Raw genomic sequence first — 55,467 nt, 5'->3', positions numbered from 1 at the left:
CGCCGCGACCTCGTCGCGCAGATCACCGAGCCGGCTGCCGGCTGACCCGGGAATCGTCTTCCCACTTCGATTTTCACCATCTGCTGGAGGATCCATGCGTAATGCCGTGATCGTCGACGTCGTTCGCTCGGCGTCGGGTAGGGGCAAGGTCGGCGGCGCGCTGTCCGACGTCCACCCGATCGACCTGCTCGCCGAGGTCCTGTGGGCACTGATGTCCCGCAACACCATCGACCCCGTGCTCGTCGACGATGTCATCGGTGGCACCGTCAGCCAGGCGTCCGAGCAGGCGGGCAACATCACCCGCTCGGCCATGCTCGCGGCGGGACTGCCCGAGACGACGCCCGCGACGACAGTCACCCGGGCGTGCGGGTCGAGCCAGCAGGCGGTGCACTTCGCCGCGCAGGGCGTCATCGCAGGCGCCTACGACGTCGTGATCGCCTGCGGCGTCGAGTCGATGAGCCGCGTCCCGATGGGCACCGCCCCGATGGGGAAGGACCTGGTCGGAGTAGGCCTGGCGCAGCGGTATCCGGAGGGTTGGGTCAGCCAGGGCGTGTCAGCCGAACTGGTGGCGAAGAAGTGGAACATCAATCGCGACGACGTCGACGCCTACGCGTACGAGTCGCACCGCCGGGCGGCAGCCGCCGCCGAGGCCGGCCACTTCGACCGCGAGATCGTGCCGGTCGCCGTGCCCGCGGGTGCGCACACCGCCGACGAGACGATCCGTGCCGCCACCACACTGGAGAGCCTGGGCGCGCTGCGTGCCTCCTTCCGCTCGGAGGCGGCGGAGCGGCGCTTCCCCGGACTGGGCTGGATGATCACGCCCGGCAACTCGTCGCCGCTGACGGACGCCGCCGCGGCCACGCTCATCATGTCGGAGGAGAAGGCCGCGGAGCTCGGGCTGACGCCCCGCGCCCGCTTCGTCGACTTCGCCGTCGCGGGCGACGACCCGCTGTACATGCTCACCGCGCCGATCCCGGCCACCCGCAAGATCCTCGATCGCACCGGACTCGCCATCGGGGACATCGACGTCTACGAGGTCAACGAGGCATTCGCGTCGGTGCCGTTGGCGTGGGCACGCGAACTCGACGCGGACCTCGGGCGCCTGAACCCGGCCGGTGGCGCCATCGCGCTCGGCCACGCGATCGGTGCGTCCGGTGTGCGACTGCTCGCCACGATGGTCGGCGAACTCGAGCGCACGGGCGGCCGTTACGGCCTGCAGACCATGTGCGAGCACGGCGGCATGGCGAACGCGCTCCTCGTCGAGCGAATCTGACCATCCGGCAACGTATCTCCCGACCGCAGTCAAGGAAGGCACACTCGTGAACATCAATGGCAAGGTCACCGTCGTGACCGGTGGTGCGTCCGGTCTCGGACTGGCGACCGCCCGGCAGTTGCTCGAGCAGGGGGCGAAGGTGGTCCTGCTGGACCTGCCGACGTCGAACGGTGCCGAGGTCGCGGCTGAACTGGGTGAGAACGCGCTCTTCGCGCCCGCCGACATCTGTGACGAGGCGGCCGTCACCGAAGCGCTCGACGCGGCGGAGAAGTTCGGTGAACTCCGGGCAGTGGTCAGTTGCGCGGGTACCGGCAAGTCGTTGCGAGTGGTCGGACGCCAGGGCGTGTTCCCGCTCGACGTGTTCACTCGCGTCGTCACGATCAACCTGATCGGCACGTTCAACGTGATCCGCCTGGCGGCCGAGCGGATGTCGTGGCTCGAACTCGACGGGGAGGAGCGCGGCGTGATCGTGACAACCGCCTCGGTCGCGGCGTTCGAGGGGCAGATCGGACAGGCCGCGTACGCGGCATCGAAGGCGGGCGTCGCCGGCATGACGCTGCCGCTGGCCCGCGACCTCGCCTCGCTCGCGATTCGGGTCGTCTCCATCGCCCCGGGTCTGTTCGACACCCCGCTGCTCGCTGGTCTGAACGACGAGGCGAAGGCGTCCCTCGGCGCGCAGACCCCGCACCCGAGCCGCCTGGGTGACCCGAAGGAATTCGGTTCCCTTGCAGTGCACATCGTGTCCAACCCGATGATCAATGGCGAGGTCGTGCGGCTCGACGGCGCCATTCGGATGGCAACGCGCTGATGTCCGCCGAGACGGTCGACAGCCGCGAGTGGGTCCTGCGCGCACGTCCCTCCGGACGCCCGCTCGACTCCGATGTCGAGCTGATCGCGCGCCCGCTCCCCACCCCCGAACCGGGCATGGTGCGCGTACACAACCTCGTGATGTCCGTCGAGCCGTACATGCGTGGCCGGATGGGCGGCGAATCGAACTACGCGGAGCCGTATCCGATCGGCGAACCACTGCGGGCCCCGACCGTCGGTCGGGTCACCGGGTCGGACGACCCGGCATTGCCCGCCGGGGCGCTGGTCCTGCACGACTTCGGCTGGCGCGAACACACGCTCGTTCCGGTCGGGGAGTGCCGGGTCCTCGACGAGCACGGCATGGATCCCGCGGTACACCTGAGCGTGCTCGGCATCCCCGGGATGACCGCATGGATCGGCATCGACCGGATCGCACGGGTCGTCCCGGGTGACGTGGTGTTCGTGTCCTCCGCAGCCGGTGCGGTCGGGTCGACCGCCGTCCAGCTCGCCAAGATCCGGGGTGCACGGGTGATCGCGAGCGCGGGCTCGCCCGCGAAGGTGGACCTGGTCCGTGACCTCGGCGCCGACGTCGTGTTCGACCACCACGACGGTTCGATCACCCACCAACTGCGCGGGGCGCTCGAGGACCTCGGCGCGAGTGGCCTCGACGTGTACTTCGACAACGTCGGCGGCGACCACCTCGAGGCGGCGATCCGGGTGATCAACGATCACGCGCGTATCGCGCTGTGCGGGATGATCAGCATCTACAACGAGGCGACGCCGCAACCCGGGCCGAGCAATCTCATCAAGCTGATCTGGCGCCGGGCTCGGATGGAGGGGTTCCTGCTACGCGACCACCTGGACGCGCGGGACGAGTTCGAGGAACAGATGTCCGGGTGGATCCGGTCCGGCCTGGTCCGTCCGGTGCACACCGAGTTCGGCGGTGGGGTCGCGGGCGCGTGGGACGCGTTCGCCGGCATGTTGGACGGCAGTGCGACCGGCAAGGCGATCGTCCCTCTGGCGGCCGACGGCGCCGGCAGTTCACAGGTTCTCGGCGGGACGTACTCGCCCGACAAGGAGGTACAACGATGACGGCACCCGCACTTCCCCTGGAGGGCAAGGTCGCTCTCGTCACTGGTGGTAGCCGGGGACTGGGCCGGGAGATGGTGCTGGCGTTCGCAAACGCGGGCGCGGACACGATCATCGTCAGCCGGAAGATCGACAGCTGTGAGGCGCTGGCGGCCGAGGTGGCCGAGACCACCGGCCGCCGCGCGTTGCCCGTCGCCTGCCACGTCGGCGACTGGGACGCCCAGGATCAGCTGGTGGCCCGCGCCTACGAGGAGTTCGGCAAGGTCGACATCCTGGTCAACAATGCCGGAATGTCGCCGCTGTACTCGAGCCTCGAAGCGATCTCGGAGGCGCTGTTCGACAAGGTCTTCGACGTCAACCTCAAGGGCGCATTCCGTCTGACGACGCTGATCGCGCCGCGGATGGCCGCGGGTGCGGGCGGATCGATCATCAACATCAGTTCGATCGCCTCGGAGCGCCCCACCCCGGGTGACCTGCCCTACGCCGCGGCGAAGGCCGGACTGAACATCCTGACCAAGGGCTTCGCGCAGGCGTACGGGCCGAATGTTCGCGTCAACGCGATCATGGCCGGGCCGTTCCTGACGGACATCAGCAAGTCGTGGGACATGGACGTGGTCGCCGAGAAGATGGCGGCACTGCCGCTGGGCCGGGCCGGCAATCCCGACGAGATCATCGGTGCCGCGCTGTATCTCGCGGGTCCCGGCTCCACCTACACCTCCGGCGCGATCCTGCCGGTCGACGGCGGCCGCACCGCGATGCGCTGACCCCGGCCACGTGCCGACGGTCCTCCGCGGAGGGCCGACCGACTTTTCGAGAAAGGAACCAGGACATGAGCTGGGGATTCGACACCGACCCGGAGTACCAGAAGGTGCTCGACTGGGCCGACGAGTTCGTCACCACCGAGGTCGAGCCGATCGACCAGGTCATCACCCACGCGTGGGACCTGAAGGATCCACTGCGGCAGAAGCTGATCCCGCCGCTGCAGGACAAGGTTCGGGAGAAGGGCCTGTGGGCGACGCACCTGGGCCCCGAGCTCGGCGGCCAGGGCTACGGGCAGCTGAAGCTGGCCCTGCTCAACGAGATCGTCGGCCGGACCCACTCGGGTCCGATCGTGTTCGGCGCGCAGGCGCCCGACTCGGGTAACACCGAGATCCTCGCGCACTACGGCACCCCGGAGCTCAAGGAGCGGTACCTCAAGCCGCTCATCGAGAACGAGATCGTGTCCTGCTACGCGATGACCGAGCCGCAGGGCGGGTCGAACCCGGTCGAGTTCGAGACCACCGCGGTCCTCGACGGCGACGAGTGGGTCATCAACGGCGAGAAGTGGTTCGGCTCGAACGCCCGGTTCGCATCGTTCTACATCGTGATGGCCGTGACGGATCCGGAGGCGGAGCCGCACCGGCGACTGTCGCAGTTCATCGTCCCGGCCGAGACCCCCGGCCTCGAGATCGTTCGCAACACCGGGGTGTGGGGCCACGACTACGAGGTCGGAACCCACGCCTACACCCGCTGGACCGACGTGCGGATCCCCAAGGACCACATCCTCGGTGGCGTCGGACAGGGATTCGAGGTGGCGCAGACCCGTCTCGGTGGCGGTCGCATCCACCACGCGATGCGCACGGTAGGCCTCGTGAAGCGGTCCCTCGACATGATGCTCGAGCGCGCAGTCTCCCGCACGACACGCGGCAAGCGTCTCGGTGACCAGCAGATGGTGCAGGAGATGATCGCCGACTCGTGGCTCCAGCTCGAGCAGTTCCGGTTGCTGGTGCTGCGGACCGCATGGCGGATCGACCAGGAGAACGACTACCGCAAGGTCATCAGGGACATCGCGGCGGTCAAGGCGGCGATGCCGAAGGTCCTTCTCGACGTGTCCTCGCGGGCGGTACAGTTGCACGGTGCGCTCGGCGTGTCCAAGGAACTGCCCCTGGGCAAGTGGCTGTTCGAGTCGTACCACATGGGCCTCGCCGACGGCGCGACCGAGATCCACAAGGTCAGCCTCGCTCGTCAGCTGCTGCGTGACGCGACCCCGCACGAGGGACTGTTCCCGAGTTACCACGTGCCGGCGCTCGAGGAGCAGGCGCGCGCCAAGTTCGCGGCCGAACTCGGCGCCCTCGACACCTAGAACGCACACGCGAGGACGGCCCCGGAGCATCCGCTCCGGGGCCGTCCGTGTTCACTACCCGCCCGCCCCGGGATGGGGGCGGGCGGCGGTGGGCGTGGCGTCAGCGGTCGCGGCTGATGACGAATGCGGTGGAGCCGGCCAGACCATTGGAGACGGTGACCACCGAGCGGTTCGCGCCGTGGACCTGACGGCCTTCCGCGCGATCGGTCACCTGGTAGGCGGCCTCGGTCAGCTGGGTCATGCCGTGCAGGCGGCCCTCGGCGAGGCAGCCGCCCCCTGTGTTGATCGGCAGCGACCCGGTGAGGCGGGCGTTGCCGTCGTCGATGAAGCCGGCGGCCTCGCCACGGTCGACGAAGCCGAGACCCTCGAGCCAGGTGTACGTGAAGATCGAGAAGCCGTCGTAGAGCTGCGCCACGTCGATCTCCGAGCGATCGATTCCGGCTGCGGCCCAGAGACGTTCACCGGTGCGGGCGGCTCCGTCGAGAATGTCGTCCAACGCCATGGGGACGCCGGTGGCACCGACGTGGTTGCTCGTGGCGTACCCGGTGATCAGTGCCGGGGGTTTCCGCAGCTCGCGTGCCCGTTCGGTGCGGGTGAGGACCATCGCGACGGCGCCGTCGACCGGGAGGTCGCAGTCCAGCATCGTGATCGGGTCCGCGATCATCCGCGACGACAGGTAGTCCTCCTTCGTCAGCGTCTTGCCGCGGAAGAAGGCATTCGGATTGCGGTGCGCGTTCTCCCGGTTGCCGACGACGAAGTTGGCCAGTGAATCCCGGGTCGCGCCCGCCAGATCCAGGTAGCGGCGCGCCACGGTGGCGGCCCAGCCCGCCGGCATGGAGAACCCGTACGGCGCGAAAAACTGATCCTTGCCTCCCGCATGGGTGGCCGTGTAGTTCGAATAGCGCCCCACGGGCATGTGGAGGGCGCGGTAGAGCACGACATGTGTGCAGGCGCCGGCGACGAGCGCGTTGATCGCGTCGATCGCGGCGTGCGTGACCATCGGGGTGGTGTTTCCCAGCCAGGTGATGGCGTCGCGGATGCCGAGTGACTGTGCCAGGAAGCCAGGGGTGACGACGTCGACGCCGTCCTGGTTGCCCTTCTCTCCGCCGTACACCGGCATGGTCGGTGTGGTGGCGAGGCCGTCGATGTCGCTGCGGCTCAGTCCGGCATCGGCCAGGGCCAGGTCGGTCGCCTCGACGGTCAGGTCGGCCAGCGACCTCGGGTTGCGCCGGATGAGTTCGGTGTAGCCGATACCGGCGATCGCGACCTTGTCACGAAAATCCCACATGGTCATCCCCTTCTCGGGCGGAACTGGGGCACGACCGAGTCCGGCGCGAGCTCCTCGAACGTCACTTCCAGCGGCATGCCGATGCGTAGCTCGGCGGGGGTGGCGTCGAGCACGTTGGTCGTGATCAGGAGGCCGGGCTGTTCGTCGATCTCCACGACGCCGACGATGTACGGGAGGGAGTCGGCGAAGCCGGGCCCGGGCGAATCGTGCATCACCGTGTACGAGTACAGGGTGCCGCGCCCGGAGTGCTCCCGCCAGGTCAGGGCGGTACCCGTGCAGCGCGGGCAGGACGGCGCGGGCAGGTGCACGGCACGATCGCACGTCTCGCAGAACTGCAGGGCCAGCTGGTGTTTCAGCGCCGCGGCCCAGTACGGCGACGTGATCTCGTCGGCGAGTGGCAGGGGCTTGAGCGGGGGGACCGGTCGACTCATGCGGCCTCCTCGGCGTCCGGAACGGATTGTCCACAAATGTAGATAATGGTATTCATCTATTGGGCATTCTGTGACGCCGGTCTCTGTCCCGTCAAGTTGCCCGCGCGGACGGCGCCCGAGGTGTACGCAGGCCAAATCCACAGTTCAGGCAAATCATTCGCATAGAAGCTTGACTTTCGTTCTAATTCAGGCGAATGATATGCGCATTGACGGTGACGTGGATCACGACCGACGGCGAGTGGACATCGTCGATCCGGACGCCGAATCGCGCCGCCGACACTCGACCTCCCGAAGTGAGTGTCACCGCGTCCCATCCCCTCAATCCTGCGGAGTTCACATGAGCGCATCATCGAGCGCTTCGAGTAAGTGGCCGAACCGGCTGCTGCTCTTCATCGAGGTTCCGGCAGTCGTCGTGCTCTTCGTCATGATGCTGCACGTGACGGCCAATGCGCTGCTGCGTGCCTTCGCCTCGAGCCCGATCCCGAACACCCTCGAGATCACCCAGTACGTCTACCTGCCGATCATCGCGCTGCTCGGGTTCATGGCGGCTCAGGCCCGTGGCGAGCACATCGTCGCGGACCTCGTGACCCACTACTTCCCGCCGCGCTTCCGCCGGTGGGTGCTGTTCTTCGGTTACGCCCTCACCGCGATCGTGACGGCCGGATTCGCCTGGTACGGCCTCGAGGAGGCGAATCACGCCCACTCCATCGGGAAGACCGCCGGCGTCTCCACGGTCGTGTCCTGGCCGGTGATGTACCTCGTGCCGCTCGCCTTCGGAGTACTCACCGTCCAGATCGCGTTTGCTGCCGTCCGTGCCCTGCGCGGGTTCGAGGACGAGGACGCGACCGACGCCGAAGTCGAACGCCTCAACGCCGAGATGGAGGCCGAGCACGCGCTCGAGGCCTCGGCTCTCGCCACATCGGATTCGGAGAAGAAATGACCACCGCCGCCGCACCCGCAGAGAATGCGGACAAGACTCCGGTCAGCCCGCCGCCGGTCGGACCGAGCAACAAGCACACCGTCCGGTCCTGGACCGTCTTCGGCACCCTCATCGTCCTGCTGATCGCCTCGACGGCCGCCATCTTCATGCCCCTCAAGCCCGGAGCGATCGGCTGTGCGGCACTGGTGATGATGCTTGTGCTGCTGTTCCTGCGGGTTCCCGTCGCGATGACGATGATCATCCCGTCCTTCGCTGGTCTCTACGCGATTCGCGGTGAGAAGACCGTCGTCAGTGCGCTGACCACACTGCCCTACGACCAGGTTGCCAGCTGGACCCTCAGCGTCGTCCCGATGTTCGTGCTCATGGGCCTGCTGATGTGGAAGTCCGGTCTGACCTCCACCCTCTACACCGCCGCCCGCCACTGGCTCGGCTGGATGCCCGGCGGTCTCGCGGTCGGTACCAATGTCGCCGGCGCCGGCCTCGCGGCCGTCAGCGGATCCACCACCGGTACCGCCTACGCCCTCGGCCGCATCGGCATCCCCGAGATGCTCAAGGCCGGCTACGACCGCCGTCTCGCGATCGGTGCCGTCATCGTCGCCGGCCTGCCCGGCCAGCTGATCCCGCCGAGCATTCTGCTCGTGCTGTACGCGGGCATCGCCGAGGTTCCGGTCGGCAAGGCGCTGCTTGCGGGCATCGGCCCCGGCATCCTGGTCGCGATCCTGTTCAGCATCGCGATCGTCCTCTTCGCGGTGTTCGGCAAGGACCTGGCGGGCACGAAGGAGAGCCGGCGCGAAGCCGCGCAGGTGAGCTGGAAGGAACGCTTCGGCAGCCTCCTCGCCGCATGGCCGGTTCCGGTCCTGATCTTCGTCATCATCGGCGGCATGTTCTCCGGTGTCTTCACGGCGACCGAGGCGGGTGCGGTCGCGGCACTGTGCTCGGTGGGTGTGGTGTTCATCTGGAAGCGCAAGACCGGTGGTGCGATGCGCGCCATCGCGGACGGTGCGATCGGCACGGTGTCGACGGTGGGCGCGGTGTTCCTGCTGCTCATCGGTGTCGAGGCGCTGTCCCGGATGATGACCCTGACCGGCATCAGCAACGGCTTCGCCGACATGATCACCGGGATGGACCTCGGTCGGGTCGAGTTCCTGCTGCTGATGACGCTGATCTACCTGCTGCTCGGTGCCTTCATGGAGCCGCTGCCGATGATGGTGCTCACCGTCCCGATCCTGATCCCGACGCTCGAGTCCCTGGACATCTCGCTGCTCTGGTTCGGTGCCTTCACCGTGTTCATGGGTGAGCTGGCGATCCTGTCCCCGCCGGTCGGCATCCTGGCCATGGTCATTCACTCCATCGCCAAGGACCCCAAGGTCAACCTCGGCAAGAACATTCCGCTCAAGGACGTCTTCGTCGCGTCGATGTGGTTCCTGCCGATGGCGATCGTCGTCGTCCTCGTCCTGATCTTCTTCCCGGAGATCTCGACCTACCTACCGGACCGCTCCGGCGGCTAGCTCGATCTGCACACGAGTTCGGCCGGAAGGGATTCCCTTCCGGCCGAACTCGTGTGCGCTAGCGTGCGAGAACGCCCGCGGCGGTCAGCGCGGCAACTTCGTCGTCGTCGAGGGAGAGGACGTCGCGCAGGACGTCCGGGCCGTCCGATCCCATCCGGGCGGCGGGTCCGGAGTGCAGATGGTCTCCGTCGAACGAGGCAGGCATCGCGGCGGCGAGATGGTCGCCGATGCGAGGCTGTGCGAGCCGGGCGAAGAGGGGGTTGGTCTCGAGGGATCCCGACTCGACCACCTGCGCGAAGGTGCGGTACCGCTCGTGCAGGACCGAGGAGGCGGCCAGCGCCCGGCCGACCTCGTCGGCGGGGTGCGAGCGGAACCATCGGGCGAAGAGCGCGGTGAGAACGTCACGATGCTCGAATCGGTCGCTCTCGCGGGTGAAGTCGGTGCCGAGGGCGGCTTCGAGTGCGGCGACGGGCTTCTCGGTTCCCGTGACCGTCACCAGGTCGCGGAAGTGCCGCGGCGTCAGGGCGACGATCATGAACCGCTCGTCGTCGGCGGTGAGGAAATCCGTTCCGTAGGTGCCGTACACGTCGTTGCCGGTGCCGTGGCGTCCGGTTCCGTTGACCTGCACCTCGGTGAGGTAGCCCAGCGCGCTCGCGGTGGAGAGCGCGACGTCTTCGAGGGGTAGCACGATCCGGGAGCCCTCGCCGGTGACCGTGCGCTTGTGAACGGCCGCTGCCACGGCGAGGGCCGCGTGCAGGCCGGCTGCGACGTCCCAGGCCGGCAGGACGTGGTTCACGGGTCCGGTGTTGTCCACCGGTCCGGTGACCTGGGGGAATCCGAGCGCCGCGTTGACGGTGTAGTCCACGGCCGGGCGGCCGTCGCGGCGGCCCAGCAGTTCGAGGGTGATGACGTCCGGGCGCAAAGCAGACAGTGTTTCGTGATTCATCCATTGCCTGCCAGCGGAATTGGTCACGAGGATACCGCCGCCGGCGGCTGGTGCGGCGACGAGTCGCCGGACGATGTCCTGTCCCTCGCCGCTGCGCAGATCGAGTGCCAGTGACCGCTTACCTCGGTTGAGTCCGGCCCAGTAGATCGATTCGCCGTCGGCTGTCAGCGGCCAACGGTCGATGTCTGCTGCTCCGCCGATCGGGTCGATCCTGATGACGTCGGCGCCCAGCTGGCACAGCGTGAGGCCGCACAGCGGCGATGCGACGAAGCTCGAGATCTCGATGATGCGAAGGCCCTCGAGGGGGCGGTTGGTCGGTGCGGTCGATCGGGTCATGATGGTGGATCCTCCGGTTGGAACGGCCTCTGATCAGGCCCTTTCATAAACAATGATAATAAATCACACCATAGTATTGACATGCATGATTATGGGGCGCAATACTTTGACCATGGCATCCGTTTCGGCAGTCGGTCCGGAAGATTTCGCTGACATCCTGGCGCAGACCCGCGAGTTCATTCGCAAGGAAGTCGTGCCGCGAGAGCAGGAAATCGCAGACACCGACAGCATTCCCGAGGACATCCGCAAGAACGCCGCGGCGATGGGGTTGTTCGGCTACGCGATCCCCCAGGAATGGAGTGGTCTCGGGCTGGATCTGACCCAGGACGTCCAGCTGGCAATGGAATTCGGCTACACCGCGCTGTCGCTGCGATCGATGTTCGGCACCAACAACGGCATCGCCGGGCAGGTGCTCGTGGGGTTCGGCACCGACGAGCAGAAGGCGCAGTGGCTCGAGGGCATCGCCTCCGGTGAGGTCGTCGCCTCGTTCGCCCTGACCGAACCGGGCGCCGGCTCCAATCCGGCCGGGCTGCGGACGAAGGCAATGCGGGACGGCGACGACTGGGTGATCAACGGCGAGAAGCGGTTCATCACCAACGCGCCGCTGGCCGACCTGTTCGTCGTGTTCGCCCGTACCCGGTCCGCGGACGAGAACGGCACCGGCATCGCGGTCTTCCTCGTGCCGGCGAACACTCCAGGTGTCGCGGTCTCACCCAAGGACCGCAAGATGGGGCAGGAGGGCGCCTGGACGGCCGATGTGCATTTCACCGACGTCCGGGTTCCGCGGTCCGCACTGGTGGGTGGTAGCGAGGACGTCGGATACCGCGCCGCGATGACCTCGCTGGCCCGCGGTCGAGTGCACATCGCGGCGCTCGCGGTGGGTACTGCGCAGCGGGTGCTGGACGAGTCGGTCACATACGCCGCGACCGCAACCCAGGGCGGCGCGCCGATCGGCGACTTCCAGCTCGTGCAGGCGATGATCGCCGACATCGCCTCCGGTGTCATGGCCGGGCGCGCGATGGTGCGTGAGGTGGCCGAACGCTACGTCTCGGGTGAGGACCGCCGCATCGGGCCGTCCGCGGTCAAGCTCTACTGCACCGAAATGGCAGGCCGAGCAGCCGATCTCGGCGTCCAGATCCACGGCGGCACCGGCTACATGCGCGACGTTCCGGTCGAACGGATCTACCGTGACGTGCGCCTGTTGCGACTGTACGAGGGCACCAGTGAGATCCAGCGTCTGATCATCGGCGGTGGCCTGGTGAACGCCGCGAAGAGGGCTGCTGCGAGCGGAGGTCGCTGAGATGGATTCCGACACCCACACCGTGGACACCGATCTCCCGCTCGCGGGCGTCACCGTCGTCAGCCTCGAACAGGCGGTCGCCGCCCCCATCGCCAGCCGGCACCTCGCCGACCTCGGCGCCCGCGTGATCAAGGTCGAGCGCATCGGCGAGGGCGACTTCGCCCGCAACTACGACACGGCGGTGCACGGCCTGGCTTCGCATTTCGTGTGGCTCAACCGTGGCAAGGAGTCGATCTGCGTCGACCTCAAGGCGGCGGAGGGGCTCGCCGCGGTGAAGGCACTGGTTGCCGAGGCCGACGTGTTCATCCAGAATTCCGCCCCCGGCGCTGCCGAGCGGCTCGGACTCGGGGCGGAGGACCTGCGCGCCGACCACCCGGAGCTGATCGCGGTCAACATGTCCGGCTACGGAACGTCCGGACCGTTCGTCGACCGCAAGGCCTACGACATGCTGGTGCAGGCCGAGACCGGCCTGATCTCGATCACGGGCACACCCGAGACGGCCGCCAAGACCGGCATCCCCACCTCCGACATCGCAGCCGGGATGTACGCGCTCACCGCGATCCAGGCGGCCCTGTTCCGGAGGGAGCGCACCGGCACGGGCGCCACGATCGACGTCGCGATGTTCGACGCGACGGTCGAGTGGCTCGGTCACCCGATGTACATGCAGATGTACCAGGACGTGCAGGTCAAGCGAATGGGGCTCTCGCACGCCTCCATCGCGCCCTACGACGGGTATCCGACCCGGGACGGGCAGATCCTCATCGGAGTCCAGAACGACCGGGGCTGGCGCACACTCGTCACCGAGGTGTTCGAACGCCCGGACCTCGCGGACCATCCGCGGTTCGCGACCAACATCCTGCGCGTACGGAACCGGGCCGAGGTGGACGCCGTGGTCGGTGAACTCACCTCCGGGTTCAGCACCGGTGAGCTCGACGACCGGCTCGCGAAGGCCGGCATCCCGGCGGCTCAGCTCGGCGACATGAAGGACCTGATCGCCCACCCCCAGCTCGAGGCACGGGATCGCTGGCGGGACGTGCAGACCGAAGCCGGACCGATCCGGGCGGTGCTGCCGCCGATGACGTTCCGGGACGTCGAGATGCGCATGGGTGCGGTGCCGGCGCTGGGGGAGCAGACCGACGCAGTGCTCGCCGAACTCGGACTGAGCGACGAGCAGGTGGCCGCGCTGCGGTCCGCAGGCGTCGTCCAGTAGCGCCGCCGGCGCGGCACACGGACTCACCGACAAACGAATTGGAGCGGGTAATGGGCTTGTTGGAAGGAAAGGTCGCCGTCGTCACGGGGGCCGCACAGGGTATCGGGCTCGAGATCGCGCGGACCTTCGTCGCCGAGGGCGCGAAGGTCGTCGTCGCCGACATCAACGACGAGGCGGGCGCGAAGGCCGAGGCCGAACTCGGCGGCGCCGACGTGGCTCGGTTCGTCCGCTGCGATGTGCGTGACAGCGCCGCGGTGGAGACCGTCATCGACACCGCCGAGGAAGCCTTCGGGCCCCTCGGTGTGTTCGTCAACAACGCAGGTATGACCCGGGATTCGACGATGCGCAAGATGACCGAGCAGGACTTCGACGACATCGTCGCGGTCCATCTCAAGGGGGCGTGGATCGGAACCCGCGCGGCGGCGAATCGGATGCGCGAGTACGGGGCGGGTTCCATCGTCAACATCTCCTCGCTGTCGGGCAAGGTCGGACTGGTCGGCCAGACCAACTACTCGGCGGCCAAGGCGGGCATCGTGGGCCTGACGAAGGCCGCGGCGAAGGAGGTCGCGTTCAAGAACGTCCGCGTCAACGCGGTGCAGCCGGGCCTGGTCCGCACCCCGATGACCGAGGCCATGCCCGAACGCATCTGGGAGCAGAAGATGACGGAGATCCCGCTGGGCCGCGCGGGCGAACCGAGCGAGATCGCGTCGGTGGTCCTGTTCCTGGCCGGCGAGATGTCGAGCTACATGACCGGCACCGTGCTCGAGGTGACCGGTGGCCGGCTCATGTGACGCGTGGTCGCGCCTCGAGCGCCAGGTTCCTGGAAACCCCTTGCTCACAATCCATGACTATGATTATAGTGAACTAAGTAACGTTTCGCATCGGAGCGGGATGTGGTCCCGCTCGATGCACACCACGGCGAAGGAGCGGACATGTCCGACACCACCCCCGGCACCGAAGCCGCCAACGGAAGCCGGCTCCGCTGCAACGGCTGCGGCACCGAGGCGATCGTCACGAGGGCGGGAGGATCCGCGCTGACCTGCTGCGGCGCCGCCCTCGAGGTCATCTTCGCCGGCAGCTGACCCGGCGACAGACCGTCGAGCCGTCACGACATCGAGGAGACACCAATGAACGAGACCGGCAAGCGCTACACCTGTGGCACCTGTCAGACCCAGGTCATCTGCGTCAAGAAGGGCGAGGGCACCTTCGCGTGCCACGGCGCGCCGATGGAGCTGCTCACGGCGAAGCCGCTCCCGTCGTCCGACTAGGGCGCACCGCCCCACCGAAATTCCTGTGCCGCAATGCTGTCCGACACGTGACGGCCGGTGTGGCCGTCACGTAACAGAAGGAGTGCTCAGATGGCTGGTCCCCTCGACGGACTCGTCGTGATCGATGCGAGCTGGGGCATGCCTGCAGCCATCTCGACGATGATGCTGGCCGACTACGGCGCCCGCGTCGTCAAACTCGAACGCCCCGGCGGCCCGGCCGACGTGAACTCCGCACTGCGCAAGTCCACCGACCGCGGGAAGTGGAGCGTCGAGGCCGACCTGCACAGCGCAGAGGGCCGCGCGATCGCCGATCAGCTCCTCGCCGACGCCGACGTCTTCGTCGAGTCCTTCGGCAGTGGAGGGGCAGAGGCACTCGGCCTCGGCTACGACCGGCTGCACGAGAAGTTCCCGGAGCTGGTGTACTGCTCGGTCACCGGATACGGCAACGACGGACCGCTCGCGTCCCGTCCCGGTTACGAGGCACTGCTCAACGCACGCCTCGGGCAGATGGCAGAGCAGGTCGGTCACCGCGAGGGTCCGATCTTCATGGGTCACCCGACGGTCTCGTACGGCACTGCATTCGTCACCACCATCGGCATCCTGTCCGCGTTGCGGGCGCGAAAGATCAACGGCGCTGGCCAGAAGGTCGACACGTCACTGCTCGACGGCATGCTGGCCATCTCCTCGATGAACTGGTGGTGGAACGAGAAGGACATCTCCTACCTGGCGCGCAGCGGTACCCAGACCGGATTCGGCAACAAGCGACTGATCACCGATCCGTTCCAGTGCGCGGACGGCAAGTGGCTGATTCCCCACACCGGCGGCCCCGGCTCGTACAAGCGGATGATGGACGTACTCGGTTTCGGGGATCGGACGCAGACCATCGACGGGCCCGAGATGGCCGTGCCGCTCGACGAGGTCGAACTCGACATCGCCCGCAACAAGGTCCCGGAGGCGTTCCGGTCCCGTCCCCGCGACGAGTGGCTCGAGTTGTTCCACGCCGCGGACATCGCCGCGCTCCCTGTGCTGCACCCGGAGGAGACCTTCGAGGACGACCAGGTGCAGTTCGCCGAGGTCGCGATCGAACTGCCCGACGACGAGCACGGCACCCTCCGCCAGATCGGTCCGGTGATCCGGTTCGAGAAGTCCACCCCGGCCGGGCCCGAGCGGTCGCCGTTCCCCGGCGAGCACAACGAACGCATCGGTGACCTCTCGCGCTCCGCGGCGTGGGCCCCGGAGCCGGGTGGCGCACCCGTGTCGGCGCCGCTGCAGGGCGTCAAGATCGTCGACTTCAGTTCCTACTTCGCAACGGGTTTCGGCGCCCGGCTGCTGTCCGACCTCGGTGCTGACGTCATCAAGGTGGAACCGCTCGTCGGCGACCAGATGCGGCCCCTCGGCGACCTGTTCGAGGGTGCGAACCGGGGCAAGCGCAACATCGCCCTCGACATGCGGACCCCGGAGGGGCAGGAGATCGCGCACCGACTGGTGGCCGAGGCCGACGTCGTGATGCAGAACTACCGTCCCGGCAAGGCCGAGAAGATCGGCCTCGGGTATGAGCAGCTCAAGGCCGTCAACCCGAACCTGATCTACGCCTACCTGCCGGGATTCGGTTCCGCCGGACCGAAGTCGAGCCTCAAGTCCTTCGCACCGCTGGTGTCGGGCCTCGTCGGCTTGAACTTCGAGGGCGCGGGCGAGGGCAATGCACCGATCCGCCGCGTCATCGGCAACGAGGATCTCTACAACGGCTTCCTCGGTGCGGTCACCGTCCTGCTCGCACTGCACCATCGCGCGAACACCGGTGCGGCGCAGTACGTGGAGAGCCCTCAGTTGCACTCGAGTCTGTTCGTGATCAGTGAGCACTCCGCGACCCTCGACGGCACCGCGGTGCCCGCTCACCAGTTGGACTCGGAGCAGACCGGGCTCTCCCCGCTGTACCGCCTGTACCGCACCTCAGACGGGTGGATCGCGATCGCCGTGTTCGGTGACGCCGCCTTCGAACGACTGACCTCGGCGCTCGGCCTCACCGTCGACAGCCGCTTCGCGACGACGGCGGATCGTGCCGAGAACGCCGATGTGCTCGCCGGCGTCCTCGCCGCGAGCTTCGCAGAACTCGACAGCGCCACAGCCTTCAAGCTGCTCGACGACAAACGCGTTCCCGTGGAGATTCCGCTCGACCACCCGATCATGCCGGAACTGCTGTGGGAGGAGTGGGCACTCGAGTCGCAGCGCGTCGTCGAGCACCACCACCCCGAGTACGGCTGGTCACGCGAGGTCGGCATGGTCATCCACCTGTCCGACACACCCGGTCGCTTCAAGGGCGGCAGCCCGCGACTCGGCCAGCACTCGGCCGAGATCCTCGGGGAACTCGGCTACGGCACCGACGAGATTGCCGCGTTGATGGCGACCGTGTGCGCGCTGCCCACCGCCGCAGCAAAGGAATCGTAGAGACCATGGACATCATGTACCCCGCGGAAGCGGAGCTGTACCGCACCGAAGTTCGGGCCCTGCTCGAGTCGAAGCTGCCCGACGGGTGGCGCGGCATCGGCGCCCTTCCCGAGGCCGAACAGGACGAGTTCCTGGCGAGCTGGCGAAAGGTGCTCTCCGACAACGAACTGCTCGCCGTGTCATGGCCGAAGGAGTTCGGCGGCGGCGGCCTGTCGAGCATCGAGCAGGTGGTGCTCAACGAGGAGCTCATGCGGCTCGGCGTGCCGGACGGCACCGAGAACGACACCCTCGGCATCAAGCTGCTCGGCAACACCATGACGGTTCTCGGCACCGACGAGCAGAAGGAGTACTTCCTGCCCCGGATGCTCTCCGGCGAGCACTCGTGGTGCCAGGGCTACTCCGAGCCCGAAGCCGGTTCGGACCTCGCAGGGATGCGGACCCGTGCCGTCCTCGACGGTGACGAGTGGGTGATCAACGGTCAGAAGACCTGGACGTCCCAGGGACACAAGGCGAACTGGATCTTCGTGATCGCCCGCACCGATCCGACGGTGGCGAAGCACAAGGGGCTGTCGTTCCTGCTGGTACCGATGGACCAGCCCGGTGTCGAGGTGCGGCCGATCCTCAATGCGGCCGGCTACGTCGCGTTCAGCGAGGTCTTCTTCACCGACGCACGCACGCCGAGGTCCCATGTCCTCGGCGGCGTGAACGGCGGCTGGAACACTGCGAACACCCTGCTCGGATTCGAGCGGGGAGTGCGGGCGACGACCGACTGCGTCCGGTTCGGCCGTGAGGTCGAGCGGCTCATCGAGCTGGCCCGCGAGCGTGGCCTGACCGCCGATCCGCGCATTCGAGGCGAACTGGCGTGGTGCTGGTCGCGCGTGCAGATGATGCGGTTTCGCGGCTACCGGGCACTGACCAAGCTGCTCAACGGCGGTTCGTACGGTGTGGACGGCTCCTTCTCGAAGGTGATCTGGAGTGAGTTCTTCCAGCGCATCACCGAGGTGAGCATGGACATCCTCGGGCTCGAGGCGCTGACTCCGACCGGCGGTGGCAACGACGGCATGCTGGTGACCCCGAATCCGGGTGCCGACAACTCGTCGCGCTGCTGGACGGAGACCGCGCTCTACGCCCGCGCCGCCACGATCTACGGCGGCAGCTCGCAGATCCAGCGGAACATCATCGGTGAGCAACTGCTGGGGCTGCCGAAGGAACCGCGACTGGACGGCGGCCCATTCCAGGAGATCGGGCGCCGCAAGAGCGCCTGACCCAACGCTTTTCCGCAGCCACGGCGGCGGATCGGAAGAACGGAAGATCATCGTGTACTTCGCTTTCGACGAGGACCAGGAGGAGTTCCGGGCCTCGCTGCGCCGGCTCCTGACCGAACGTGCCCCGATCACGCGCGTCCGCGAGATCGCCGAGCGCCGCAGCCACGATGCCGAGACCTGGCAGCTGCTGGCTTCGAACATGGGCGTGCCGGGATTGCACGTCGCGGAGGAGTTCGGCGGCGGCGGGTTCAGCTTCCTCGAAACGGCGATCGTCGCACAGGAACTGGGGCGCGCACTGACACCCGTCCCGATGATCGCCACCACGGGCGCGATCGAGGCGATCCTCCGCCTCGGGACGGACGTGCAGCGCCGCGAGCTGCTGCCCGCACTGCTCGACGGACGTGCGATCGGGACCCTGGCGCTGAGCGGTGCGAAGGACACCCTCGTCGGCTCGGCGACCGTCCGGGCGGCCGGTGACCCGGCCGCACCGCTGCTCACCGGACGCGTCGAGTACGTCCCGTTCGGGCACGTGGCGGACCTGCTGGTGGTTCCCGCCCTCGTCCCGACCGGGGACAATGTCGCCCTCTACGTCGTCGATGCCGGCGCCGCCGGTGTCACCGCGACCGCTCAGCCGTCGCTCGACCTCACCCGCCCGCTCGCGACGGTGGACCTCGCCGGTGCTCCCGCTCGGTTCCTGGGGGCCGATCGTGCGGCCATCGGCCGGGTGGTGAACGTCCTGCGGACGCTGCTCGCCAACGAGGCGCTCGGTGCGGCCGAGGCCGCACTGGACATGGCGGTGGAGTACGCGAAGCAGCGCGTCCAGTTCAATCGGCCGATCGGATCGTTCCAGGCCGTGAAGCACAAGTGCGCGGACATGGCCATCTCGATCGATGCTGCGCAGGCGACGGTCATGTACGCGTCGATGTGCGCGGGCGAGGACAACGACGAGTTCCCCCGAATTGCGGTGATGGCCAAGGCGCAGGCATCCGAGTGCCTGACGTTCTGTGCCTCCCAGAACATTCAGGTGCACGGCGGAATCGGGTTCACGTGGGAGGCGGACCCGCATCTGTACTTCCGCCGGGCAAAGGCCGTCGAACCGGTTCTCGGGAACAACGCTCACCACACCAGACTGCTCGCCGACCTCGTCGGCATCTGAACGTGTTCTGGTCCGAACCGGGTCCGACGGAGTCTCACGGCGAGGCTGCGTCGGACCCGGTTCGCGTAGGACCACGGTGTGCCGACGGCGCCGCCGCCCGCCGGCCGGATTTGTGAACGGAGAGAAGAGGATGACTACAACGATGCGCCGGATGGACGGCGAGATCGCACTGGTGACGGGCGGTGGTTCCGGGATCGGTGCCGCCTCCGCGATCCGCCTCGCGGCGGAGGGTGCGGCCGTTGCCGTCGTCGACGTACATGCCGATGCCGCCGAGGCGACGGCGCTGGCGATCGTGGAGGCGGGTGGAAACGCTCGGTCGTACGTCGCGGACGTCCGGGATGCGGGAGCGCTCAGGGATGTCGCCGAGAGCGTGGTGGCGGAGCTCGGCGAGATCGGGATCGTGTTCACCGCGGCCGGCGTGAGCGGTGCCCGCCTCGACAGTCACGAGGTGACGGAGGCGGACTGGCGCGGGGTGCTCGACATCAACCTCAGCGGCACGTTCTTCACCGTCCAGGCGGTGCTGCCGTCGATGCTGCGACTCGGTCGAGGAGCTGTGGTCACCTGTGGATCGACGTCGTCGTTCGTGGCGACCCAGGGTGGCCTCGCGCCGTACCGGGCATCGAAGGGTGGCGTGAAGATGCTGACGCAGACGTTGGCGGTCGAGTATGCGCCGAAGGGGATTCGTGTCAACAGCGTGTGCCCCGGTGCGGTCCGGACGAACCTGACCGCGAACACGGCCGCGATCGTGCCGACGACCGGGACGGTGCGCAACCCGTCGAAGCCGCTGCCGGTTCCGCTCGGCCGGTACGGCGAGTCCGAGGAAATCGCTTCTGTCGTAGCATTTCTCGCCTCCTCCGATGCGTCGTATGTGACCGGGCAGGCGATTCTCGTCGACGGCGGAGTCACGGCCGAGTAGCAGCCACGCCTACGTTTCGCTTCGGATACCGGGGCCTTGACAGGGCGGGAATTCAGGCGCATGATTAGCACTATAAACGTGAGGCGGCTCACTCGAGATGATTCGTGTGGCCCGGTCCACGTTGGCGTGTCGAGCTCGCATGGACGCGCCAGGGATTCGTTCGTTCAAAGGGAGATCCAGTGACCAAGTTCTTCACCCGCACAGGCGCATTCGCCCGTGTCGGTGCCTTTGCCGCAGTGGGCGCGCTCGCGCTCGCGGGATGCGCCGAATCCGGTTCCGGCGGAGCCGGCGGTGGCGGCGAGGGCGTCGAGTACGGCGCCACCAAAGCGGACTATCAGGCCGCGTTCGCCGACGTCGATCCCATCGTCCTGCACACGCAGTCGCCGGGCACCAAGGGTTCCGTCGGCGGATCGTTCGTCGAGGCGTACGTCGCTGCCGTCGAGGACTGGTCGGGCGGCAAGATCACCTTCGATCTGGCCTACTCGGACGCGATCGCCAAGGCCACCGAGATCGACGATGCCGTCAAGGACGGCCGCCTCGACATCGGCCAGGTCCTGACCGTGTACGAGCCCAAGGAGTTCCCCGCCGCCTCTGCACTGCTGGATGCCAGCGTGCTGTCGGACCAGAGCGTGGTCACCGGAGTTCTCCAGTCCAACGCGTGGCCCGCCGAGGTCGCGTTCTCGACACCGGAGATCGTGTCCGAGTTCGAGGACAAGGGTCTCAAATTGATGATGCCGGCCTACAACGCCGGTACGAACGCGCTGTTCTGCTCCCAGCCCCGCGCCGGGCTCGCGGACCTCGCGGGCAAGAGCGTGTCGGTCGGCAGCACCGCCGGTACCGAGCAGGTCACGGCGCTCGGAGCCACCCCGACGTCGGTCGCCTACACCGAAGCCTACGAGGCCCTGCAGCGCGGCGTCATCAACTGCTCGATGCTCAGCCCGTCGGCTGCGGCGATCGGCGGCATCGTCGAGGTTGCCCCGCACACCGTCATCGATCCCGAGGCGGGTCTGGCCGTGCCGACCGGCAACATGGTCATCAACGAGGACGTCTGGGCGGGGCTCCCGCTCGTTGCACAGCAACTCCTGTGGGACCGCCTGGACGTCTTCATCGCCGGAAGCATCGAGGGCAAGATCTGGCCCGTCACCGTTGATTCCGTGCAGAAGATCAAGCAGTACGGTGGTGAGGTCACGCCGTTCGCCCCCGACGCCAGGGAGGCGTTGCAGAACGCGAACGACAAGATCGTCGACGCCATCGCCGACAAGCCTGCGCTGTCCGACGGCGAGGGCTTCGTGACGAACGCGCGCGAGTCGTCCGACAAGTGGAGCAGGATCGTCGAGGAACTCGGCTACACGAACGAGACCGACTACAACGGCTTCGCCGAGTGGTACGCCCCCGGCAAGATCGACATCGACCCGTACGTCAAGCGGGTCTACGAGGAGATCCTCCTGGACAAGCGCCCCGCCTGACGGTTCGGGCGGACGGTCGCCCCGGGGCGAGGCAACCCCTCGTCCCGGGGCGTTTCACGTGGGGGAGCGCACGGCGCTGCGCTCTGCCCTGATCGGAAGAACGGTGTTATGGTGCAACGCAATTCGGGATCGGTCGACATTGCACTGGACGGTGCGATCGACATGCACACGCACTTCGGCCCGGAACACCTGGTCGAGCACGTGGTCAAGTCGCCGCACAGCGTCGACCCCGTCCAGGCGGCCCGCGAAGCTGCGGACCACGGTATGCGGGCCATCGTCCTCAAAGCACACGAGTTCCCGTCCACCATCGCCGCGCATTTCGCGAACCAGGCGGTGCCCGAGGTCAAGTCGATCGCCGGCATCTGCCTCGACCATCCCGTGGGTGGCCTGAACCCCCATGCCGTCGAGTGTGCACTGCGGGGTGGTGCCCAGGTGGTCTGGCTCCCGACCCTGTCCGCGGTGTCCGACGCTCCGGCGAAGGTGCGGACGTTCTTCGGGGTCGACGAGGGCATCCGCGTCATCGACGCGGACGGTGAGTTGCTGTCCGAGGTCCGCCAGATCCTCGATCTCATCACCGAATACGATGCGGTGCTCGCCACCGGCCACGTGTCGACCGCCGAGCACTTCGCGGTCACGAGGGAGTATGCAGGCCGCGGCAAGGTCATCGTCACGCACGCACTGCACGCGACCACCGGGCCGCGCCTGACCGTGCAGGAGGTCGCCGAACTCGCCGAACTCGGGGCCTACATCGAGTTCGCGGCGCACACCTGCATGGGTGAGCCGTCGACATTCGAGTCCGTGGTCGCGGCCATGCGCAGGATCGGACCCGAGAAGTCGGTACTGGCAACGGACTACGGGTGGACCACGAAGGTCCCCCACCCCGCAGCGGGGCTGGGCACGTATGTCAACGCGCTCTGGGACGAGGGAATGGCCGAAGCCGATCTCAGAGTCATGGCGTGTGACAACCCGGCACTTCTGCTGGGGATGAAGTAGATCGATTTGATATCAGCGGGAAAGGAATTGGCATGACACTGGGAGAGGGCCGGGTCGCCGGCAAGGTTGCCTTCATCACGGGCGCCGCACGCGGACAGGGGCGTTCGCACGCACTGCGGCTCGCCCGTGAGGGTGCCGACATCTACGCCACCGACGCGTGTGAGGACATCAAGTCTCTGACCTACGGGATGGCGACCGAAGAGGACCTCGCCGAGACCGCCCGGCTGGTCGCCGAGACCGGCCGCCGGATCATCACGCGCAAGGTCGATGTCCGAGACCAGGCCGCGCTCGACGCCGCCGCAGCCGACGCCGTCGAGCAGTTCGGCAGCCTCGACATCGTCTGCGCGAACGCGGGCATCTGCGGTTGTCGCCCGACCATCGACCTCACCGAGGACGAATGGCAGGACATGATCGACGTCAACCTCACCGGCGTGTGGAAGACGACCAAGGCCACGATCCCGCAGTTGCTCGCGACCGGCGGCGGGTCCATCGTCCTGACCAGTTCCGTCGTCACGTACAACGGCTCCAGGAACGTCGCGCACTACAACGCGTCGAAGCATGGCGTCATCGGCCTGATGCAGACCCTCGCCGCCGAGTACGGCGGACAGGGCATTCGCGTCAACGCCGTCCACCCCGGCAATGTCGGCACCGACATGCTCTTCAGCGAGTCCACACTCCGCGTGTTCTGCCCGGATCTGGAGAACCCGACGATCGAAGACCTGCGCGAGCGCGCCCGTGGGCGCAACGTCATGGACATCGCCTGGGTCGAGCCCGAGGACATCACCAACGCGGTGCTGTGGCTGGCATCCGAGGAGGCCCGCTACGTCACGGGCATCTCGATTCCCGTCGACTGTGGCCTGCGGATCAGCTAGGAGACACTGAAATGACCACGACACGAAACCATGGACGCAAGGTCCTCCTGACCGGCGGCGCCGGCGGCATCGGCAGCGCGGCGGCGCGCCGCCTCGCCGAGGAGGGCGCAGCCGTCGCGATCCTCGACCTGGACATCGCCTCGGCTCAGAAGCTGGCCGAGGACATCGCGGCTGCGGGCGGGACCGCCGTCGCCGTGTCCGCCGACGTCACCGACGAGGAGTCCGTCGGCTCCGCCGTCGAGGAAGCGGCCACGCAGCTCGGCGGCCTCGACGGCGTCGTCACCTGTGCCGGCATCGCGCGTTCCGCACTGGTGCACGAAATGTCGTTCGACGACTGGAACGCCGTCATCGGAATCAACCTGAGCGGCTCGTTCCTCGCGGTCCGCGCGGCACTGCCGTACATGCTCGAGGCGCCGCGCTCGTCCGTCGTCACCATCGGCTCCGTGGCGTCCGTGGTCTCCGCGAACACCAACACGTGCAGCTACGACGCGTCGAAGGCCGGCGTCCTCGGCCTGACCCGCTCCATCGCAGTTGGCTACGCCGACCGTGGTGTCCGTGCGAATGCGCTGTGCCCCGGGGTCGTCGACACCGAACTCGCGCGCAAGGCCCGCGAATGCGGTGGCGTCACCAGCACCGCACTCGACCGCACGCCGCTCGGACGCCGCGCCGAGGTCGACGAGATGGCCGCTGTGATCGCGTTCCTCATCTCCGACGAATCCTCCTACATGACGGGTTCGACGATCACGGCCGACGGCGGGATGACGGCCCAGTAGATCGATCCACGACAGGAGGGGGAGGCACCGTGGTGCCTCCCCCTTCGTCGTGCTCACTCAGCCGAGCGGGGGAGTGGGCGGCAGACCGGATCAGGGGCGCGTCAGAACGCGCTGCGGCCACCGTCGACGGTGTAGATGCCGCCGGTCACCCAGTCGGCCTCGTCGCTGGCGAGGAACAGCGCCACCGACGCGAGATCGTCGGGGGTGCCGAGGCGGCGGAGCGGGAACCGGGCGGCGGCGTCGGCGTCGAGCGCCACCTGATCCGCGTCCGGCGTCGCGGCACCGCGGTCCACGCGGGACTGGTACACGAGCGGTGTCGGGATGGTGCCGGGGCAGATCGCGTTGACGCGGACGTTGTCCGGCCCGTACGTGACGGCCATCTGCTTCGTCATCGCCACCACACCACCCTTGGCCGCGGTGTACGGGAAGATCCCGGGCAGACCGATCAGGCCGCCCATGCTGGCCTGGTTGATGATCGACCCCGTCCGGCGCTCGATCATGTGAGGGAGTGCGTACTTCGAGGTGAGCCACACGCCCTTGAGGTTCACGGCGATGACCTTGTCCCACTCGTCCTCGGTCGTGTCGGCCGCGTTGCCGGAGCCGTTGACACCGGCGTTCGCGAACACGATGTCGAGTTGCCCGAACTCGGCGAGGGTTTCGGCCACCATGCGCTGGGAGTCGGCGTCGGAGGTGACGTTCGCGGTGACCGGAAGTGCGCGTCCACCCGCGGCGGTGATCTCGGCTGAAACCGACTCCGCCGCTGCCAGATCCAGGTCGACGACGGCGACGGCAGCGCCTTCGGCGGCGAACCGTAGCGCCGAGGCGCGACCGAGGCCCGACCCCGCGCCGGTGATGAGTGCGATCTTGCCGGCCAGACGTCCGGTGCTGCTCATGGAAGTTGCCTTTCGGAAGTGATTGTGGATCAGGCGAACAGCGCGGTGAAGCGCCAGTCCAGCACAGGCGCCGGCGTTTCGCCGCCGCGATGGGCGTGGACGAGGGAACGCAGGTGGAGCACCCCGCCGGCGGCGAGTGCCTCGGCGGACTCGACGTGCAGTTCGCTGGTGAGGGTGTCGCCCTCGTGCACGGGCCCGGTGTGGTCGCACGACTGCCAGCCGAGGACGGTCACCAGGTTCGGCAGTGCTCGGCAGGCCTGGGCCAGCGCGATGCCGATCGTGTGGCCGCCGTACACCAGTCGCCCGGCCGCGCCGACCCGTTCGTCGTGATGGGTGGCTGCGATGTTGAGGGAGAGGCGCGCGAGTTCCGGTGCGCTCGTGACGACGTCGCCGCTGGAGGTGAACACCGTGCCGACGAGGTCGACGTCGAAGTGGGTGCCGGGCACCCGCTCCCGGTAGGCGCCGAGGTCCAGCCCCGCCGGGGCGGCCCACTGCGGCGGGTCCTGCGGGCCGATCGCGGACAGGTCGTCGGCGGGTCCGGGGAGGGTGGGATCCGCGCCGGGCTCCAGCGGCAGCATCGCGCAGCGGTAGAAGTCGAGGACGACATCGCCACGCTGATCGGTGGTGTTGATGCGCAGCGCGGCAAGGCCCGTCGCCGCCCGGCCGGGCTTCGCCGAGTTCTGCTTGAGCCCGACGACCTCGGTCGCGGTGTACAGCGTGTCACCGATGAGGGGGAGCCGGTGGAACCGCAGGCCGCGGTAGAAGAGGTTGGCCTTGACGTGGTGGGTCGCAAGGGTGGACTGCCCGATGGCGATGTCCGTGACGAGACCCGCATGCGCCACCGGTCCGCCCGCCACCAGTGTGGCGAGGTGGGCGTCGAGCGGCAGTCGCAGGCGGTCGCCGACGATCGCCTGGTGGGTGGCGGCGATCCCGTCGGTGAGGGTGACGCCCGGTGCGGTGTCGAACACCTCGCCCACCGTCAACTCGTCGAAGTACGGCCCGCCGACCGCGCGGGTGGTTGTCACGTCAGGCTCCGATCTGGGCGAGCGTGCGGCGGGCGGCGACCGCGACCGCCTCGTCGAGCATCTGACCGTCGAGCTGTGCGGCTCCGGCTCCGCGTGCCTCCGCCTCCTCCAGCGCGGCGAGGACGCGTCGAGCCTGGTCGGCCTGGTCGGTCGTCGGGGTGAATGTCTCCTGCGCGGTGACGATCTGGGCCGGATGGATGACCCACTTGCCATCGAAGCCGAGGTCGGCGACCCAGCGTGCGGCGTGGCGGAAGGCCTCGTCGTCGGCGATGCCGAGGAAGGGGCCGTCGACGACCTGGACCTTCGCTGCGCGTGCGGCGTGCAGGACGCGGTCCTGGACGTACAGCCACTGCTCGGGAGTCGCGGTCCGTGAACGGCCCAGCGCGGCACCGAGATCGGCGTACCCGATGATCACTGTCGTCAGGCGCGGCGCGGTGACGATCGCGTCGATGTCGCCGATCCCGGCCGGCATCTCGATCAGAGCCTGCACCGGCAGGGTGGCGGCGCCCGCCTCGGCCAGGACGGCATCGGCCTCAACCAGCACGGAGCGTGACTCCACCTTGGGGATCACCACCGACGTGAGGACGTCACCGAGTGCGGCGCAGGCCCGCAGGTCCTCGGTGAACCAGTGGGTGTCGGGCCCGTTGATGCGGACCGAGACGGCGCGGCCTGCGCCGTACTCGCGCACGAGGTCCGACACGGCGGCGCGGGCGGAGTCCTTCAGCGCAGTGGTCACCGCGTCCTCGAGGTCGAGAATCACCTCGTCGGCGCTGCTCGCCAAGGCCTTGCGGGCCTTGCGGTCGTCGGAGCCGGGGGCGACGAGGGCCGCTCGTCGACGTACTTCTCTCACGGGACGGGTTCCCTCTCGATAGTGTGCTGACGTGCACAAATGTGCTGCCGATGTGGTGGATCGGCGGCCCTTGCCGTGTCCGGTCGGGCCGTCCCGATGCCAACGAGACGGAGTCTTCCAGCCACGCAAAGACCATGTCAATGCTTATCATGATTGACATTGTCTCTTTGGTGGCCGACTATGGCCGTACAAATTCTCTCGGGCTCGGTGAGCCCGCTACCCGGTGAGGACATCCCGCGTGAGCTACTACCTGAACGACGAAGAAGCCTTCCTGGTGAAGACGGTGCGCGAGTTCGTCGACCGCGAGGTGAAACCGCGGGTGCAGGAGGTCGAGCACGCGAACGAGTACCCCGAGCAGTGGATCGAGCAGATGAAGAAGATCGGCATCTACGGACTCGCGATCCCGGAGGAGTTCGGCGGCGCCCCGGTGTCGATGCCCTGCTACGTCCAGGTCACCGAGGAGCTGGCCCGCGGCTGGATGACGCTGTCCGGCGCGATGGGCGGGCACACCGTCGTCGCGAAGCTGATCGGACTGTTCGGCACCGAGGAGCAGAAGCAGACGTACCTGCCGCGGATGGCGAACGGCGAGATCCGTGCGACCATGGCGCTCACCGAACCGGGTGGCGGATCCGACCTGCAGGCAATGACGACCACCGCCAAGCGCGACGGCGACGACCTCGTCATCGGCGGCGCGAAGACCTGGATTACGAACGCGCGCCGCTCCGGTGTGATCGCACTGCTGTGCAAGACCGACCCCGCGGCGACCCCGCGGCACCGTGGCATCTCGATCGTGCTCGTCGAGCACGGTCCCGGCCTGACCGTCTCGCGGGACCTGCCCAAGCTCGGCTACAAGGGCGTAGAGAGCTGCGAGCTCTCCTTCGACAACTACCGGATCCCCGCGACCGCGATCCTCGGCGGCGAGGCGGGCAGGGGTTTCGGGCAGATGATGAAGGGCCTGGAGACGGGCCGGATCCAGGTGGCGTCCCGGGCGTTGGGTGTGGCGGCGGCGGCGTTGGAGGACTCGTTGGCGTATGCGCAGCAGCGGGAGAGTTTCGGGCAGCCGATCTGGAAGCACCAGTCGATCGGCAACTACCTGGCCGACATGGCGACGAAGCTGACCGCCGCCCGGCAGCTGACCCGATTCGCCGCGGAGAAGTACGACGCAGGCGAACGCTGCGACATGGAGGCGGGTATGGCGAAGCTGTACGCGTCGGAGGTGGCGATGGAGATCGCGCTGAACGCGGTCCGCATCCACGGCGGGTACGGCTATTCCACCGAGTACGACGTCGAACGGTACTTCCGCGACGCCCCGCTGATGATCGTCGGCGAGGGCACCAACGAGATCCAGCGCAACGTCATCGCCGGTCAGCTCGTGGCCCGCGGCGGACTGTGACCGCCGTGGCATGAACGGTACCGAGCCGGCGTACGCGCAGCTCGCCCGCCAGCTGCGTGACGGCATCGCGTCGGGCGCGTACGCCGACGGTGTCCGCTTGCCGACCGAGGCGGAACTCGCGCTCGCACACGGGGTGAGCCGACAGACCGTGCGGCGCGCGTTCGCGGACCTCGTCGCGGACGGTGTTGTCTATCGCGTTCCGGGGCGCGGGACCTTCGTCGACGAGACGGGTCGCCGCTACCGTCGCCAGCTCGGATCGATCGAGGACCTGCTCGAACTTGCCTCGGACACCACCATGGAGATCCTCGCGCCGCTGCGGCGCGGGGTCGACATCGACGCCGCCGGCCGGCTCCGGCTGGACACCGATCTTCTGCACTCGGTGGTGCTGCGCCGCCTGCACGACACGGTCCCGTTCGCGTACACCACCGTGTACCTGCCCGATGCGGTGGCCGCTCACCTGCTTTCGGCTCCGGAACTCGCCGCCGGAGCGAGGAGTCGAAACACCGTGATGGGCCTGCTCGAACCACACCTGGCGAGTCCGATCGCCGAGGCAGCCCAGTCGATCACGGTCGCGTCCGCGACCGCGACGGTGGCCGACGAGTTGGGCTGTGCGGTGGGTCATCCGTTGCTCCGGGTCGACCGGCTGTACACGGACGGACTCGGCGAGGCGACCGAGTTGTCCGTGAGCTTCTTCCTGCCGGAGCACTACACGTATCGCGTGACCCTTCGGCGGGACGAGCACCATCGACCGCCGCAACGAGAGGAGTTGTGAATCATGAAGGTATTCCAGGGAATCGACGAGGTCGAGACCTCCGTGGGAGACCACGTCGGCTACAGCGACTGGATCGAGGTCACCCAGGAACGCGTGGACGCGTTCGCCGACGCGACCGACGACCACCAGTGGATTCACGTCGATCCCGAACGGGCGGCGTCGGGACCGTACGGCGGGACGATCGCGCACGGCTATCTGACGTTGTCGCTCCTCCCGGCACTCGGGAACCGGATCTTCGACGTCGACGGCGTCCGCATGAAGATCAACTACGGCACCAACAAGGTCCGCTTCCCGGCGCCCGTGCCGGTGGGTTCGAGGATCCGGTGCGGTGCCCGTATCGAGTCTGTCGAGCGCACACCCAAGGGCGCCAACCTGATCACCGTGTACACGATCGAGATCGAGGGCGCGGAGCGTCCGGCGCTGGTCGCCGAGACCATCCGCGTCCTCGTCGACTGAGAGGGAACTTCACATGACACGCGCAGCATTGGTCGCCCCCGTCCGGACCGCGGTCGGACGATTCGGCGGCGCACTCAAGGACGTGCCTGCCGTCACCCTGGCCACCACGGTGATCAAGGAGACCGTGGCCCGGTCCGGGATCGACCCGGAACTCATCGACGACGTCGCGATGGGGCAGTCGTACGCGAGCTCGGAGGCCCCGTGCATCGGCCGCTGGGCGGCACTCGATGCGGGCCTGCCGATCTCGGTCGCCGGATTGCAGACCGACCGCCGCTGCGGCACCGGACTCCAGGCGCTGGTGACTGCGGCGATGATGGTGCAGACCGGTGCGGCGGACGTCGTCCTGGCGGGTGGCGTCGAGTCGATGAGCAACATCGAGCACTACACCACCGGCGCGCGCTGGGGCGCCCGGTCCGGGGGCCTGCAGTTGTTCGATCGACTCGACCGCGGTCGGGAGCGGTCGCAGCCGGAGTGGCGTTTCGGGCGGATCAGCGGAATGATCGAGACCGCCGAGAACGTGGCGACCAAGTACGGGATCACCCGGGAGGATTCCGACGCGCTCGCCGCCGAGAGTCATCGCCGTGCCCACGAGGCTTGGGAGGCAGGGCGTTTCGATGCCGAAGTGGTTCCGGTGGAGATCACCGACCGCAAGGGGAACGTGACGACGTTCGCGCGGGACGAGGGGATCCGTCCCGGCTCGACCGTGGAGTTGCTCGGCACGCTGCGGGCGGTGACACCCGGCGGGGTGGTCACCGCGGGCAACGCCAGCCAGCAGAACGACGCCGCCGCATCGGTTCTCGTGGTGTCCGAGGATCGGCTCGACGAGCTGGGGCTCGAGCCGATCGGGTTCCTGGAAGGCTGGACGGCCGCGGGCTGCGATCCCGCACTGATGGGCCTCGGCCCGGTCCCGGCGGTGGAGAAGCTGTTTGCGCGCACCGGACGTCGCTTCGCGGACTTCGACCTCGTCGAACTCAACGAGGCGTTCGCCTGCCAGGTCCTCGGTGTCCTCGAGGGTTGGGGGTGGGGCGACCGGGAACGGCTGAACGTCAACGGTTCCGGCATCTCGCTCGGCCATCCGATCGGCGCCACCGGGGTTCGCATGCTGACCACCGCGCTGCACGAACTGCAGCGCCGCGGTGGCGGGCGGGCGCTGCTGACCATGTGCATCGGTGGCGGTCAGGGCATGGCCGCGTCGGTCACGTCCGCCTGATCGCTGACACGCACGCAGGCCCCGGGGCGGGACTGATCCAGGGCCTGCGTGCGCGAGGGGCTGCGGTCAGCGGCCCTGCCAGACCGGCGCGCGCTTCTCGGCGAACGCCCTGGCCCCTTCCTTCGCGTCCTCGGATGCGAACAGCGGTACCAGCACCTCACGCTGCCGGTCGAACGCCGCATCGGCGGCCAAGCCCGCGACCTCCACGATGATCTTCTTCGTTGCGGCTACGGCGAGGGGACCGTTCGCGGTGATGCGGGACGCCAATTCCAGTGCGGCGGTGAGTGCCTCGCCGGGCTCGGTGACACGGTTTACGAGGCCGTACTCGTAGCCCTCCGCCGCGGTGAAACTGTCGCCGGTGAGCGCGAGTTCCATCGCCTTCGCGTACGGCATGCGGTTCGGCAGGCGGAGCAGGCCTCCCGCACCGGCGGCGAGGCCACGCTTGACCTCGGGCAGGCCGAACCGAGCGTCGCTCGATGCCACCACGAGATCGGTTGCCAGGGTCAACTCGGTGCCACCCGCGAGGGCGAATCCCTCGACGGCGGAGATGATCGGTTTGACAGGGGGACGGGTCGTGAAGCCGAGCCCGCGGCCCTCGACGAGGATCGTCTCACCGGCCAGGTACGCCTTGAGATCCATTCCTGAACAGAAGTTTCCGCCCGCTCCGGTCAGTACGGCAACGGACAGGCTCGGCTCGCCGTCGAGCATGTCGACGGCGGCGGCGAGGCCGCGACTCACCTCGCCGTTGATCGAGTTGCGGGCGTCGGGTCGATTGATCGTGATCACCAGTGTGCGATCGCGTGGTTCGAGCAGAACTGCGTCGGTCATCGTGAATGTCTCTCGTCGGAAGCCAATTACATATAACTATGATAATGATAGGTGACGAGACGGAGGCATGATGTGTCCAGTTGACACACAGGGTTCTTCGGGAGTGTTGTGAGGCAGGCGTTCGCGTCGAGGAGAGGGGTCCCGCTACTGGGCGACCTTCCACGCCACGGGCTGCGCGAGGATCGGCGCCGCATGCTTGCGTAGCTGGGCGGCCATCTCCACCATGTGGGCGCGCATGGTGGTCTCGGCTCGGTCGGGGTCGCCCGCAGTCAGGGCGTCGAGGACTTCGATGTGTGCCGCCAGATCGGCCTTGCGGTGCCGCAGTGAGTAATCCGTGAGCTGAGGATTCGCGAAGAGGCTGCCCAGTGCATCGATCAGGTAGCTGAGCAACGGGTTGCCCGAGGCCCATGCCAAACCATCGTGGAACTCCTTGCTCGTCTCGTAGAACGTGTCGAGATCCTTGATGTTCTCGCTCATCCGGGTGACCGACGACTGCAAGGCGGCCAACTGCTCGGCGGAGATGTGTTCTGCCGCGAGGCGGGCGTTCATGGGTTCGAGGCCCACTCGGGCCTCGAGAAGGGTTTCGAGCGAGGCGTTCTCGAACTGGAGTAGCAGCGCGATGCTGTTCATCAGATTCGAGGAGTCGGGCTTCTCGATGGTCGGGCCGCCACCGGGACCGGGCTTGAGGGACAGCGCCCCCGAGAGCTCCAGGTAGCGCAGCGACTCGCGCAGGGTGCCCCGGCCGACGTCGTACTCCTCGAGCATCACCCGCTCGGGAGGCAGCCGGTCGCCGGGCCGCAAGCCCTTCTTGGCGATCTCGGAGACGATTCTGCGTGCGACGATCATCGCGGTCTTCTCAGGCCGATCGGATCTGCCCGGCACAGTGTCCCTCCCCGGTCGGTGCTGTTGAGGGCTCGATCCTACAACCCGGGCTCGGCCGGCCATTCTTGCCTCGCCGTGCCCGGTTCGGTCGGAGTCCTCGATGCGACCCGGGCACGACGAGGACGGCGTGTGCACGGTGCCGGACCGTCGCCCTCGTTCGTGGTGCCGCGGTCGCGGCACATCAGACCGCTGTGGTCACCACCTCGTCGATCGGGACGGATGCGGCGATCTTCGTGCGAGCCTGCATCACCGGTCGCGGACGCCCGCCGCCGACGGCTGCGCACAGTCGGCCGTCTCGGGCGTAGTAGGCGAGGAATCGGCGTCCGTCGTCCTCGACGACGTGCACGGTGTCGGCTGCGGTGGGGTCGCCGAGCGACTGGATCTTCACGTCGTACTGATCGCTCCAGAAGTACGGCACCTCCGGCTCGAGTGGGACGAGATTTCCGGGTGAGAGCGTTCGCCGGAACCTTGGCCTGGTCACCGACATTGCTCCAGTGTTCGATGCGAAGCGGGGTGCCGTCGCGAGATGCCCAGTGCTCGTACGCCTGCCGCGACCTCGCATCCGATGAATCCGGCGCCGACTACCAGCGTGTGCCTGCGGCCGTCGAGGTCCGCACGCAGTGACAGGGTGTCGTCGCGGGAGCGGAGCACGTGGACTCCGTCCAGCAGGGGGAGTGCCGGGATTCGGCGTGGCCGCAGTCCGGTGGCGATCACGAGTTCGTCGTAGTGCAGGGCGGCCCCGTCGGCGAGGGTGAGGATCCGGGCTTCGGCACGGCGGCCAAGCCGGCACCGACGATGACGATGTGAGACATTTCGGGCCTTCTCACCCGACTCACCCGACGAGTTCGGTGGTCGGCTGCGAGGCGCGCAGCATGTCGTCACGCTCGACGACCTTGATGCGTTCGCGGCCTTCCGGTTCGCCGAGGCTGCGCTCGTGGGCGTCGAGTCGGTACCAGCCGTCCCATGTGGTGTAGGGCAGGCTCTTGGATTCGAGGAACTCGATGATTGCGTTCTCGTCGGGGTTCGCGGCGCCGGTGAAGTTGGGGGCGTCGGCGAGCAGGCACGCGATGGTCTCGTTGGCGTCGCCCTTGGTGTGGCCGATGAGGCCGACGGGGCCGCGTTTGATCCAGCCGGTGACGTAGGTCGCGGGGATGTAGGCGGGAGTGGAGCCTGCGGAACGACCATCGGGTGTGTTGCCGTTCTCGTCGAGGACGCGTCCGGCTTCGTTGGGGACGGTGCCGGCTTGGTCGTCGAAGGGCAGTTTGGCGATGTTCTGTGACAGGTAGCCGACGGCGCGGTACACGGCCTGTACGTCCCAGTCGTTGAACGTGCCGGTGCCGCGGACGTTGCCGGTGCCGTCGAGTTCGGTGCGTTCGGTGCGCAGGCCGACGACCTTGCCGTCCTCGCCGAGGACCTCGGTGGGGGATTCGAAGAAGTGGAGGAACAGCTTGTGGGGGCGGTTTCCGACGTCGCGGATTGCCCAGTCCTGCAGGGTGTTGGCGACCATGTCGACCTGCTTGGAGGCGCGGCGGGCGGCTTCGGAGCCTTCGTCGTAGTCGATGTCCTCGGGGTCGACGATGACCTCGATGGTGGGGGAGTGGTCGAGTTCGCGTAGTTCGAGTGGGGTGAACTTGGCTTGGGCGGGGCCGCGGCGTCCGAAGACGTGTACCTCGACGGCCTTGTTGTTCTTGAGGCCTTCGTAGACGTTGGCGGGGATCTCGGTGGGGAGTAGTTCGTCGCCGGTCTTGGCGAGGACGCGGGCGATGTCGAGGGCGACGTTGCCGACGCCGAGGACGGCGACCTTCTCGGCCTCGAGGGGCCACTCGCGGGGGACGTCGGGGTGGCCGTCGTACCAGGAGACGAAGTCGGCGGCGCCGTAGGAACCGTCGAGTTCGATGCCGGGGATGTTCAGGGCGCGGTCGGCGTTGGCGCCGGTGGAGAAGATGACCGCGTCGTAGAACGTCCGCAGGTCGTCGAGGGTGATGTCGGTGCCGTAGTCGAGGTTGCCGAGGAGGCGGACCTGTGGCTTGTCGAGGACCTTGTGCAGTGCGGTGATGATGCCCTTGATGCGGGGGTGGTCGGGTGCGACGCCGTAGCGGATCAGGCCGAATGGGGCGGGCATGCGTTCGAAGAGGTCGATGCTGACGCCACGGTCGGCGGCGGTGTCGGACTTCATGAGGGCGTCGGCGGCGTAGATGCCGGCCGGGCCTGCGCCGACGATGGCCACTCGGAGCGGGCGATTCTGATCAGTCATGGATGTGTGGCGCGGATTCTCCCCCGTTCTCGGGGGGTGCGGACGCGCCATCCTCCTTATCTGTCGAGGGTGTCGGTTGCGTTGCCGTGCTGGGTGGAGGAAGTCGTGCGGCGCGAGTTCCGGCAGCAGTCGTGCGCGCAGGCGCAGCGTGCTCGGCTGCGGGTTCTCGTGCGGACAGATCTGTCGATCAGGCTGGGATGGTAGGAATCATAATCATGAATAAGGCGCTCGGCAATGGGTTTTGGTGAACGTGCGCGATGCCGGGCCCGGAGCGGGCACGCGAACCCACAGAGTGTTTTCAGCATCTGCGTCTACCCTGGAGGGTCGGCCCGACCCGGCGGAAAGAGCAGGCCCGAACCATGAGCAACACGGACGACAAGCGCAGCCCCGACGGCATCGAGGCGTTGCCCGTCGAGTCCGATCCGACCTCGGACTGGGCGCCACGCCCGACGCCGCGGACGCCGGACCAGCCGACGGAGCAGCTGGACGCGCCCAGATACACCGCCGACCCCACGGAAGCGTATGGCGGCGGGCCGACCCAGGCGCTCCCCGCCCATCCGGACCAGCCCACACAGGCATATCCGACGTACGAGGCGTATCAGGGCGGGCAGCAGCCGAACCCGACGCAGGCGTACCCGACGTACGAGGCGTATCAGGGCGGGCAGCAGCCGAACCCGACGCAGGCGTACCCGACGTACGAGGCGTACCAGGGTGGGCAGCAGCCGAACCCGACGCAGGCGTACCCGACGTACGAGGCGTACCAGGGTGGGCAGCAGCCGAACCCGACGCAGGCCTATTCGACGGCCTACGGCGGGCAGCAGGCCGGGTACCCGCCGCCGGGAGGGCCGGGCGAGCCGTATCAGCAGGAACAGCCGGACGGCGGGAAGAAGGGACCGGGCAAGGGGGTTCTGATCGCGGCGGCCACCGTCGCCGGCCTGCTGCTCGTCGCGGTGATCGGCATCGGCGCGATGCTGCTCTCGGGTGGCGGCGAGGACTCGACGGCTTCCGCGCCGACATCGGCCCGCGCACTGCCGCCCACTGCGGCGCCCGCGCCGAGCACACCGCGGTCGGAGGACGAGGAGATCGAGCCACCGGACTTCTCTCGGATCCCCGGGGGTGTGGGTGAGGCCATCGGCGCGGCGGGCGCCGCGATCGGCAGCGTCCGCTCCAACGACGGGTCCACGTTGATCCTGGACGGAATCGGTGGGTCCAGCGTGACGGTGACGACCGACGCGTCGACCGAGGTGGTCGCGATCGGCGCGAGCAGTGTCGACGAACTCGAAGTGGGCGAAACCGTGCTCGTGCAGGGTGACCCGGGCCCGGACGGAACCGTTGCCGCCCGCGTCATCATCAGCACCCGCATCCCGGATCTGGGTGAGTTCGGTGGCAACTGAGTTCGAGCCGAGTGCCGCACGTGTCGGTCCGGCTGGATATTGTGTCGTGCAATGACGCTCATCTGGTTCGGACTGTCGGCGATCGCGCTCGCGGGTGCGGTCGTGTTGTTGTACGTCGATCGCAGCCGTCGTGAGCAGTTCGGGCGGGTCCGGCAGATGTGGGCGAAGGCGCAGGGCTACGTCTACCACGAGTCCGACGACCACCTCCCGTCCAACTGGCATCGCGCGGCACTGGCGCGGCAGGAATACCTCGGCGCCGTCGACGTCGTGCACGGCACGCGGCGCGGCGAGAGCTTCGTGCTCTTCGACCTGCCGGAGTCGCTCACGATCGTCGCGGTACAGCGGACCTACGGTTCCGACGTCGACATCGACCTCCGGCTGAAGTCGACGCCGCCACCCAAGGACACCGACCTCAACCTGCTCGGCGCGATCGGGCCGCGGGTGGTGTTCGCGACCGACCTCGAGATCGCTCGGCGGGTGTGTGACCAGCGGATGGTGACGTTCACGGAGTCGGTGCCGCCGCAGGTGCAGATGCTGTGGAGCGAGGGCGACTGGACGCTCGGCTCGCTCCCGATCACGAGCAGCGGACGGGACTGGGAGGCCGCGATCGAGGCCGTCTCGCGGTTGTCGGGCATCCTTCACGTGCTGCCACCGGTGGCCGAGGCGACGGGCACCCGCTCGGGCAGCGTGCACGATCCGGGTCGCCCCCGCCCGCACCCGCTGGATCTGCACGACGACTGACCACGTTTCGCCTGCGTGACCGGTGTGGCGGGTGATGTCCGAAGTGGGTAGATTCCACCACCGTGACTGTTGTGGCGATTGTGGTGATTGTTGCCCTGGTTGTGTGTTGTTGGCTGGCGTCCGTGGCGCGCCGCGTCCGCCGTTGCACCGCAAACCTCACCGCCAGCCTCGCGCTCCTCGAAACGGAGATCGATCGCCGTCACCGCCAGGCCGAGTCCCTGGTCGTCGCGGCCCGCGCGGTCGGCATGGACTCCTCCCTGACCGGGCCGGTCGCCGGCGCCCGATCCTTCGCCGCGGGTATGCGCGACCAGGGCCTGACGTTGCGTGACCGTGCCGGCGCCGAGAACGCGCTGTCCGTCGCGCTGTACGGCGTGACCAGCGTCGCGGTCGCCGACCCGGCGGTGAAGAACGACTGGACGGTTCAGCGTCCCGTCCTCGACCTCCAGACCACCGAGCAGCGGCTGTCCGGCGCTGCCCGGGTCTACAACGATCACGCGGGGGCGATGAACGGGCTGCTCCGCGGACTCTCGACGCGGCCGTTCGCGCGCATGTTCGGTGCGGCGCCTGCGACCCTGTTCGAGGCGGACGCCGCGCAGGTGGCGTCACGGGTGACCGACGACGTTCCGCCACCGATGAACGAACCCGCCGCGTCGACGGAGGGTGCCGCCCTCTGACGGCGGGGCCGTCGCGACTAGGCTCTTCGTTCGACAAACGGACGTCGACACTGAATGCGAAGAGGGAGCGGTTCGATGACGGAGAAGGCTGAGCTGGCCGGGCTCGTGCGTGAGCTGGCTGTGGTGCATGGCAAGGTCACCCTGTCGTCGGGCAAGGAAGCCGACTACTACGTGGACCTGCGCCGGGCGACCCTGCACCACCGCGCCGGCCCGCTCATCGGCTCGCTGCTGCGCGAACTCGTCGCCGACTGGGACTTCGACGCCATAGGCGGCCTCACGATGGGAGCCGACCCCGTCGCGCTCGCCGTCATGCACGCTCCCGGCCGCCCGATCGACGCCTTCGTGGTGCGCAAGGCGGCGAAAGCGCACGGTATGCAGCGGCAGATCGAGGGCCCCGACGTCACCGGCAAGCGCGTCCTCGTCGTCGAGGACACCACCACCACCGGCAACTCCCCGCTTACCGCGGTCCGCGCACTCCGTGACGCCGGCGCGATCGTCGTCGGTGTGGCGACCGTCGTGGACCGCGCCACCGGCGCCGACGAGGTCATCGCGGCCGAGGGCGTCGAGTACCGCTCGCTGCTCGGCCTCGCCGACCTCGGCCTGTAGGCGCCTGCTGCGCTCGTGCGCGGTTGACGGGTTGCGACACCCGCACACCGCGCACGAGCGGCGCAGCCGCCTACTCTGGGCCGGTGCCGATTCGGAAGACGTCCACTTGCCTCGCCGACGGGCGGGAGCTGATCTGCTTCGACGGCGGCGACGGCGCCGTCCGGAACGCCGTCGACACCCGAGACCTCGGCGCGGTCGCGGCGACCTCAGTCATGCGCTACGACGTGCTCACCGGCGAGTGGGTCACCTTCGCCTCGCACCGCAATGCCCGCACGTTCCATCCCGCGACGGCGGACTGCCCGCTGTGCCCGAGCCGACCCGGCGGGTCGGCGACGGAGATCCCGTTCGGGGACTACGAGGTCGCGGTGTTCGAGAACCGCTTCCCGGCCTTCTCGTTCGGTGCCTCCGGTACCGGTGATCTCGTCGACGGCGAGCAGTTGTGGCCGGAGGCGCCGGCGACCGGGCGCTGCGAGGTGGTGTGCTTCGACAGCGACCACGACCGCTCCTTCGCCGACCTCGAGCCGGCCCGGGTGCGGACGGTCCTCGGCGCCCTCGTCGACCGCACCCGCGAACTTTCCGCGCGTCCCGGTGTCGCGCAGGTGTACTGCTTCGAGAACCGGGGCGAGGAGATCGGGGTGACGCTGTCGCATCCCCACGGTCAGATCTACGCCTATCCGACGACCACGCCGCGCACCGAGGCGTTGCTGCGGCAGTCGCGCGAGTACCGCAGCCGCACCGGCGGGCTCCTGCTGCGCGACGTCCTCGATGCGGAACGTCGCGCAGGCGCCCGTGTCGTCGCCGCAGGCGAGCACTGGACCGCGTACGTTCCGGTCGCGGCGCGCTGGCCGGTGGAGGTGCACGTCGCTCCGCATCGCGACGTCGCCGACCTCACCGAGCTCGACGACGCCGAACTCGACGAGATCGCCGTGCTGTGGCCCGAACTGCTGTCCCGGTTCGACCGCTACTTCGACGGCGTCGACCGGCTGCCGTACATCGCGGGCTGGCATCAGGCGCCGGTCGGGGAGGGTCGCGAGCTCGGCCGGTTGTACCTGCAGGCGTTCTCGCTGATGCGGTCACCGCACCGGATGAAGTACCTCGCCGCGTCGGAATCCGGGATGGGGGCCTGGATCTCGGACACGACACCGGAGCAGATCGCCGACCGTTTGCGTGCCGTCGCGACGGGACCGCAGTCGTGACCGAGTGGCTGCCCCCGATGTCCGACGCGGAACTCGCGGCCGCGGCCACGGCGCGTTTCCGGGAGGCGTTCGGTGCCGAGCCGGACGGGGTGTGGGCGGCGCCGGGCCGGGTGAACCTGATCGGTGAGCACGTCGACTACGCAGGCGGGCTGTCGCTGCCGATCGCGCTCATGCACAGCACCGCGGTCGCGGTGCGTGCGCGAACGGACGACCGACTGCGGCTGCGTTCGCATCTCGGCGCCTGGGACGGCGCGGTGGACGAGGTCGCTCCGGGGGAGCCGTCCGGGTGGCCGGCATACCTGGCCGGTGTGGTGTGGGCGATGCGTCGGGCCGGACTGTGCGACAGCAGGTTCGGCGCCGACGTCGCGGTCGTGTCCGCGGTGCCGGTCGGAGCGGGACTGTCGAGCTCGGCGGCGCTGGAGTGTGCACTGGCGATCGCCGTCGCGGATCTGGTCGGTGCGCCGACCGACGAAGCTGGACGCGGTGCGCTCGCGGCCGCATGTGTGGGGGCGGAGAACGAGATCGCCCTCGCGCCGACCGGCGGCATGGACCAGGCGATCGCGTTGTGCGGGAAGGAAGGTCATGCCCTGCTGGTGGACTCGGGTGACGGCACGGTCGCACCCGTCCCGCTCGACCTCGCCGCATCGGGACTCGCGGTGCTGGTGATCGACACCCGCGCACCCCACCGCCTCGTCGACGGTCGGTATGCCGAGCGGCGCCGGTCGGTGGAGGAGGCGGCGGCGTCGCTGGGTGTCACCACGCTGCGGCGTGCAACCGATGCCGACCTCGTGCGGCTGGAGGACTCGGTGCCGAGGCGCCGGGCTCGACACGTCGTCACCGAGATCGAGCGCGTGCGGGAGACGTTGCGGCTGTTGGCGTCCGGTGACATCTGCGACATCGGTCCACTGCTCACCGCCTCGCACGTCTCGCTCCGCGACGACTTCGAGGTGTCCTGCCCCGAACTCGACAACGCCGTCGACTCGGCACTCGCTGCCGGCGCACACGGGGCGCGGATGACGGGAGGTGGATTCGGCGGGTCCGCGATCGCGCTCGTCGACGACCGGGACGTGGATCGGGTTGCCATGGAAGTGTTGTCGAACGCGAGAACGCGGGGGCTCGTCGCCCCCGCGTTCCTCCGTCTGGGTACCGGGGGAGTCGCGGCGCGACGTCTGGTCCCGGTGATGTGACGCCGCTGATCGCGCCCCGGTACCGACCCTCCGATTCGTCGGGTCGGGTCAGGATTCCGTCCGCACCGCCACCGCGAACGCCGTCATCAGCGCGTGGTCCTTGACGCCGCGGCTCGACTCGATACCGCTGGACACGTCGACGCCCCACGCGCCGGACGTCGCGACCGCCCGCGCCACGTTGTCGGGGGTCAGGCCACCGGCCAGGATCCACCGGCCGGTCGGCAGCGCACTGCGGTCCTGCCAGTCCCACGTGACGCCCGCGCCGGCGACGGCACCGTCGACGAGCAGCACGTCGGCGCCGTAGTCGGCGTCCACGGCGTCGGCGCCACCGGTGTTGACGGCGCGGATCACCGTCAGTCCGGCGTCGTGCAGCACCCGGACGTCGTCGGCGGAGCGCAGGTCGTGCACCTGGACGTGGTCCAGCCCCGCCTCGGCTGCGGACGCGACGATCTCGTCGAGCGACATCCGGACGTACACCCCGACCGCGAGTACGCCGTCGGGCACCCGTGCCCGCAACCGTGCCGCCTCCGCCGCCGTCACCTGTCGGGGGCTGTCGGCGAGGACGAAGCCGACAGCATCGACACCGAGGGCCACCGCGTGATCGACGGTCGCCTCGTCCCGCAGTCCGCACATCTTGACGAAGACCATCGCCCGCCTTCCTCCACTTTCCGGTGACTCGAGGATATGGCCCGGCGCGGCGGCTACCGTCATCCGCAGTATCCGAACCGGAGGTGGGCATGAAACTCGAGCACGTCGTGTTCCTGGGCGCGACCGCGGCGACCGTCGTCGGCGCCGTCACGGAGAACGAGAGGCTGCAGTGGGCGGCGAAGCCGCTCATCGCGCCGGCGCTGGCAGCTCGTGTGCTCCGGCGACGCGGGAACATAGACCGCCTCGACACCGGGCTGCTGCTCGGGTCGCTCGCCGCCGCGACCGTCGGCGACGCGTTCATGATCGACCCGGACGACGACGCGCGTCTGAAGAACGGCGCGCGGTCCTTCGCGGTGATGCAGCTCGGATACTCGGCTGTCCTGGCCCGCCGCGGCGCCCGCCCGACCGCGCCCGCGCTGGTTCCGCGCCTGCTCGGGTGGCTGGGCGCCGCCGGCCTACTGAGGGCCCGGGCGAAGACGGTCGCGCCGACCCTGACGGCCTACGGCGCGGTACTCGGAACGACATCGACGCTGTCCGCGGATCCCGCGCTCGCGCCCGGTGCCCGCGTCGTCGCGGGGACACCGGTACCGAATGCCGATCCGCGCAGCAGGATCGCGCTCGGCGGGATCCTGTTCACCGGATCCGATGCGCTGATCGTGGTCCGGCGACTGTTCGTCCGCGGGCACACGGGCCGACGCGTCGCGGAGGCCGTCGTCCTCGCGAGCTACGCCGCCGCGCAGGCGCTGCTCGTGGAGGGTATGACGGAATGACGACTCGGGCCGTGGTCGTCACCGGTGCCGCCGCCGGCATCGGACGTGCGACAGCGTTGCGGTTCGCCCGCGACGGCTGGCTGGTCGGCGCCTTCGACGTGGACCGTGGCGGGCTCACGGCCCTTGCCGAGGAGATCCGGGCCGCGGGTGGTGCCGTGCACATCGGATACCTCGACGTCACCGAAGCCGACCAGTGGCGGGAGCGGCTCGTGGAGTTCGTCGCGGCGGCGGGCGGGCGGTTGGACGTCCTGGTCAACAATGCCGGGGTTCTCGCCTCGGGGCCGTTCGCGCAGACCGATCCGGCGGTGCACCGCCGGATGGTCGACGTCAACGTCGGAGGAGTCGTCACCGGCTGCGCCGCGGCCTACCCGCACCTCGCCGCGACCCCCGGCTCGGTGCTGGTGAACCTGTGTTCGGCGTCGGCGATCTACGGCCAGCCCGAGCTCGCGACGTACAGCGCGACCAAGTTCGCGGTCCGCGGTCTCACCGAGGCGCTGGAACTGGAGTGGCGGTCGGAGGGAATCAGGGTCCTCGCGATCTGGCCGCTGTTCGTGCAGACGGCGATGGTCGAGGGAATGCACACCGCAGCCGTCGCGTCGCTGGGGGTGCGGCTCACCGCCGAGGACGTCGCGGACGAGATCGTGTCGGCGGTCGGGCGGCGCACGCGGCTGCCGACCGTGCACCATCCGGTCGGCAGGCAGGCGCGGGCGATGTTGCTCGCGTCACGATTCGCTCCGGCCTGGCTGAATCGGGCAGTCAACTCCCGGCTCACCCGCACCTGACGGCTATCGACCGGCGACGTGGGTTATCTCACCCTGCTGACGACCCGTAGGGTCGATCGCGGTCGAGGTGAGTGGAGGAGTTTCGGGTGGTTCTGCGTCGAGTGGTGATGGTGGCGGGTGCGGCGGTGGCCGCGTTGGCGGTGGCGGGTTGCGGGAGTTCCGACACGCCGGAGGCGGCGACCGTCGGGGTCGTGTCGGGTCCCGTGTCGTCGACGTCGGTTCCGACGACGCCCGCGCCCGCGGCCCCGACGACATCGGCCACCGCGGCGCCGACGACGAGTGCCGCGGCGACCACCACCTACCAGCGCAACGAGGCCGTCTACTTCACCGCGCCGAACGGCGGGTTTCAATGCGGAATCATCGAACTGCCCACGCGTGTGGAGGCGGGCTGTCAGGGCCCCACGGACCCGATCCCGCCGCGCCCCGACAACTGCATGATCGCGTGGGGCACGGGCATCCGTGTCACGACCGCCGGGCCCGCCGAGTTCCTGTGCGCGGGCGGGGTCGTCTACACGTCGGGTGAGGACGATCCGGTGCTTCCCGTGGGGCAGTCCGTGGCCTCCTTCGGCTTCACATGCACATCCACGCATGTCGGCGCAAGTTGTAGAAACGACGAATCTGGTCACGGTTTCGAAATCGGCCCGGATTCCAACGAAACTTTCTGAAAAGCCCTCGTTAACGGGGCGTTAATGACATTCGCTGTGACCTAACTCACCGTCGTAGCGCTTGAGGAGATGGTTACGCGTCCATATCGTTGGGTCCGTTGTCGTCATCGAATCGTGATGTCGGCTCCGATCACCAGCCAGTGTGGCCCGCCAGCCGCGCTCGACGAAAAGGAACATCATGGACTTCGATCAGGCTATCGAGCTGCTCACCGCCCTCGGCGACTTCGGCAACCTCCTCACCGGCGTTGGCGACGCGCTCGTCGGCATCGTTGAGTTCGGCGGCTCCGTTGCTTCGGCCAGCGAGGCTGTCGCCTGAGGTAGCCCCTCAAGCCAGTCGGCGGTCACCTCGTCACGAGGTGGCCGCCGATTTGTGTTTCGGGGTCACGGTCGCGAGGACCACATGAACCCGCTTCGTGGGCCGGTACCGCTGGGGCGGTACCCGCCCACAGTTGTATCCGGGGGATAACAGATCGAGACGTCACGCCCCATTTTTCCGTGGTGATGCCGTAGCGTGCGCGAACAACGAGCCGGCTCGGATCGTTCCGTCGGTGTCGGCTGCTGCTCGCGCCGGCGGTCCACAATCCGCACGGGATCCGTGCGTCACGCACAAGGACCACCATGACCTTCGATCAGTTCATCGATCTTCTCCACGAACTCGGTGGCTACGGGACCTATCTGTCCGGCTTCGGCGGTGCGCTCTCGGGCGTCGCCGGCTTCGGTACGTTCCTCGGGATCGTCTGAATCTCGTGACCGTCTGAACTGGGGTGGATGCCGCACGACTCGGCATCCACCCTCGTTTGCCTGCGGGGTCCGCTGAACTCTGCTCGGACGTGACCGGAGACAATGGGTCCATGAGCGAGAACGGTCCCGACGAGCCCGGCCCCACGGAATGGGGTGAGCACCCGCACGGCGTCGGACCGTGGGAGGTCGAGCATCCGGGCGAGAACGCCGACGACCCGCGCTACGACCCCGAGCTGCTCGACGGCGGCGACCGCCGCAACGTGGTCGACTCCTACCGGTACTGGAGTCGCGAGGCGATCGTCGCCGACATCGACGCCCGCAGGCACCCGTTCCACGTGGCGATCGAGAACTTCGGCCACGACGCCAACATCGGCACGGTCGTGCGCACCGCGAACGCGTTCGCCGCCGCTGCCGTGCACATCGTGGGACGACGCCGGTGGAACCGTCGCGGCGCGATGGTCACCGACCGCTACCAGCACATCGTCCACCACCCGACCGCAGAGGATCTGTTCCTGTACGCGGCCGTCGAGGACCTCTCGATCGTCGCCGTCGACAACGTCCCCGGGTCGGTTCCGCTGGAGACCGCGACGCTGCCGCGCAACTGCATCCTGCTGTTCGGGCAGGAGGGTCCGGGCGTCAGCGATCACGCGAAGCAGTGCGCGACGACGACCGTGTCCATCGCCCAGTTCGGCTCCACTCGGAGCATCAACGCCGGTGTCGCCGCGGGGATCGCCATGCACGCGTGGGTCCGGCAACACGCCGATCTGTCCCGCAGCTGGTAGCGGACGGCCGCGTAAGTCGGCAAGATCGGTTGTCATGCAGCACGAGTGGTGGGGGCGGGCGGACGCAGCGGAAGCAGCGGTGGTCACTCGGCACCTTCGGCGGCTGTGGGCGCTGCCGGGCACCGGCCTCGCCGTCGTCGGCTGGCCGCAGACCAAACGCGAGCGACTGTTCTTCAGCTGGCACTACTGGTGGCAGGCGCACCTGCTCGACTGCGCCGTCGACGCCGCCGACCGTGACCCGACACCGCGACGACGCCGCCGGATCACGAAGATCGCCCGGGCCCACCGCATTCGGAACCTGACCGGGTGGACGAACAACTACTACGACGACATGGCCTGGCTGGGTATCGCCCTGGAACGGGCGCAGCGTCTGCAGCGGATCCAGTTCCGCCGGCCGATCGCGGATCTCGAGAGCGAGCTGTGGGAGGCATGGGCCCCGGAATCCGGTGGCGGCATTCCGTGGCGCGTCCACTCCGACTTCTACAACGCCCCGGCCAACGGACCGGCCGCGATCCTGATGGCGCGCACCGGGCGGCTGCTCCGAGCCCAAGCGATGACCGACTGGATCGATCGCACACTCAAGGACCCTGCGACCGGGCTGATCCTCGACGGCATCCGCTTCGCACCGGGCAGGCCGGACCCGGCGGGCATCCTCGACCGGGCCGTCTACAGCTACTGCCAGGGGGTGGTGCTCGGCGCGGAGACGGAACTCGCCCGCAGCCTCGACGAACCGCGGCACCGGGTTCGGGTGCAGGCTCTCGTCGACGCGGTCGACAAGCACCTGACTGCGGACGGGGTGATCGTCGGCGGAGGGGGTGGCGACGGCGGGCTGTTCAACGGCATCCTCGCCCGGTACCTCGCGCACGTCGCCGCGCACCTGCCGGGGACTGACGACGCCAGCAGGCAGGCCAGGAGCGGCGCCGCGCAGATCGTCCTCGACTCCGCGCACGCAGCCTGGGAGAACCGGCTCGAGGTGGAGGGGCAGCCGCTGTTCGGTTCCGACTGGACGAGTCCGGCTCGGCTGCCGGGTTTCGGTGGCGGAGTCTCGACCTTCACCGGCGGCACGGTGCGGTCCTCGGCCATCGCCGAGCGGGACCTGTCCGTCCAACTCGGTGGCTGGATGCTCATGGAGGCCGCGTGTGTCGCGGCCGGCACGATGCCCTCGGCGTGGCCCCGGTAGCACGACCCAGGTTCTACCGTTGACGGTATGACAACCCCGAACGACGACATCTGGACGTTCGACGACGCGCTGGCGGTGGTGTCCGGGATCGACGGTGCGGTGGCCGTCGTCGCGAGCGCCGAGACCGGCGCACCCGAGGCGGCGTGGGGAGACGTGTTCGTCTTCGACGCCGACAGCGACGACCGGCGCTTCCCGTTCGCGACGATCGTCACGAAGGACGTCCCCGGCTTCGACACCGTGTCCGGGCTGGACCGCGAGGGCGTCTACCGGCTCAACATCGGGGTAGGCCGCGACGTGTTCCAGGAACTGCTCGGCTACGACCCCGCCGACCACGCCCGCTTCCGTGAGGAGCACGACTTCGCCGAACCGGACCGGATGCTCCCGCACCCGGCCTATGCGGCGCAGGCCTGGGTGTCGGTGGTGACGCCCGGGCCGCGGACGGGCGAGCTCATGCAACGCCTCCTCGTCGCGGCACTCGACAGGCACCGGCGCCGCGGCGGACGTTGACGGTTCGGTGCGTCAGTCGACCGCGTAGTCCTCGGCGGGCTTCGCCAGTTCCTGCCGGTACTGCACCACGCCGACGACGGTTCCCACGACCAGGGCGGCGACGAGCACGACGAGCACTGCCGGCAGCAACCAGGGGACCCGTTCGAGGAACTCGCCCGCATAGAACCCGAGCAGCAGCAGGACCGGTGCCCAGGCGAGTGCGCCGAGGGTGCTGGCGACGGTGTACGTGCGGTGGTTCATCCGGGCGGCGCCAGCAACGAGCGGGCACAGCGTCCGCACCCACGGGATCCAGCGGGCGATCAGCACGGCCCAGAACCCGTTCCGGTCGAGCAGCGCGTTGACCTTGTGCAGGTTCTCGGTGTTGACGTAGCGGCCGTTCCGCCGGGCGGCGAGGTGGTGTCCGCTGCGGTGCCCGATCGAGTAGCCGACCTGGTTGCCGGCGATCGCGGCCGCCGCGGCTCCTGCCGAGAGCGTCCACACGTGGGCCGCGCCCGCAGAGTGGCCGGCGAGGACGATGCCTGCGGTCAGGAGCATCGAGTCACCGGGCAGGAACAGTCCGACGACGAACGCGCATTCGAGGAAGACGAACGTGACGACCAGCACCCACACCACCACGGGCCCGACGCTCGCGAAGGACCCCAGGTCGGGGGCTGCGAACGTCATCGACTACGGCGTGTACTCGTCCGTGGCGGCAGGAGCGTCCGCGGCACTGCCCTTGCGGGACGCCGAGTAGCGCTTGACGACCTCGACCATGATCGGGATCACGGAGACGAAGACGATGATCAGGAAGATCACGTCGACGTTGTCGCGGATGAACCCGATCTGGCCGAGCAGGTATCCGAGCAGCGTCACGCCGGCGCCCCACACGATCGCGCCGATGACGTTGTAGGTGAGGAACACCGAGTACTTCATCTTCGAGGCACCCGCGACCAGCGGCGCGAAGGTCCGGACGATCGGCACGAAGCGGGCCAGAAAGATGGTGATCGGGCCGTGCTTCTCGAAGAATGCGTGCGACTCGTCGATGTAGCTCTTCTTGAAGAACCGGGCGTCGTCCGACTTGAACAGGGCGGCGCCGCCCTTCGCGCCGATCCAGTAACCCACCTGGTCACCGAGGAACGCGGCGATCGGGATGGTCACCATCAGCACCCACAACGGTGCGAACGGCTCGACCTCGGTGGACTTCGACGCGGCGATCAGACCGGCCGTGAACAGCAGCGAGTCGCCCGGCAGCAGCGGGAACAGCAGCCCGGACTCGATGAACACCACCAGCAACAGTCCGACCAGCACCCAGGTGCCGAACGAGTTGAGGAGGTTGACCGGGTCCAGGAATCCCGGCAGAAGCGCCAGGTTCGTCACGGAGTCCTGGCCTGCGGTCCCGAGGTCAGCGGCTGCCTGCACAATCACGCGGACCACAGTACCGCGATCCCCGGCAGCGTCCGTATCGCCCGATCTCGGACTCACACGAGACGTGGTGCCCGACAGTTGCCATACTGCTAGGAACAACGCTGCCGGCCCGATCGGCCGAGCACACCCGAATGCCGACGTGGAGGTCAGCCGCCGTGCCCATCGCAACTCCCGAGGTCTACGCCGAGATGCTCGGACGGGCCAAGGAACACTCGTTCGCCTTCCCTGCCATCAACTGCACCTCCTCCGAGACGATCAACGCGGCCATCAAGGGCTTCGCCGACGCCGGAAGTGACGGCATCATCCAGTTCTCCACGGGTGGCGCCGAGTTCGGCTCGGGCCTCGGTGTGAAGGACATGGTGACCGGCGCCGTCGCGCTCGCCGAGTTCGCACACGTCATCGCCGCGAAGTACGACGTCACCATCGCGCTGCACACCGACCACTGCCCGAAGGACAAGCTGGACACCTACGTGCGTCCGCTGCTCGCCATCTCGCAGGAGCGTGTCAACAAGGGCCTGAACCCGCTGTTCCAGTCGCACATGTGGGACGGCTCCGCCGTGCCGATCGACGAGAACCTGGAGATCGCGCAGGAGCTGCTCAAGCTGGCCAAGGCCGCGAACATCGTCCTCGAGGTCGAGATCGGCGTGGTCGGCGGCGAAGAGGACGGCGTCGAGGCCGAGATCAACGACCAGCTGTACACCTCCCGCGAGGACTTCGAGAAGACCGTCGACGCCCTCGGCGTCGGCGAGAACGGCAAGTACCTGCTCGCCGCCACCTTCGGCAACGTGCACGGCGTCTACAAGCCGGGCAACGTCGTCCTCAAGCCCGAGGTGCTCAAGGAGGGCCAGGACGTCGCGGTCGCCAAGCTCGGTCTGCCCGCCGGCTCGCAGCCGTTCGACTTCGTCTTCCACGGCGGTTCGGGCTCGCTGAAGTCGGAGATCGAGGACTCGCTGCGCTACGGCGTCGTGAAGATGAACGTCGACACCGACACCCAGTACGCGTTCTCCCGTCCGATCGCCGGACACTTCTTCACCAACTACGACGGTGTCCTGAAGATCGACGGCGAGGTCGGCAACAAGAAGGTTTACGACCCGCGCAGCTACCTGAAGAAGGCCGAGGCAGGCATGACCGCCCGCGTCGTCGAGGCGTGCAACGACCTCAAGTCCGCCGGACGCTCGGTCTCCGCCGGCTAGTTCCTCCCCGAAAGTGCAGTTCTCGTCGCGGCCACCCGGCAATTGCGACGGGAACTGCACTTTCGTCGTATCCGCGGTCGTAGTCTGGAAGGCATGAGCGCGCGGATCGCGGTGTCCGGTGCGACCGGTCACCTCGGCGGGGGCGTTGCGGAGTTGCTGTCCGCCGCCGGAACGCCGACCACCCTGATCACCCGCGATCCCGGACGTGCGCCGTCGTTGCCCGGCGCGACCGTCGCCAGATCGTCCTTCGGTGACTCGGGCCTGTCCGACGCGCTGCGCGGTACCCACACCTTCTTCATGGTGTCGGCGACGGAAACCGCCGACCGCGCCGACCTGCACCGCGCCGCCGTCGCCGCCGCGGTGGACGCAGGGGTGCGGCGCATCGTGTACCTCTCGTTCGTCGGCGCCGCCCCCGACTGCACCTTCACCTTCGGCCGCGACCACTGGCACACCGAGCAGGCGATCCGGGACAGCGGCCTCACCTTCACCTTCCTGCGCGACAACCTGTACCTGGACCTGATGCCGTCGATGATCGGCGTCGACGACGTGATCCGGGGACCGGCCGGTCACGGTCGTGCCGCGATGGTCGCGCGGTCGGACGTCGTCGAGACCGCCGCCGCGGTGCTCGGCACCGACCGGTTCGACGGCCGGACGCTGGAGCTGACCGGGCCGCGCGCCCTGTCGATGGCGGATGTCGCGGAGGCGTTGACCGCCGCGCTGGGCCGGCCGATCGGCTACCACCGCGAGACGCCGGAGGAGGCGTACGCGTCGCGGGCCGGGTTCGGGGCGGAGCAGTGGGAGGTCGACGGCTGGGTCAGTTCCTACCTGGCGATCGCGAAGGGCGACCTGTCGCGGGTCAGTGGCGACGTGCACCGGGTGCTGCACCGTCAGCCGGTGGGCATCGCCGACGTGTTCCCCGCCCTCGCCGATCTCTGACGGAACGTCAGCTGCACACCTTCCACACGCCGTCCTGCAGTTCCAGCGCGAACGAACGCTCCGACGTCGACGCGGGTGCGTTCGCCGTGTGCACGGTGACCGCCGCGAGCGCGGTGTTGTCGGTGACGGCGACGGCGTCGATGCTGTCGAGGATCGGGACCGCGCGATCCGAGTTCGCGGAGCGGTAGACGGAGTCGAAGTCGGCGTCCGAGACCTGCTGGTAGTAGGCGCCGAGCTCGCCGCAGGTGCCTGCGCGCAGCGCGGCGAGGTCGCCGCGGTCCACGGCCTGGACGAAACCGGTGATCGCGCCGCGCACCTGGTCCTCGGTGGAATCGCCGCCGCCGACCTGCACGGCCAGCACCCCGATCCCCGCCGCGGCGATCGCGAGCACGGCGACTGCCCCGACCACGAGAGGCCAGCGGCGGCGACCGCTCGGCGCGGGTTCAGGTACGCGCGCCGGGCCCGCGTCGGTGCCGGGCGGCGGTGGGGTTCCGGGACCGACGCGGGTGGGGGTCGCGCGGGGAACGTGCGGGATGGCGACGGTCTGCGCCTCCGACGCGGGCACCGGGGACTCGGCCGTCGGTGCACTCGACGACGATCCGCCGGGCGACGCCTCGTCCGGTTCGCTGGTGTCCGGCACGGCTGGCCCCCTCATCTGTCTCGGGGTGACGTCGATCACCGCGTCACGCTGAGCAGCCTACGGGTCGCTCGGCGGGTGCTCGCATCGTCCGCGGGGGGTGTCGCCGGATCGTTGCACGGGCGGTGCGCGCACAATGGACCCATGACCTCCTTCGGTGACCTGCTCGGCCCCCAGCCCACCCTCCTGCCCGGCGACGACGACGCCGAATCGGACCTGCTGAACGGCGCCGACCCCAAGCAGGTCGCCGCCGCTCACCCGACCGCGTCGATCGCCTGGGCGTACCTGGCCGAGGCGGCGCTCGGCGACGACGAGACCATCACCGCCTACGCGTACGCGCGCACCGGCTACCACCGGGGCCTCGACCAGCTGCGTCGCAACGGATGGAAGGGCTTCGGTCCGGTTCCCTACAGCCACGAACCGAACCGTGGGTTCCTGCGCTGCGTGGCCGCGCTGGCTCTGGCGGCGAAGGCGATCGGGGAGACGGACGAGCACGCCCGCTGCCTCGACCTGCTCGAGGACTGTGATCCGCGGGCGGCCGAGGCGCTTGGCGTCGAATAGGTTCCACCCTCCGTACTCCGTCGAGCGCGGGAGGGCGCGGTTCCGCGCCTCCCGCACCCGCTTGCGCGCGTCGGCGCTGCCGATCGCGCAGTGCGCGCTCGCCGCCGGTCTCGCGTGGTTCGTCGCGAACGACCTGCTGCACCACAACGATCCGTTCTTCGCCCCGATCGCAGCGGTGGTCTCCCTCGGGATGTCCTTCGGTGGCCGGCTCCGCCGTGCTCTGGAATTGATGGTCGGGGTGACCGTCGGGATCGGTGTGGGGGACCTGCTGATCTCGTGGATCGGCACTGGAGCCTGGCAGATCGTGCTGGTCGTCGCGTTGGCGATGGCGACGGCCGTCTTCCTCGACGGCGGGCCGGTGATCGCGATGCAGGCCGCGTCGTCCGCGGTGCTCGTGGCGACCCTCATTCCACCGAGTCAGGGCGGCGGCCCCGACCGGATGTTCGACGCACTGGTCGGCGGACTGGTCGGCGTGCTGGTGGTGGCGTTCCTGCCCGCGCACCCGGTGTTGCGGGCACGCAAGCAGGCCGCCGACATCCTGGCCGACGCCGCGGACGTCCTGCAGAAGGTCGCGGACGGCCTGGTCGCCAACGATCCTAAGCCGATCGAGGCCGCCCTCAAACGTGCCCGCACCACCCAGGCCTCGATCGACGCCCTGCAGGCGAGTCTGCGCGGGGGACGCGAGATCAGCCGGGTGTCGCCCCTGTACTGGACGTCCCGGCCCCGCCTTGCGCGGATGACGGCCGCGGCGGAACCACTCGACAACGCCATCCGCAACATCCGTGTCCTCACTCGCCGTTCGCTGACGCTCGTGCGGGACGACGAGATCCTCGATCCGCGGTTGGTGGACCAAATCGAGAAGCTGTCGCACGCGGTCGCGGTGCTGCGACGGATGGTGCTCGCCGATCCCGGTCAGCAGCCCGACCAGGCCGAGGCCGCGCGGGTGCTGCGGTCCGTGTCGATCGGCATGAAGCCCGAACTCGTCGAGGACGCGGGCATTTCCGCGACGGTGGTGTTCGCGCAGATCAGGTCGCTGCTCGTCGATCTGATGCAGGTGGCCGGGCTGTCCCGGATCTCCGCGATCGCGACGCTGCCGCCGACCGTTCCCAAGCCCGGTTACCCGACGGACCATTAGGCACCCGGCCCACTGATCCGTCGGCGTCGTTCCGGATCAGGCACGCAGCGCGTCGAACGCGGCCGAGACGTACTCGGCGGAGCGTTCGGAGCCGAGCAGTCCGGCGCCCATCCGGTTCATCGTGTACGAGATGGTCGCGCGGCGTTCGGTGTCGACGAGGATCTGCGAGCCTCCCCACCCGCCCCAGAAGCAGATCCGGCCCTCGGGGACGTACGGCACCGACTCCGGGGTCGGCAGGCCGAAGCCCATGCCGAAGCGGACCGGTGCGCCGAGCACGTTGTCCATGCCGTCGGACTGCTTCTCGAAGATCAGCGCGACGGTGTCGGGGGAGAGCAGGGTCACGCCGTCGACTGTGCCGTCACATGCGATCGCGGACTGGATGCGGGCGAGCGCGCGGGCGTTCGAGTGCCCGTTCGCGGCGCCGATCACCGCGCCGCGCCAGCCGTCGGTCCACGACACCGTCGCGTCGACCGGCGGGTTGCCGAACGTCTTCACGAGCACCGAGTCGGGGTCGAGGGAGGCGAGGTCGATCGGAAGGGGCGGCGGTGGAACGACGTTCGCGACCCGGCCGTAGTCGGTGCGGTCGACGCCGAAGCGGAAGTCGGCTCCGAGCGGGCCTGCGATCTCGTCGGCGACGAACTGCTGAAGGTCCCGGCCGTCGACGCGGCGGACCAGTTCACCGAGGAGGTGACCGTGGTTGATCGCCTGGTAGCCGGAGGCGGTGCCCGGCGTCCACCAGGGTGCCTGCGCGGCGAGTCGCGCGCAGGCGAACGGGAGGTCGTAGAGCTCGTCCTGCGTGATCGGTTCCTGCCAGCCGGACACCCCGGACGTGTGCGACAGGAGGTGTCGGACCTCGACGGACTCCTTGCCGTTGGCGGCGAACTCCGGCCAGTACTTGGAGACGAGGGCGTACGGATCGATCCGGCCGCGGTCGATCAGCATCAGGACGGCGAGCGCGGTGACGGTCTTGCTGCAGGACCAGACGTTGGTGATCGTGTCGCGTTCCCACGGGGTGGTCCGGTCGGCGTCGGCCCAGCCGCCCCAGATGTCGACGACCGGTGCGCCGTCGATGGTGACGGCGATCGACGCGCCGAGATCCTCACCCGACTCGACGTTGCGGCGCAGCGCCTCCCGCAGTCCGTCGAACTGTGTGTCGCAGGTTCCCTGGATCTCCACCGTGTCGCTCCCTTCGATTACCCCGAATGTGACCCCCGTCACCGTACTTGAAGTTGAGTTCAAGTGTAGGAAAACGACGCCCTTCAAATACATGCGTATATGTGCATATGATGCCTCGGAGGGTGTGACAGCATCCGAGCGACCGATTCGACGAACGAGGGGACGGGCCGATGGGAGCCGGGCACGGACACGCACACGGACACGGGGGTCCGGTGCCGGGCGGCGCCGGACCGTCGACCGCGCGCATCCGGCGCATGGTGATCGCCCTCGGGATTCTCGTCGGATTCCTCGTGCTCGAGGTCGTCGTCGGCGTCAGTATCGGATCGCTGGCACTGCTCGCCGACGCCGGCCACATGCTCACCGACGTCGTCGGCATGTCGATGGGTCTCGTCGCGCTGGTCCTGGCCCGCCAGGGTTCCAAGGCCGCCGCCCGCACCTTCGGCTGGCACCGCGCCGAGGTGCTCACGGCAATGGCGAACGCGGTCCTGCTGCTGGCCGTCGCGGTGTGGGTGATGTACGAGGCGATCGAACGGATCGGGGACGCCCCCGAGATTCCGGGCATCCCCCTGATGCTGACCGCCGCCGCAGGCCTCGCCGCCAACCTCGTCGTCATGCTGATGCTCCGCGCCGACGCGAAGGACTCGCTCGCCGTCCGCGGCGCCTACCTGGAGGTGCTCGCCGACGCCGTCGGCTCGGTCGGGGTCCTCATCGCCGGCGCGCTCGTGCTGGCCTTCCAGTGGAGCTACGCCGACATCGTCGTCGGTGTGCTCATCTCGCTGTGGGTGGTGCCGCGTGCCGTGAAGCTGGCCGCGGCGGCGCTGCGCATCCTCACCCAGGCGTCCCCGGAGAGCGTCGACGTCGAGGCGGTGCGCGCGGACCTGCAGGCCCTGCCCGCGGTCTCCGGGGTCCACGACCTGCACGTGTGGACGCTGACCACCGGTATGGACGTCGCCACGGTGCACCTGACCACCGACGGCGACAGTCAGGGTGTGCTGCGCGCGGCGAAGACCGTCCTCGACACGCACGGCCTCGAACACGCGACCGTGCAAGTGGAATCGTCGGCCGACGGGTCGAACTGCGAGGAGAACCTCACCTGGTGATCATCGGTACCCGTCGGTGTTCGCCGGCAAGCCCTTGTCCGTCACCTCCGTCAGGTACCGCCAACAGTCGGGGCGGGAGCCGTCGACGTCGGTGAACCCGTAGCGCCGCGCGAGCTGTCCACTGGACACGACCTGTCCGCTGAACTCGGCGGCATCCGGGTCGGCGGCGAGGTTGGCCACCGCCCGCCCCACGAAGGTCGGGGTCTCCGAGATCGCGAAGTGCGGGACCTCCTCGAGGGCGTCCCGCCAGGTCTCCTCGGTGACACCGAATGCGTCGAGCATGTTCTCCGACCGCAGCCAGCCGGGCGTCAGCGCGACAGCCGCGCACCCGTGCGGAGCGAATTCGTACGCCTGCGCGGTGGTCATCCGCTGCACCGCCGCCTTCACCAGGTCGTACCAGAAGCCGGTCTCGTGCCGGTAGCGGACGTTGTACTCGGCGGTGCCGTCGGTCATCTCGACGACCAGTCCACCGGGACGCCGGATCA

At 68.7% G+C, this 55,467-nt stretch carries 59 protein-coding genes and 1 pseudogene (2 of these 60 running past the window's edge); 44 read left to right on the top strand and 16 right to left on the bottom strand.

Translation table 11 applies throughout. The annotated features are described in order from the left end of the window. The 6 genes from ACFSJG_RS24465 to ACFSJG_RS24440 form a co-directional block, all read left to right on the top strand. Positions 1–45 carry the 3' end of a class I adenylate-forming enzyme family protein gene (locus tag ACFSJG_RS24465; protein WP_378487813.1) on the top strand. The gene continues 1,449 nt to the left of window position 1, outside the view, so the window shows 45 of its 1,494 coding nt (coding positions 1,450–1,494); the start codon falls outside the window, past its left edge; the stop codon is at positions 43–45. Positions 46–94: 49 nt separating this feature from the next. After that, complete coding sequence (locus tag ACFSJG_RS24460) at positions 95–1,273, top strand: thiolase family protein (protein WP_378487812.1); 1,179 nt, start codon at positions 95–97, stop codon at positions 1,271–1,273. Between the two features lie 46 nt (positions 1,274–1,319). Next, the gene (locus tag ACFSJG_RS24455; protein WP_378487811.1) at positions 1,320–2,081 is read left to right on the top strand and encodes an SDR family NAD(P)-dependent oxidoreductase; all 762 of its coding nucleotides are present in this window, start codon (positions 1,320–1,322) and stop codon (positions 2,079–2,081) included. Then, the gene (locus tag ACFSJG_RS24450) at positions 2,081–3,172 is read left to right on the top strand and encodes an NADP-dependent oxidoreductase (RefSeq protein ID WP_378487810.1); all 1,092 of its coding nucleotides are present in this window, start codon (positions 2,081–2,083) and stop codon (positions 3,170–3,172) included. The genes ACFSJG_RS24455 and ACFSJG_RS24450 overlap by 1 nt, the downstream gene beginning before the upstream one ends. Further along, positions 3,169–3,933 carry an SDR family NAD(P)-dependent oxidoreductase gene (locus ACFSJG_RS24445; protein ID WP_378487809.1) on the top strand — a complete coding sequence of 255 codons (765 nt, stop codon included), beginning with the start codon at positions 3,169–3,171 and terminating at the stop codon, positions 3,931–3,933. Before ACFSJG_RS24450 ends, ACFSJG_RS24445 begins: the two co-directional genes overlap by 4 nt. 65 nt (positions 3,934–3,998) lie before the next feature. Beyond that, positions 3,999–5,291, top strand: a complete 1,293-nt coding sequence (locus tag ACFSJG_RS24440) for an acyl-CoA dehydrogenase family protein (RefSeq protein WP_378487808.1) — start codon at positions 3,999–4,001, stop codon at positions 5,289–5,291. A gap of 100 nt (positions 5,292–5,391) precedes the next feature. Here the strand turns inward: ACFSJG_RS24440 and ACFSJG_RS24435 are convergent, their stop codons facing one another. Beyond that, positions 5,392–6,579, bottom strand: a complete 1,188-nt coding sequence (locus ACFSJG_RS24435; protein ID WP_378487807.1) for a thiolase C-terminal domain-containing protein — start codon at positions 6,577–6,579, stop codon at positions 5,392–5,394. 2 nt (positions 6,580–6,581) lie between these two features. Beyond that, positions 6,582–7,010, bottom strand: a complete 429-nt coding sequence (locus ACFSJG_RS24430) for a Zn-ribbon domain-containing OB-fold protein (RefSeq protein WP_378487806.1) — start codon at positions 7,008–7,010, stop codon at positions 6,582–6,584. 337 nt (positions 7,011–7,347) lie between these two features. On the opposite strand from ACFSJG_RS24430, the gene ACFSJG_RS24425 reads away from it, so the two are divergent. Both ACFSJG_RS24425 and ACFSJG_RS24420 read left to right on the top strand, forming a co-directional pair. After that, a complete protein-coding gene (locus ACFSJG_RS24425; RefSeq protein ID WP_378487805.1) occupies positions 7,348–7,950 on the top strand; it encodes a TRAP transporter small permease in 603 nt (200 codons plus the stop codon). After that, positions 7,947–9,458 (top strand): TRAP transporter large permease, encoded by a 1,512-nt coding sequence (locus tag ACFSJG_RS24420; protein WP_378487804.1) that lies wholly within the window; start codon positions 7,947–7,949, stop codon positions 9,456–9,458. Before ACFSJG_RS24425 ends, ACFSJG_RS24420 begins: the two co-directional genes overlap by 4 nt. 58 nt (positions 9,459–9,516) lie before the next feature. Here ACFSJG_RS24420 and ACFSJG_RS24415 read toward each other — a convergent pair whose 3' ends face one another. Then, positions 9,517–10,740, bottom strand: coding sequence for a CoA transferase (locus tag ACFSJG_RS24415; protein WP_378487803.1), 1,224 nt, complete (start codon positions 10,738–10,740; stop codon positions 9,517–9,519). Between the two features lie 112 nt (positions 10,741–10,852). Between ACFSJG_RS24415 and ACFSJG_RS24410 the strand changes: the two genes are divergently transcribed. The 13 genes from ACFSJG_RS24410 to ACFSJG_RS24350 all read left to right on the top strand — a co-directional run bounded on the left by ACFSJG_RS24410 (position 10,853) and on the right by ACFSJG_RS24350 (position 24,404). After that, entirely contained in the window at positions 10,853–12,040 is a 1,188-nt protein-coding gene (locus ACFSJG_RS24410; protein ID WP_378487802.1) for an acyl-CoA dehydrogenase family protein, read from the top strand. A gap of 1 nt (position 12,041) precedes the next feature. Beyond that, entirely contained in the window at positions 12,042–13,250 is a 1,209-nt protein-coding gene (locus ACFSJG_RS24405) for a CaiB/BaiF CoA transferase family protein (protein WP_378487801.1), read from the top strand. 50 nt (positions 13,251–13,300) lie between these two features. Next, complete coding sequence (gene fabG, locus ACFSJG_RS24400; protein WP_378487800.1) at positions 13,301–14,041, top strand: 3-oxoacyl-ACP reductase FabG; 741 nt, start codon at positions 13,301–13,303, stop codon at positions 14,039–14,041. A gap of 141 nt (positions 14,042–14,182) precedes the next feature. Then, on the top strand, positions 14,183–14,332 hold the full coding sequence (locus tag ACFSJG_RS24395; RefSeq protein ID WP_378487799.1) for a hypothetical protein: 150 nt from the start codon (positions 14,183–14,185) through the stop codon (positions 14,330–14,332). 45 nt (positions 14,333–14,377) lie between these two features. Next, positions 14,378–14,518, top strand: a complete 141-nt coding sequence (locus ACFSJG_RS24390) for a hypothetical protein (protein ID WP_378487798.1) — start codon at positions 14,378–14,380, stop codon at positions 14,516–14,518. A 90-nt stretch (positions 14,519–14,608) separates the two neighbouring features. After that, positions 14,609–16,963: a CaiB/BaiF CoA transferase family protein gene (locus ACFSJG_RS24385; protein WP_378487797.1), complete on the top strand. Its 2,355-nt coding sequence runs from the start codon at positions 14,609–14,611 to the stop codon at positions 16,961–16,963. A gap of 5 nt (positions 16,964–16,968) precedes the next feature. Next, positions 16,969–18,228, top strand: a complete 1,260-nt coding sequence (locus ACFSJG_RS24380) for an acyl-CoA dehydrogenase family protein (protein ID WP_378487796.1) — start codon at positions 16,969–16,971, stop codon at positions 18,226–18,228. 52 nt (positions 18,229–18,280) lie between these two features. Further along, positions 18,281–19,384 (top strand): acyl-CoA dehydrogenase family protein, encoded by a 1,104-nt coding sequence (locus ACFSJG_RS24375; RefSeq protein ID WP_378487795.1) that lies wholly within the window; start codon positions 18,281–18,283, stop codon positions 19,382–19,384. Between the two features lie 130 nt (positions 19,385–19,514). Further along, entirely contained in the window at positions 19,515–20,300 is a 786-nt protein-coding gene (locus tag ACFSJG_RS24370) for an SDR family NAD(P)-dependent oxidoreductase (RefSeq protein WP_378487794.1), read from the top strand. 179 nt (positions 20,301–20,479) lie between these two features. After that, positions 20,480–21,766, top strand: a complete 1,287-nt coding sequence (gene dctP / locus ACFSJG_RS24365) for a TRAP transporter substrate-binding protein DctP (protein WP_378487793.1) — start codon at positions 20,480–20,482, stop codon at positions 21,764–21,766. Positions 21,767–21,877: 111 nt separating this feature from the next. Further along, positions 21,878–22,759 carry a DUF6282 family protein gene (locus tag ACFSJG_RS24360; RefSeq protein WP_378487792.1) on the top strand — a complete coding sequence of 294 codons (882 nt, stop codon included), beginning with the start codon at positions 21,878–21,880 and terminating at the stop codon, positions 22,757–22,759. A 32-nt stretch (positions 22,760–22,791) separates the two neighbouring features. Further along, entirely contained in the window at positions 22,792–23,631 is an 840-nt protein-coding gene (locus tag ACFSJG_RS24355) for a mycofactocin-coupled SDR family oxidoreductase (protein WP_378487791.1), read from the top strand. Between the two features lie 11 nt (positions 23,632–23,642). Continuing rightward, positions 23,643–24,404 (top strand): SDR family NAD(P)-dependent oxidoreductase, encoded by a 762-nt coding sequence (locus ACFSJG_RS24350; protein WP_378487790.1) that lies wholly within the window; start codon positions 23,643–23,645, stop codon positions 24,402–24,404. A 101-nt stretch (positions 24,405–24,505) separates the two neighbouring features. Here the strand turns inward: ACFSJG_RS24350 and ACFSJG_RS24345 are convergent, their stop codons facing one another. From ACFSJG_RS24345 to ACFSJG_RS24335, 3 genes are read right to left on the bottom strand one after another with little or no spacing between them, the layout of a single operon-like run. Next, entirely contained in the window at positions 24,506–25,297 is a 792-nt protein-coding gene (locus tag ACFSJG_RS24345) for an SDR family NAD(P)-dependent oxidoreductase (protein ID WP_378487789.1), read from the bottom strand. Between the two features lie 29 nt (positions 25,298–25,326). Further along, entirely contained in the window at positions 25,327–26,322 is a 996-nt protein-coding gene (locus tag ACFSJG_RS24340) for a MaoC family dehydratase (RefSeq protein ID WP_378487788.1), read from the bottom strand. A gap of 1 nt (position 26,323) precedes the next feature. After that, a complete protein-coding gene (locus tag ACFSJG_RS24335) occupies positions 26,324–27,172 on the bottom strand; it encodes an HpcH/HpaI aldolase/citrate lyase family protein (protein WP_378487787.1) in 849 nt (282 codons plus the stop codon). A gap of 238 nt (positions 27,173–27,410) precedes the next feature. On the opposite strand from ACFSJG_RS24335, the gene ACFSJG_RS24330 reads away from it, so the two are divergent. The 4 genes from ACFSJG_RS24330 to ACFSJG_RS24315 are packed head-to-tail and all read left to right on the top strand — an operon-like array spanning position 27,411 to position 31,003. Then, positions 27,411–28,565: an acyl-CoA dehydrogenase family protein gene (locus ACFSJG_RS24330; RefSeq protein ID WP_378487786.1), complete on the top strand. Its 1,155-nt coding sequence runs from the start codon at positions 27,411–27,413 to the stop codon at positions 28,563–28,565. Between the two features lie 10 nt (positions 28,566–28,575). Then, positions 28,576–29,337: a GntR family transcriptional regulator gene (locus tag ACFSJG_RS24325; RefSeq protein WP_378487785.1), complete on the top strand. Its 762-nt coding sequence runs from the start codon at positions 28,576–28,578 to the stop codon at positions 29,335–29,337. A gap of 3 nt (positions 29,338–29,340) precedes the next feature. Further along, a complete protein-coding gene (locus ACFSJG_RS24320; RefSeq protein ID WP_378487784.1) occupies positions 29,341–29,793 on the top strand; it encodes a MaoC family dehydratase in 453 nt (150 codons plus the stop codon). Between the two features lie 13 nt (positions 29,794–29,806). Next, positions 29,807–31,003 (top strand): acetyl-CoA C-acetyltransferase, encoded by a 1,197-nt coding sequence (locus ACFSJG_RS24315; protein ID WP_378487783.1) that lies wholly within the window; start codon positions 29,807–29,809, stop codon positions 31,001–31,003. A gap of 66 nt (positions 31,004–31,069) precedes the next feature. On the opposite strand, the gene ACFSJG_RS24310 is transcribed toward ACFSJG_RS24315, so the two are convergent. From ACFSJG_RS24310 to ACFSJG_RS24285, 4 genes and pseudogenes are all read right to left on the bottom strand, one after another. Continuing rightward, the gene (locus ACFSJG_RS24310) at positions 31,070–31,831 is read right to left on the bottom strand and encodes a crotonase/enoyl-CoA hydratase family protein (RefSeq protein WP_378487782.1); all 762 of its coding nucleotides are present in this window, start codon (positions 31,829–31,831) and stop codon (positions 31,070–31,072) included. Positions 31,832–31,975: 144 nt separating this feature from the next. Then, a complete protein-coding gene (locus ACFSJG_RS24305) occupies positions 31,976–32,677 on the bottom strand; it encodes a FadR/GntR family transcriptional regulator (RefSeq protein WP_378487781.1) in 702 nt (233 codons plus the stop codon). A 217-nt stretch (positions 32,678–32,894) separates the two neighbouring features. Then, positions 32,895–33,469 (bottom strand): annotated as a pseudogene (locus ACFSJG_RS27145) (oxidoreductase C-terminal domain-containing protein); the annotation flags it as partial. Positions 33,470–33,545: 76 nt separating this feature from the next. Then, positions 33,546–34,967, bottom strand: coding sequence for an FAD-dependent oxidoreductase (locus ACFSJG_RS24285; protein WP_378487778.1), 1,422 nt, complete (start codon positions 34,965–34,967; stop codon positions 33,546–33,548). 359 nt (positions 34,968–35,326) lie between these two features. Between ACFSJG_RS24285 and ACFSJG_RS24280 the strand changes: the two genes are divergently transcribed. From ACFSJG_RS24280 to galK, 6 genes are all read left to right on the top strand, one after another. Then, complete coding sequence (locus ACFSJG_RS24280; RefSeq protein WP_378487777.1) at positions 35,327–36,361, top strand: hypothetical protein; 1,035 nt, start codon at positions 35,327–35,329, stop codon at positions 36,359–36,361. 51 nt (positions 36,362–36,412) lie between these two features. Continuing rightward, positions 36,413–37,102: a type III secretion system chaperone family protein gene (locus ACFSJG_RS24275; protein ID WP_378487776.1), complete on the top strand. Its 690-nt coding sequence runs from the start codon at positions 36,413–36,415 to the stop codon at positions 37,100–37,102. A 122-nt stretch (positions 37,103–37,224) separates the two neighbouring features. Next, positions 37,225–37,776, top strand: coding sequence for a LemA family protein (locus tag ACFSJG_RS24270; protein WP_378487775.1), 552 nt, complete (start codon positions 37,225–37,227; stop codon positions 37,774–37,776). Positions 37,777–37,851: 75 nt separating this feature from the next. Continuing rightward, entirely contained in the window at positions 37,852–38,382 is a 531-nt protein-coding gene (pyrE, locus tag ACFSJG_RS24265; RefSeq protein WP_378487774.1) for an orotate phosphoribosyltransferase, read from the top strand. 83 nt (positions 38,383–38,465) lie between these two features. Beyond that, on the top strand, positions 38,466–39,578 hold the full coding sequence (galT, locus tag ACFSJG_RS24260) for a galactose-1-phosphate uridylyltransferase (RefSeq protein ID WP_378487773.1): 1,113 nt from the start codon (positions 38,466–38,468) through the stop codon (positions 39,576–39,578). A gap of 17 nt (positions 39,579–39,595) precedes the next feature. Continuing rightward, positions 39,596–40,765, top strand: a complete 1,170-nt coding sequence (gene galK / locus ACFSJG_RS24255) for a galactokinase (protein WP_378487940.1) — start codon at positions 39,596–39,598, stop codon at positions 40,763–40,765. 48 nt (positions 40,766–40,813) lie between these two features. Here the strand turns inward: galK and ACFSJG_RS24250 are convergent, their stop codons facing one another. Continuing rightward, positions 40,814–41,413 carry a phosphoribosylanthranilate isomerase gene (locus ACFSJG_RS24250; RefSeq protein ID WP_378487772.1) on the bottom strand — a complete coding sequence of 200 codons (600 nt, stop codon included), beginning with the start codon at positions 41,411–41,413 and terminating at the stop codon, positions 40,814–40,816. 89 nt (positions 41,414–41,502) lie between these two features. On the opposite strand from ACFSJG_RS24250, the gene ACFSJG_RS24245 reads away from it, so the two are divergent. The 8 genes from ACFSJG_RS24245 to ACFSJG_RS24210 all read left to right on the top strand — a co-directional run bounded on the left by ACFSJG_RS24245 (position 41,503) and on the right by ACFSJG_RS24210 (position 46,840). After that, positions 41,503–42,183: a lysoplasmalogenase family protein gene (locus tag ACFSJG_RS24245; protein WP_378487771.1), complete on the top strand. Its 681-nt coding sequence runs from the start codon at positions 41,503–41,505 to the stop codon at positions 42,181–42,183. Further along, the gene (locus tag ACFSJG_RS24240; protein WP_378487770.1) at positions 42,180–42,965 is read left to right on the top strand and encodes an SDR family oxidoreductase; all 786 of its coding nucleotides are present in this window, start codon (positions 42,180–42,182) and stop codon (positions 42,963–42,965) included. Before ACFSJG_RS24245 ends, ACFSJG_RS24240 begins: the two co-directional genes overlap by 4 nt. 86 nt (positions 42,966–43,051) lie before the next feature. Continuing rightward, the gene (locus tag ACFSJG_RS24235) at positions 43,052–43,630 is read left to right on the top strand and encodes a DUF6636 domain-containing protein (protein ID WP_378487769.1); all 579 of its coding nucleotides are present in this window, start codon (positions 43,052–43,054) and stop codon (positions 43,628–43,630) included. A gap of 178 nt (positions 43,631–43,808) precedes the next feature. After that, positions 43,809–43,946: a hypothetical protein gene (locus ACFSJG_RS24230; RefSeq protein WP_378487768.1), complete on the top strand. Its 138-nt coding sequence runs from the start codon at positions 43,809–43,811 to the stop codon at positions 43,944–43,946. Positions 43,947–44,248: 302 nt separating this feature from the next. Continuing rightward, positions 44,249–44,371, top strand: coding sequence for a hypothetical protein (locus tag ACFSJG_RS24225; protein WP_378487767.1), 123 nt, complete (start codon positions 44,249–44,251; stop codon positions 44,369–44,371). 110 nt (positions 44,372–44,481) lie between these two features. Continuing rightward, positions 44,482–45,153, top strand: a complete 672-nt coding sequence (locus ACFSJG_RS24220; RefSeq protein ID WP_378487766.1) for a TrmH family RNA methyltransferase — start codon at positions 44,482–44,484, stop codon at positions 45,151–45,153. Positions 45,154–45,187: 34 nt separating this feature from the next. Next, positions 45,188–46,333, top strand: a complete 1,146-nt coding sequence (locus ACFSJG_RS24215; RefSeq protein WP_378487765.1) for a glycoside hydrolase family 76 protein — start codon at positions 45,188–45,190, stop codon at positions 46,331–46,333. A 27-nt stretch (positions 46,334–46,360) separates the two neighbouring features. After that, positions 46,361–46,840, top strand: a complete 480-nt coding sequence (locus ACFSJG_RS24210; protein ID WP_378487764.1) for a DUF6194 family protein — start codon at positions 46,361–46,363, stop codon at positions 46,838–46,840. A 12-nt stretch (positions 46,841–46,852) separates the two neighbouring features. On the opposite strand, the gene ACFSJG_RS24205 is transcribed toward ACFSJG_RS24210, so the two are convergent. Together ACFSJG_RS24205 and ACFSJG_RS24200 are read right to left on the bottom strand one after the other, a co-directional pair. After that, positions 46,853–47,503: a DedA family protein gene (locus ACFSJG_RS24205; protein ID WP_378487763.1), complete on the bottom strand. Its 651-nt coding sequence runs from the start codon at positions 47,501–47,503 to the stop codon at positions 46,853–46,855. Between the two features lie 3 nt (positions 47,504–47,506). Further along, entirely contained in the window at positions 47,507–48,244 is a 738-nt protein-coding gene (locus ACFSJG_RS24200; RefSeq protein WP_378487762.1) for a VTT domain-containing protein, read from the bottom strand. Between the two features lie 155 nt (positions 48,245–48,399). On the opposite strand from ACFSJG_RS24200, the gene fbaA reads away from it, so the two are divergent. Further along, entirely contained in the window at positions 48,400–49,437 is a 1,038-nt protein-coding gene (fbaA, locus tag ACFSJG_RS24195; RefSeq protein WP_378487761.1) for a class II fructose-bisphosphate aldolase, read from the top strand. A 93-nt stretch (positions 49,438–49,530) separates the two neighbouring features. Next, the gene (locus ACFSJG_RS24190; protein WP_378487760.1) at positions 49,531–50,373 is read left to right on the top strand and encodes an NmrA family NAD(P)-binding protein; all 843 of its coding nucleotides are present in this window, start codon (positions 49,531–49,533) and stop codon (positions 50,371–50,373) included. Between the two features lie 7 nt (positions 50,374–50,380). Here ACFSJG_RS24190 and ACFSJG_RS24185 read toward each other — a convergent pair whose 3' ends face one another. Then, complete coding sequence (locus tag ACFSJG_RS24185; protein ID WP_378487759.1) at positions 50,381–51,013, bottom strand: Rv0361 family membrane protein; 633 nt, start codon at positions 51,011–51,013, stop codon at positions 50,381–50,383. A gap of 141 nt (positions 51,014–51,154) precedes the next feature. On the opposite strand from ACFSJG_RS24185, the gene ACFSJG_RS24180 reads away from it, so the two are divergent. Both ACFSJG_RS24180 and ACFSJG_RS24175 read left to right on the top strand, forming a co-directional pair. Continuing rightward, entirely contained in the window at positions 51,155–51,571 is a 417-nt protein-coding gene (locus ACFSJG_RS24180; protein WP_378487758.1) for a DUF3151 domain-containing protein, read from the top strand. Next, the gene (locus ACFSJG_RS24175; protein WP_378487757.1) at positions 51,558–52,706 is read left to right on the top strand and encodes an FUSC family protein; all 1,149 of its coding nucleotides are present in this window, start codon (positions 51,558–51,560) and stop codon (positions 52,704–52,706) included. The genes ACFSJG_RS24180 and ACFSJG_RS24175 overlap by 14 nt, the downstream gene beginning before the upstream one ends. A 36-nt stretch (positions 52,707–52,742) precedes the next feature. Here ACFSJG_RS24175 and ACFSJG_RS24170 read toward each other — a convergent pair whose 3' ends face one another. Further along, complete coding sequence (locus ACFSJG_RS24170; protein ID WP_378487756.1) at positions 52,743–53,882, bottom strand: serine hydrolase domain-containing protein; 1,140 nt, start codon at positions 53,880–53,882, stop codon at positions 52,743–52,745. 170 nt (positions 53,883–54,052) lie between these two features. On the opposite strand from ACFSJG_RS24170, the gene ACFSJG_RS24165 reads away from it, so the two are divergent. Continuing rightward, positions 54,053–54,982 (top strand): cation diffusion facilitator family transporter, encoded by a 930-nt coding sequence (locus tag ACFSJG_RS24165; RefSeq protein ID WP_378487755.1) that lies wholly within the window; start codon positions 54,053–54,055, stop codon positions 54,980–54,982. Here ACFSJG_RS24165 and ACFSJG_RS24160 read toward each other — a convergent pair whose 3' ends face one another. Beyond that, positions 54,983–55,467, bottom strand: the 3' portion of a protein-coding gene (locus tag ACFSJG_RS24160) for an SDR family oxidoreductase (protein ID WP_378487754.1). It continues 433 nt past the right edge of the window; only the last 485 of its 918 coding nucleotides appear in the window; its start codon lies beyond the right edge, outside the window; its stop codon occupies positions 54,983–54,985.

Origin of the sequence: Rhodococcus gannanensis, from assembly GCF_042681175.1 — a bacterium.
Classification (GTDB): Bacteria; Actinomycetota; Actinomycetes; order Mycobacteriales; family Mycobacteriaceae; genus Rhodococcus_G; species Rhodococcus_G gannanensis.
Note: the sequence above shows the minus strand (reverse complement) of the source record. Positions and strands in the feature narration are given on the sequence as shown.

Excerpts from the sequence above, each read along its gene's own strand:
- ACFSJG_RS24430 (WP_378487806.1), bottom strand. The coding sequence starts at position 7,010 with ATGAGTCGACCGGTCCCCCCGCTCAAGCCCCTGCCACTCGCCGACGAG.
- ACFSJG_RS24310 (WP_378487782.1), bottom strand. The coding sequence starts at position 31,831 with ATGACCGACGCAGTTCTGCTCGAACCACGCGATCGCACACTGGTGATC.
- ACFSJG_RS24370 (WP_378487794.1), top strand. The coding sequence starts at position 19,515 with ATGACTACAACGATGCGCCGGATGGACGGCGAGATCGCACTGGTGACG.
- ACFSJG_RS24355 (WP_378487791.1), top strand. The coding sequence starts at position 22,792 with ATGACACTGGGAGAGGGCCGGGTCGCCGGCAAGGTTGCCTTCATCACG.
- ACFSJG_RS24385 (WP_378487797.1), top strand. The coding sequence starts at position 14,609 with ATGGCTGGTCCCCTCGACGGACTCGTCGTGATCGATGCGAGCTGGGGC.
- ACFSJG_RS24395 (WP_378487799.1), top strand. The coding sequence starts at position 14,183 with ATGTCCGACACCACCCCCGGCACCGAAGCCGCCAACGGAAGCCGGCTC.
- fabG (WP_378487800.1), top strand. The coding sequence starts at position 13,301 with ATGGGCTTGTTGGAAGGAAAGGTCGCCGTCGTCACGGGGGCCGCACAG.
- ACFSJG_RS24445 (WP_378487809.1), top strand. The coding sequence starts at position 3,169 with ATGACGGCACCCGCACTTCCCCTGGAGGGCAAGGTCGCTCTCGTCACT.
- ACFSJG_RS24230 (WP_378487768.1), top strand. The coding sequence starts at position 43,809 with ATGGACTTCGATCAGGCTATCGAGCTGCTCACCGCCCTCGGCGACTTC.
- ACFSJG_RS24305 (WP_378487781.1), bottom strand. The coding sequence starts at position 32,677 with ATGATCGTCGCACGCAGAATCGTCTCCGAGATCGCCAAGAAGGGCTTG.
- ACFSJG_RS24210 (WP_378487764.1), top strand. The coding sequence starts at position 46,361 with ATGACAACCCCGAACGACGACATCTGGACGTTCGACGACGCGCTGGCG.
- ACFSJG_RS24285 (WP_378487778.1), bottom strand. The coding sequence starts at position 34,967 with ATGACTGATCAGAATCGCCCGCTCCGAGTGGCCATCGTCGGCGCAGGC.
- ACFSJG_RS24405 (WP_378487801.1), top strand. The coding sequence starts at position 12,042 with ATGGATTCCGACACCCACACCGTGGACACCGATCTCCCGCTCGCGGGC.
- ACFSJG_RS24315 (WP_378487783.1), top strand. The coding sequence starts at position 29,807 with ATGACACGCGCAGCATTGGTCGCCCCCGTCCGGACCGCGGTCGGACGA.
- ACFSJG_RS24165 (WP_378487755.1), top strand. The coding sequence starts at position 54,053 with ATGGGAGCCGGGCACGGACACGCACACGGACACGGGGGTCCGGTGCCG.
- ACFSJG_RS24440 (WP_378487808.1), top strand. The coding sequence starts at position 3,999 with ATGAGCTGGGGATTCGACACCGACCCGGAGTACCAGAAGGTGCTCGAC.
- ACFSJG_RS24450 (WP_378487810.1), top strand. The coding sequence starts at position 2,081 with ATGTCCGCCGAGACGGTCGACAGCCGCGAGTGGGTCCTGCGCGCACGT.
- ACFSJG_RS24350 (WP_378487790.1), top strand. The coding sequence starts at position 23,643 with ATGACCACGACACGAAACCATGGACGCAAGGTCCTCCTGACCGGCGGC.
- ACFSJG_RS24420 (WP_378487804.1), top strand. The coding sequence starts at position 7,947 with ATGACCACCGCCGCCGCACCCGCAGAGAATGCGGACAAGACTCCGGTC.
- ACFSJG_RS24320 (WP_378487784.1), top strand. The coding sequence starts at position 29,341 with ATGAAGGTATTCCAGGGAATCGACGAGGTCGAGACCTCCGTGGGAGAC.
- ACFSJG_RS24380 (WP_378487796.1), top strand. The coding sequence starts at position 16,969 with ATGGACATCATGTACCCCGCGGAAGCGGAGCTGTACCGCACCGAAGTT.
- ACFSJG_RS24325 (WP_378487785.1), top strand. The coding sequence starts at position 28,576 with ATGAACGGTACCGAGCCGGCGTACGCGCAGCTCGCCCGCCAGCTGCGT.
- ACFSJG_RS24180 (WP_378487758.1), top strand. The coding sequence starts at position 51,155 with ATGACCTCCTTCGGTGACCTGCTCGGCCCCCAGCCCACCCTCCTGCCC.
- ACFSJG_RS24220 (WP_378487766.1), top strand. The coding sequence starts at position 44,482 with ATGAGCGAGAACGGTCCCGACGAGCCCGGCCCCACGGAATGGGGTGAG.
- ACFSJG_RS24345 (WP_378487789.1), bottom strand. The coding sequence starts at position 25,297 with ATGAGCAGCACCGGACGTCTGGCCGGCAAGATCGCACTCATCACCGGC.
- ACFSJG_RS24240 (WP_378487770.1), top strand. The coding sequence starts at position 42,180 with ATGACGACTCGGGCCGTGGTCGTCACCGGTGCCGCCGCCGGCATCGGA.
- ACFSJG_RS24215 (WP_378487765.1), top strand. The coding sequence starts at position 45,188 with ATGCAGCACGAGTGGTGGGGGCGGGCGGACGCAGCGGAAGCAGCGGTG.
- ACFSJG_RS24415 (WP_378487803.1), bottom strand. The coding sequence starts at position 10,740 with ATGACCCGATCGACCGCACCGACCAACCGCCCCCTCGAGGGCCTTCGC.
- ACFSJG_RS24390 (WP_378487798.1), top strand. The coding sequence starts at position 14,378 with ATGAACGAGACCGGCAAGCGCTACACCTGTGGCACCTGTCAGACCCAG.
- ACFSJG_RS24410 (WP_378487802.1), top strand. The coding sequence starts at position 10,853 with ATGGCATCCGTTTCGGCAGTCGGTCCGGAAGATTTCGCTGACATCCTG.
- ACFSJG_RS24275 (WP_378487776.1), top strand. The coding sequence starts at position 36,413 with ATGACGCTCATCTGGTTCGGACTGTCGGCGATCGCGCTCGCGGGTGCG.
- ACFSJG_RS24280 (WP_378487777.1), top strand. The coding sequence starts at position 35,327 with ATGAGCAACACGGACGACAAGCGCAGCCCCGACGGCATCGAGGCGTTG.
- ACFSJG_RS24425 (WP_378487805.1), top strand. The coding sequence starts at position 7,348 with ATGAGCGCATCATCGAGCGCTTCGAGTAAGTGGCCGAACCGGCTGCTG.
- ACFSJG_RS24245 (WP_378487771.1), top strand. The coding sequence starts at position 41,503 with ATGAAACTCGAGCACGTCGTGTTCCTGGGCGCGACCGCGGCGACCGTC.
- ACFSJG_RS24460 (WP_378487812.1), top strand. The coding sequence starts at position 95 with ATGCGTAATGCCGTGATCGTCGACGTCGTTCGCTCGGCGTCGGGTAGG.
- ACFSJG_RS24190 (WP_378487760.1), top strand. The coding sequence starts at position 49,531 with ATGAGCGCGCGGATCGCGGTGTCCGGTGCGACCGGTCACCTCGGCGGG.
- galK (WP_378487940.1), top strand. The coding sequence starts at position 39,596 with ATGTCCGACGCGGAACTCGCGGCCGCGGCCACGGCGCGTTTCCGGGAG.
- ACFSJG_RS24205 (WP_378487763.1), bottom strand. The coding sequence starts at position 47,503 with ATGACGTTCGCAGCCCCCGACCTGGGGTCCTTCGCGAGCGTCGGGCCC.
- pyrE (WP_378487774.1), top strand. The coding sequence starts at position 37,852 with ATGACGGAGAAGGCTGAGCTGGCCGGGCTCGTGCGTGAGCTGGCTGTG.
- ACFSJG_RS24435 (WP_378487807.1), bottom strand. The coding sequence starts at position 6,579 with ATGTGGGATTTTCGTGACAAGGTCGCGATCGCCGGTATCGGCTACACC.
- ACFSJG_RS24225 (WP_378487767.1), top strand. The coding sequence starts at position 44,249 with ATGACCTTCGATCAGTTCATCGATCTTCTCCACGAACTCGGTGGCTAC.
- ACFSJG_RS24250 (WP_378487772.1), bottom strand. The coding sequence starts at position 41,413 with ATGGTCTTCGTCAAGATGTGCGGACTGCGGGACGAGGCGACCGTCGAT.